General features: G+C 62.4%; 57 protein-coding genes, 1 pseudogene and 1 riboswitch (1 of these 59 cut by a window edge). Of the genes and pseudogenes, 38 read left to right on the top strand and 20 right to left on the bottom strand.

The genetic code is table 11. From position 1 onward, the window contains the following. Window positions 1–1,058: 1,058 nt before the first annotated feature. From NKH28_RS08705 to NKH28_RS08635, 15 genes are all read left to right on the top strand, one after another. The gene (locus NKH28_RS08705; RefSeq protein WP_352470527.1) at window positions 1,059–2,603 is read left to right on the top strand and encodes a Fic family protein; all 1,545 of its coding nucleotides are present in this window, start codon (window positions 1,059–1,061) and stop codon (window positions 2,601–2,603) included. 182 nt (window positions 2,604–2,785) lie between these two features. Next, a riboswitch (TPP riboswitch) is annotated at window positions 2,786–2,902 on the top strand. Between the two features lie 104 nt (window positions 2,903–3,006). Then, entirely contained in the window at window positions 3,007–4,842 is a 1,836-nt protein-coding gene (gene thiC, locus NKH28_RS08700) for a phosphomethylpyrimidine synthase ThiC (RefSeq protein WP_352978465.1), read from the top strand. Next, complete coding sequence (gene thiO, locus NKH28_RS08695; protein ID WP_352978463.1) at window positions 4,839–5,840, top strand: glycine oxidase ThiO; 1,002 nt, start codon at window positions 4,839–4,841, stop codon at window positions 5,838–5,840. Before thiC ends, thiO begins: the two co-directional genes overlap by 4 nt. After that, window positions 5,809–6,006, top strand: coding sequence for a sulfur carrier protein ThiS (gene thiS / locus NKH28_RS08690; protein ID WP_023679205.1), 198 nt, complete (start codon window positions 5,809–5,811; stop codon window positions 6,004–6,006). Before thiO ends, thiS begins: the two co-directional genes overlap by 32 nt. Window position 6,007: 1 nt before the next feature. Beyond that, window positions 6,008–6,781 (top strand): thiazole synthase, encoded by a 774-nt coding sequence (locus tag NKH28_RS08685; RefSeq protein ID WP_352540067.1) that lies wholly within the window; start codon window positions 6,008–6,010, stop codon window positions 6,779–6,781. Beyond that, the gene (locus NKH28_RS08680; protein ID WP_352771537.1) at window positions 6,778–7,383 is read left to right on the top strand and encodes a thiamine phosphate synthase; all 606 of its coding nucleotides are present in this window, start codon (window positions 6,778–6,780) and stop codon (window positions 7,381–7,383) included. Before NKH28_RS08685 ends, NKH28_RS08680 begins: the two co-directional genes overlap by 4 nt. Beyond that, window positions 7,374–8,147, top strand: coding sequence for a hydroxymethylpyrimidine/phosphomethylpyrimidine kinase (locus NKH28_RS08675; protein ID WP_352978497.1), 774 nt, complete (start codon window positions 7,374–7,376; stop codon window positions 8,145–8,147). The genes NKH28_RS08680 and NKH28_RS08675 overlap by 10 nt, the downstream gene beginning before the upstream one ends. Window positions 8,148–8,766: 619 nt before the next feature. Beyond that, the gene (locus NKH28_RS08670) at window positions 8,767–8,910 is read left to right on the top strand and encodes a hypothetical protein (RefSeq protein WP_352978461.1); all 144 of its coding nucleotides are present in this window, start codon (window positions 8,767–8,769) and stop codon (window positions 8,908–8,910) included. A gap of 90 nt (window positions 8,911–9,000) precedes the next feature. Further along, a complete protein-coding gene (locus tag NKH28_RS08665; RefSeq protein ID WP_023679209.1) occupies window positions 9,001–9,726 on the top strand; it encodes a GntR family transcriptional regulator in 726 nt (241 codons plus the stop codon). 27 nt (window positions 9,727–9,753) lie between these two features. Continuing rightward, entirely contained in the window at window positions 9,754–10,788 is a 1,035-nt protein-coding gene (locus NKH28_RS08660; protein WP_352502587.1) for an ADP-ribosylglycohydrolase family protein, read from the top strand. Further along, complete coding sequence (locus NKH28_RS08655; protein WP_352612560.1) at window positions 10,785–11,771, top strand: PfkB family carbohydrate kinase; 987 nt, start codon at window positions 10,785–10,787, stop codon at window positions 11,769–11,771. Before NKH28_RS08660 ends, NKH28_RS08655 begins: the two co-directional genes overlap by 4 nt. 39 nt (window positions 11,772–11,810) lie before the next feature. Further along, window positions 11,811–12,872, top strand: coding sequence for an ABC transporter substrate-binding protein (locus tag NKH28_RS08650; RefSeq protein WP_352470536.1), 1,062 nt, complete (start codon window positions 11,811–11,813; stop codon window positions 12,870–12,872). A gap of 68 nt (window positions 12,873–12,940) precedes the next feature. Beyond that, entirely contained in the window at window positions 12,941–13,810 is an 870-nt protein-coding gene (locus NKH28_RS08645) for an ABC transporter permease (RefSeq protein WP_352470537.1), read from the top strand. After that, complete coding sequence (locus NKH28_RS08640) at window positions 13,810–14,598, top strand: ABC transporter permease (protein WP_352470538.1); 789 nt, start codon at window positions 13,810–13,812, stop codon at window positions 14,596–14,598. The genes NKH28_RS08645 and NKH28_RS08640 overlap by 1 nt, the downstream gene beginning before the upstream one ends. Continuing rightward, window positions 14,598–15,665, top strand: a complete 1,068-nt coding sequence (locus NKH28_RS08635) for an ABC transporter ATP-binding protein (protein WP_352502585.1) — start codon at window positions 14,598–14,600, stop codon at window positions 15,663–15,665. The genes NKH28_RS08640 and NKH28_RS08635 overlap by 1 nt, the downstream gene beginning before the upstream one ends. Window positions 15,666–16,212: 547 nt before the next feature. Here NKH28_RS08635 and NKH28_RS08630 read toward each other — a convergent pair. Beyond that, on the bottom strand, window positions 16,213–17,253 hold the full coding sequence (locus NKH28_RS08630) for a site-specific integrase (RefSeq protein ID WP_352612556.1): 1,041 nt from the start codon (window positions 17,251–17,253) through the stop codon (window positions 16,213–16,215). 8 nt (window positions 17,254–17,261) lie between these two features. Continuing rightward, on the bottom strand, window positions 17,262–17,675 hold the full coding sequence (locus NKH28_RS08625; RefSeq protein ID WP_352470541.1) for an excisionase: 414 nt from the start codon (window positions 17,673–17,675) through the stop codon (window positions 17,262–17,264). 766 nt (window positions 17,676–18,441) lie between these two features. Between NKH28_RS08625 and NKH28_RS08620 the strand changes: the two genes are divergently transcribed. The 4 genes from NKH28_RS08620 (at window position 18,442) to NKH28_RS08605 (ending at window position 22,226) form a co-directional block, all read left to right on the top strand. Next, window positions 18,442–18,753 carry a hypothetical protein gene (locus NKH28_RS08620; RefSeq protein WP_352502583.1) on the top strand — a complete coding sequence of 104 codons (312 nt, stop codon included), beginning with the start codon at window positions 18,442–18,444 and terminating at the stop codon, window positions 18,751–18,753. After that, window positions 18,753–19,799, top strand: coding sequence for a DUF7146 domain-containing protein (locus NKH28_RS08615; RefSeq protein ID WP_352612732.1), 1,047 nt, complete (start codon window positions 18,753–18,755; stop codon window positions 19,797–19,799). The genes NKH28_RS08620 and NKH28_RS08615 overlap by 1 nt, the downstream gene beginning before the upstream one ends. A 313-nt stretch (window positions 19,800–20,112) precedes the next feature. Beyond that, entirely contained in the window at window positions 20,113–21,048 is a 936-nt protein-coding gene (locus NKH28_RS08610) for an SLOG family protein (RefSeq protein WP_352612554.1), read from the top strand. An 848-nt stretch (window positions 21,049–21,896) separates the two neighbouring features. Then, the gene (locus NKH28_RS08605; protein WP_352502581.1) at window positions 21,897–22,226 is read left to right on the top strand and encodes a DUF736 domain-containing protein; all 330 of its coding nucleotides are present in this window, start codon (window positions 21,897–21,899) and stop codon (window positions 22,224–22,226) included. Window positions 22,227–22,419: 193 nt separating this feature from the next. Here the strand turns inward: NKH28_RS08605 and NKH28_RS08600 are convergent, their stop codons facing one another. Next, a complete protein-coding gene (locus NKH28_RS08600; RefSeq protein ID WP_023674290.1) occupies window positions 22,420–22,635 on the bottom strand; it encodes a helix-turn-helix domain-containing protein in 216 nt (71 codons plus the stop codon). A 122-nt stretch (window positions 22,636–22,757) separates the two neighbouring features. On the opposite strand from NKH28_RS08600, the gene NKH28_RS08595 reads away from it, so the two are divergent. From NKH28_RS08595 to NKH28_RS08550, 10 genes and pseudogenes are all read left to right on the top strand, one after another. Then, window positions 22,758–23,036 carry a DNA -binding domain-containing protein gene (locus NKH28_RS08595; protein ID WP_352612552.1) on the top strand — a complete coding sequence of 93 codons (279 nt, stop codon included), beginning with the start codon at window positions 22,758–22,760 and terminating at the stop codon, window positions 23,034–23,036. Window positions 23,037–23,165: 129 nt separating this feature from the next. Next, window positions 23,166–23,390 (top strand): transcriptional regulator domain-containing protein, encoded by a 225-nt coding sequence (locus NKH28_RS08590; protein WP_352978459.1) that lies wholly within the window; start codon window positions 23,166–23,168, stop codon window positions 23,388–23,390. Between the two features lie 138 nt (window positions 23,391–23,528). Then, the gene (locus NKH28_RS08585; RefSeq protein ID WP_352470547.1) at window positions 23,529–23,960 is read left to right on the top strand and encodes a replication initiator protein A; all 432 of its coding nucleotides are present in this window, start codon (window positions 23,529–23,531) and stop codon (window positions 23,958–23,960) included. Continuing rightward, a complete protein-coding gene (locus NKH28_RS08580; RefSeq protein ID WP_352470548.1) occupies window positions 23,957–24,517 on the top strand; it encodes a S26 family signal peptidase in 561 nt (186 codons plus the stop codon). Before NKH28_RS08585 ends, NKH28_RS08580 begins: the two co-directional genes overlap by 4 nt. Before the next feature lie 44 nt (window positions 24,518–24,561). Next, entirely contained in the window at window positions 24,562–24,888 is a 327-nt protein-coding gene (locus NKH28_RS08575; protein ID WP_023674284.1) for a DUF736 domain-containing protein, read from the top strand. 262 nt (window positions 24,889–25,150) lie between these two features. Continuing rightward, complete coding sequence (locus NKH28_RS08570) at window positions 25,151–25,939, top strand: lytic transglycosylase domain-containing protein (protein WP_352470550.1); 789 nt, start codon at window positions 25,151–25,153, stop codon at window positions 25,937–25,939. Continuing rightward, complete coding sequence (locus NKH28_RS08565; protein ID WP_352470551.1) at window positions 25,936–26,187, top strand: hypothetical protein; 252 nt, start codon at window positions 25,936–25,938, stop codon at window positions 26,185–26,187. Before NKH28_RS08570 ends, NKH28_RS08565 begins: the two co-directional genes overlap by 4 nt. Continuing rightward, the gene (locus NKH28_RS08560; RefSeq protein ID WP_352612549.1) at window positions 26,184–27,926 is read left to right on the top strand and encodes a relaxase/mobilization nuclease domain-containing protein; all 1,743 of its coding nucleotides are present in this window, start codon (window positions 26,184–26,186) and stop codon (window positions 27,924–27,926) included. The genes NKH28_RS08565 and NKH28_RS08560 overlap by 4 nt, the downstream gene beginning before the upstream one ends. Window positions 27,927–28,377: 451 nt before the next feature. Continuing rightward, window positions 28,378–28,637 (top strand): annotated as a pseudogene (locus NKH28_RS08555) (CopG family ribbon-helix-helix protein). Continuing rightward, window positions 28,634–28,942: a type II toxin-antitoxin system RelE/ParE family toxin gene (locus tag NKH28_RS08550; RefSeq protein ID WP_352849832.1), complete on the top strand. Its 309-nt coding sequence runs from the start codon at window positions 28,634–28,636 to the stop codon at window positions 28,940–28,942. Before NKH28_RS08555 ends, NKH28_RS08550 begins: the two are co-directional and overlap by 4 nt. 187 nt (window positions 28,943–29,129) lie before the next feature. Here NKH28_RS08550 and NKH28_RS08545 read toward each other — a convergent pair whose 3' ends face one another. The 10 genes from NKH28_RS08545 to NKH28_RS08500 form a co-directional block, all read right to left on the bottom strand. Continuing rightward, complete coding sequence (locus NKH28_RS08545) at window positions 29,130–30,179, bottom strand: L-idonate 5-dehydrogenase (RefSeq protein WP_352612545.1); 1,050 nt, start codon at window positions 30,177–30,179, stop codon at window positions 29,130–29,132. Then, a complete protein-coding gene (locus NKH28_RS08540) occupies window positions 30,176–31,582 on the bottom strand; it encodes a TRAP transporter large permease (protein ID WP_352612543.1) in 1,407 nt (468 codons plus the stop codon). Before NKH28_RS08540 ends, NKH28_RS08545 begins: the two co-directional genes overlap by 4 nt. Window positions 31,583–31,585: 3 nt before the next feature. Beyond that, window positions 31,586–32,158, bottom strand: a complete 573-nt coding sequence (locus NKH28_RS08535) for a TRAP transporter small permease (protein ID WP_352612542.1) — start codon at window positions 32,156–32,158, stop codon at window positions 31,586–31,588. A gap of 144 nt (window positions 32,159–32,302) precedes the next feature. Next, the gene (locus NKH28_RS08530; RefSeq protein WP_023717039.1) at window positions 32,303–33,277 is read right to left on the bottom strand and encodes a sialic acid TRAP transporter substrate-binding protein SiaP; all 975 of its coding nucleotides are present in this window, start codon (window positions 33,275–33,277) and stop codon (window positions 32,303–32,305) included. A 51-nt stretch (window positions 33,278–33,328) separates the two neighbouring features. Continuing rightward, the gene (locus NKH28_RS08525) at window positions 33,329–34,048 is read right to left on the bottom strand and encodes a FadR/GntR family transcriptional regulator (protein WP_352612540.1); all 720 of its coding nucleotides are present in this window, start codon (window positions 34,046–34,048) and stop codon (window positions 33,329–33,331) included. Between the two features lie 147 nt (window positions 34,049–34,195). Then, window positions 34,196–35,101, bottom strand: a complete 906-nt coding sequence (locus NKH28_RS08520) for a DMT family transporter (protein WP_352612538.1) — start codon at window positions 35,099–35,101, stop codon at window positions 34,196–34,198. Between the two features lie 88 nt (window positions 35,102–35,189). Beyond that, window positions 35,190–37,790 carry a TRAP transporter permease gene (locus tag NKH28_RS08515; RefSeq protein ID WP_352612536.1) on the bottom strand — a complete coding sequence of 867 codons (2,601 nt, stop codon included), beginning with the start codon at window positions 37,788–37,790 and terminating at the stop codon, window positions 35,190–35,192. 55 nt (window positions 37,791–37,845) lie between these two features. Beyond that, window positions 37,846–38,799 (bottom strand): TAXI family TRAP transporter solute-binding subunit, encoded by a 954-nt coding sequence (locus NKH28_RS08510; RefSeq protein WP_352502597.1) that lies wholly within the window; start codon window positions 38,797–38,799, stop codon window positions 37,846–37,848. A gap of 93 nt (window positions 38,800–38,892) precedes the next feature. Then, on the bottom strand, window positions 38,893–40,224 hold the full coding sequence (locus NKH28_RS08505) for an aspartate aminotransferase family protein (RefSeq protein ID WP_352470559.1): 1,332 nt from the start codon (window positions 40,222–40,224) through the stop codon (window positions 38,893–38,895). Beyond that, window positions 40,221–41,126: a MurR/RpiR family transcriptional regulator gene (locus NKH28_RS08500; protein WP_352470560.1), complete on the bottom strand. Its 906-nt coding sequence runs from the start codon at window positions 41,124–41,126 to the stop codon at window positions 40,221–40,223. Before NKH28_RS08500 ends, NKH28_RS08505 begins: the two co-directional genes overlap by 4 nt. Window positions 41,127–41,222: 96 nt before the next feature. Between NKH28_RS08500 and NKH28_RS08495 the strand changes: the two genes are divergently transcribed. Further along, window positions 41,223–42,071 carry a beta-keto acid cleavage family enzyme gene (locus tag NKH28_RS08495; RefSeq protein WP_352470561.1) on the top strand — a complete coding sequence of 283 codons (849 nt, stop codon included), beginning with the start codon at window positions 41,223–41,225 and terminating at the stop codon, window positions 42,069–42,071. Window positions 42,072–42,238: 167 nt separating this feature from the next. Beyond that, entirely contained in the window at window positions 42,239–42,631 is a 393-nt protein-coding gene (locus NKH28_RS08490; RefSeq protein ID WP_352452141.1) for a GFA family protein, read from the top strand. 379 nt (window positions 42,632–43,010) lie between these two features. Here the strand turns inward: NKH28_RS08490 and NKH28_RS08485 are convergent, their stop codons facing one another. Both NKH28_RS08485 and NKH28_RS08480 read right to left on the bottom strand, forming a co-directional pair. Beyond that, a complete protein-coding gene (locus NKH28_RS08485; protein WP_352470562.1) occupies window positions 43,011–43,376 on the bottom strand; it encodes a DoxX family protein in 366 nt (121 codons plus the stop codon). After that, window positions 43,373–43,738: a VOC family protein gene (locus NKH28_RS08480; RefSeq protein WP_352470699.1), complete on the bottom strand. Its 366-nt coding sequence runs from the start codon at window positions 43,736–43,738 to the stop codon at window positions 43,373–43,375. The genes NKH28_RS08485 and NKH28_RS08480 overlap by 4 nt, the downstream gene beginning before the upstream one ends. A gap of 383 nt (window positions 43,739–44,121) precedes the next feature. Here NKH28_RS08480 and NKH28_RS08475 point away from each other — a divergent pair, with 383 nt between their 5' ends. After that, window positions 44,122–44,793 (top strand): helix-turn-helix domain-containing protein, encoded by a 672-nt coding sequence (locus tag NKH28_RS08475; RefSeq protein WP_352470563.1) that lies wholly within the window; start codon window positions 44,122–44,124, stop codon window positions 44,791–44,793. A gap of 92 nt (window positions 44,794–44,885) precedes the next feature. Further along, on the top strand, window positions 44,886–45,317 hold the full coding sequence (locus tag NKH28_RS08470) for a VOC family protein (protein WP_352470564.1): 432 nt from the start codon (window positions 44,886–44,888) through the stop codon (window positions 45,315–45,317). Between the two features lie 145 nt (window positions 45,318–45,462). Here NKH28_RS08470 and NKH28_RS08465 read toward each other — a convergent pair whose 3' ends face one another. Genes NKH28_RS08465 through ehuB form a run of 5 tightly spaced genes read right to left on the bottom strand, consistent with a single transcriptional unit; the run spans window position 45,463 to window position 49,274 of the window. Further along, window positions 45,463–46,194, bottom strand: a complete 732-nt coding sequence (locus NKH28_RS08465) for a GntR family transcriptional regulator (RefSeq protein ID WP_352470565.1) — start codon at window positions 46,192–46,194, stop codon at window positions 45,463–45,465. Further along, window positions 46,191–46,970, bottom strand: coding sequence for an ectoine/hydroxyectoine ABC transporter ATP-binding protein EhuA (ehuA, locus tag NKH28_RS08460; RefSeq protein WP_023717024.1), 780 nt, complete (start codon window positions 46,968–46,970; stop codon window positions 46,191–46,193). Before ehuA ends, NKH28_RS08465 begins: the two co-directional genes overlap by 4 nt. After that, window positions 46,967–47,626 (bottom strand): ectoine/hydroxyectoine ABC transporter permease subunit EhuD, encoded by a 660-nt coding sequence (gene ehuD / locus NKH28_RS08455; RefSeq protein ID WP_023674259.1) that lies wholly within the window; start codon window positions 47,624–47,626, stop codon window positions 46,967–46,969. Before ehuD ends, ehuA begins: the two co-directional genes overlap by 4 nt. Then, complete coding sequence (ehuC, locus tag NKH28_RS08450) at window positions 47,623–48,351, bottom strand: ectoine/hydroxyectoine ABC transporter permease subunit EhuC (protein WP_352612531.1); 729 nt, start codon at window positions 48,349–48,351, stop codon at window positions 47,623–47,625. The genes ehuD and ehuC overlap by 4 nt, the downstream gene beginning before the upstream one ends. A 53-nt stretch (window positions 48,352–48,404) precedes the next feature. Next, on the bottom strand, window positions 48,405–49,274 hold the full coding sequence (gene ehuB / locus NKH28_RS08445) for an ectoine/hydroxyectoine ABC transporter substrate-binding protein EhuB (RefSeq protein WP_352470567.1): 870 nt from the start codon (window positions 49,272–49,274) through the stop codon (window positions 48,405–48,407). 242 nt (window positions 49,275–49,516) lie between these two features. On the opposite strand from ehuB, the gene NKH28_RS08440 reads away from it, so the two are divergent. The 5 genes from NKH28_RS08440 to NKH28_RS08420 all read left to right on the top strand — a co-directional run. Next, a complete protein-coding gene (locus tag NKH28_RS08440) occupies window positions 49,517–50,707 on the top strand; it encodes a M24 family metallopeptidase (protein ID WP_352470568.1) in 1,191 nt (396 codons plus the stop codon). A 74-nt stretch (window positions 50,708–50,781) separates the two neighbouring features. Beyond that, window positions 50,782–51,930, top strand: a complete 1,149-nt coding sequence (locus tag NKH28_RS08435) for a M24 family metallopeptidase (protein WP_352978457.1) — start codon at window positions 50,782–50,784, stop codon at window positions 51,928–51,930. A gap of 10 nt (window positions 51,931–51,940) precedes the next feature. Next, window positions 51,941–53,197, top strand: coding sequence for a sarcosine oxidase subunit beta family protein (locus NKH28_RS08430; RefSeq protein WP_352470570.1), 1,257 nt, complete (start codon window positions 51,941–51,943; stop codon window positions 53,195–53,197). Between the two features lie 13 nt (window positions 53,198–53,210). Further along, a complete protein-coding gene (locus NKH28_RS08425; protein ID WP_352470571.1) occupies window positions 53,211–53,492 on the top strand; it encodes a sarcosine oxidase subunit delta in 282 nt (93 codons plus the stop codon). Beyond that, window positions 53,489–55,173 carry the 5' portion of a sarcosine oxidase subunit alpha family protein gene (locus NKH28_RS08420; protein WP_352612526.1) on the top strand. It continues 1,270 nt past the right edge of the window, so only the first 1,685 of its 2,955 coding nucleotides appear in the window; the start codon lies at window positions 53,489–53,491; the stop codon falls past the right edge of the window. Before NKH28_RS08425 ends, NKH28_RS08420 begins: the two co-directional genes overlap by 4 nt.

Genomic DNA, 55,173 nt, shown 5'->3' with positions numbered 1-55,173 from the left:
GATGGCCAGGCGCCTATTTTATTAGACTTATCTGATATGACGGCGCAAGCGCAACTGCGACCCTCGGAATGACCAGCGTAGCAGCTGCCGGAGAACTTCAAAGCGGCGGCTACCGCCTCACTGCCCTCCTCGTCTCGACGAAAGAGTTCGTTCGAATGATGCTTTTCCGTGGCTTTGCTCGCAAGTTTTCGTCAGCCAGCACAGGGCCTCCTCTTACGGTCGCTGGTCGTCAAGGCCCAGCGGCCACTAGCTGACAGTCCCCCCCGTAGCCAAGCCGCTGGGCCCCTCGACGTGGGGAACGAGCATTGGAGAGATGTCTCGCTTTCCGTTACAGCCCGAAGGCGGGTGACAGATGACCGCGTCAGCCTCTCCACTCCGAGCTACGTTTTCACGCATTCGATCAGGCACAGCTCTCTCGGGCTAGCGCGCCAAGCATGAGTCAGCTCCCGAATGAGCAGGTGCCGCCCAGTTCAGCTTCGGCCCTTGCGCGCGCAAAGTATTGGGCGAGATCGATCGGCAGTCCGATCGGCAAATTGGGGCAGCGATGGCGAGAATGAATGCCAGGAACTTCCCTTCGGTGCCGCTTCGTCGATCTGTCTGCCGAGAAGACGCGCGCTGCGTGCCGCCCCTCATACCGCAGAGAACTCACTTCAGGTCACACACACACGACGCCACCGAGATCCTGCATCACTTTTCTACTCCGACGCCGCCACGTCACCAAGATCAGTCGCAAGCGTGATCGCGGCTATCGATCGCGCACCAGAGCGCTCTATGAGTGAGCCCCGAACGGCGCGCTCGAGCAATCCGGCTCGACGTAAGGCGGGCCATCCGTGCCGGCCTCGTGACTAAGACGGGCGAATGGCGGTTCCTGGACTCACCTTTTTGGTCTGAAGTCGCTTCCTTGAGCCGGTGGCGGAGTTCTTGCTTGATCGACCTCAGCACTGTTTTAGAATCGGTTTTCGGAAAATTTGTCTTGTGGCATCAATTTTCATGGGATAGGATCATTTTTCATAGGTTTTGCCGACTAAACCAAAATTCAATGGAAGGATTCGCGTTTCATGCCTGCGGTGCAACAGCACCAATTTTCAGGTCCTGTTACCGTTTTTCAGGAAATCCGCCTTCCTGAAACGGCGACCCCGGCCGGGTACAGCGCCCTGATCGGAGCCTACAGGCTCGCCGCGCCCTTGCCCCGTAGGTTGTTCGCCACTGGCGAGCATCATCGCATTACCGAACGGGATGGCTGGCGGATCATGACCCCCCGCCATGCCCCAAATCCTACCCTCGAAGGCCACCTGACCTTTGCGCTCAAGTACGAGGGACTGGACCTTGCCGTCCTCAAGCGGCTGTTCCAAGTGACCGGTCCCGCGCCGATCGAGGCGCTGGTCCGTGAAAGCCCGACCGGCAGTTATGCCCGCCGCATCTGGTTTTTATATGAATGGCTGAGGGACGCGCGTATCGATCTGCCGGACGCGGAGGCCGGACGATACATTCCGGTTGTCGATCCCGAGCTGCAGTGGCCCGGACCCGACAAGACCGCTTCGCGCTATCGCGTAAGGGACAATCTCCCCGGCACGCGTGAGTTCTGCCCTCTGGTGTTCCGCACCAAGATTCTCGAAAAATTCATCGGCCTTGAACTACCGCGGCGCGCGGAGGCAATCGTAGCGGACGTGCCGCGCGACCTCCTTGCTCGGACCGCCGCCTTTCTTTTGCTCAAAGACTCGCGATCAAGCTATGCGATCGAGGGCGAGCACCCGCCGCAAGATCGCATCCAGCGCTGGGGCCGCGCCATCGGCGAAGCCGGCCGCTGGCCGATCGATCGCGATGAGCTGCTGCGTCTGCAAAGAATTGTACTTGGTGACGCTCGTTTCGTAAGACTTGGCTTCCGAAAAGAAGGAGGTTTCGTCGGTGAGCATGATCGAGACAACGGTACGCCCTTGCCCGATCACATCAGCGCTCGGCCCGAGGACCTGCCGCGGCTAATCGATGGAATGGCGGCGTTCGATCAGGGCCCCGCGCAAAAGCTTGATGCAGTCGTAGCCGCCGCAATCCTCGCCTTCGGCTTTGTCTATATTCACCCGTTCGAGGACGGAAACGGCCGCATTCACCGCTACCTAATCCACCACGTCCTTGCCATGCGCGGCTTCAATCCGCCGGGAGTGGTCTTTCCCGTCTCGGCCGCGATCCTGGACCAGATCAACGAGTACAGGGGCGTGCTCGAGAGCTATTCGCAGCGCCTTCTGCCGTTGGTGGAATGGGAACCGACGCCGCAATTCAACGTCCGGGTGCTGAATGACACCGGTGATTTCTACCGGTTCTTCGATGCAACCCCGCACGCCGAATTCCTCTATGCTTGCGTTCAGCGGACGATCGAACGGGACCTTCCCGAGGAAACCGCATTTCTGCAGCGCTACGATCAGTTCCGGCAGCAGGTGGACGCCTTTATCGACATGCCCGAGCGGTTGACCGATCTGCTCTTCCGTTTTCTTCACCAGAATGATGGCCATCTATCGAACCGCGCGCGCGAGAAGGAATTCGCCGCGCTGACCAGTGACGAGGCAGGAAGAATCGAGGCGATCTACGCGCAAACCTTTGGTGCCCATTGAAGGTGTGATCATCAGGATCGATTTTTAGTCCGACGGTTTGCGATTCCCTTGTCCCTGCCTTCATCTCCGACGCTTGACTTGTCGCCGAGACATGCACGATTTTTTCCGCACGGTCTGACCGGCCGCCGATCAGCCGCGGCCAGAACGCGCTTGACAAACCGGAGCGGTCCCGTCCAACCTCACGCATTCACCAGGGGAGTCCCGGCAAGGGGCTGAGATACTGCTGGCTTTCGCGGCGCAGTGACCCGTTGAACCTGATCCAGTTCATACTGGCGTAGGGACGGTGCAAGCGCTTTGCGGGAGTTTACGCCCGAGGTCCTGTTTCGGCAGGTCGCTAGAAGCGTCTTTTCATCCTTCCGGCACAGAACTGGGTCTCCAATGCAACGAGCAAAGGAGCCTCAAGATGAATGCCCTCACCCCCGCCGTCTCGACGGGACCGCTGCCTGCCTCACGCAAAATCCACAAATCCGGTACCATCCACCCGCAGCTCAGGGTGCCGATGCGCGAAATCTCCGTCCATCCGACGGCAGGCGAGCCGCCGGTGACCGCTTACGATCCGTCCGGCCCCTATACCGACCCGACTGTCGAAACCAGCATCGAAAACGGCCTTGCACGGCTTCGCCATGAATGGGTCACCGCGCGCGGCGATGTCGAAGCCTATGACGGCCGCCACGTCCGGCCAGAAGACAATGGGTTTGCGGCGGGCGAGCGCCTAACACCGGAATTTCCAGTCCGCAACCGGCCACTCCGGGCCCAGACCGGCAAGGCGGTGACACAGCTTGCCTATGCGCGCGCTGGCATCATCACGCCCGAAATGGAGTTCGTCGCCATCCGCGAGAACCTTGGTCGCGAGATCCTGCACGGCAAGCTTGAGCGCGACGGCGAGGCCTTCGGCGCGGCGATCCCCGACTTCGTCACGCCTGAATTCGTCCGCCACGAGGTGGCGCGCGGACGCGCGATCATTCCCGCCAACATCAATCATCCCGAGAGCGAACCGATGATCATCGGCCGCAATTTCCTGGTCAAGATCAACGCCAATATCGGTAACTCCGCCGTCACATCGTCGATGGCTGAAGAGGTCGAAAAGATGGTGTGGGCGATCCGCTGGGGCGCCGACACGGTGATGGATCTGTCGACCGGCCGCAACATCCACAACATCCGCGAATGGATCGTCCGCAACTCGCCGGTGCCGATCGGCACGGTGCCGCTCTACCAGGCGCTCGAGAAAGTCGGCGGCATTGCCGAGGATCTTACCTGGGAGGTTTACCGCGACACGCTGATCGAACAGGCCGAACAGGGCGTCGACTATTTCACCATCCATGCCGGCGTGCGGCTGCACTACATCCCGCTGACCGTTGACCGGGTCACGGGTATCGTCTCGCGCGGCGGCTCCATGATGGCCAAATGGTGCCTGCACCATCACCGGGAAAGCTTCCTCTATGAGCACTTCGCCGAGATCTGCGACATCTGCCGCGCCTATGACGTCTCCTTCTCGCTCGGCGACGGCCTTCGCCCCGGCTCGATTGCCGATGCCAACGACGCGGCGCAATTCGCCGAGCTGGAAACGCTCGGCGAGCTGACGCAGATCGCCTGGGCGAAAGATTGCCAGGTGATGATCGAGGGGCCCGGCCACGTGCCGATGCACAAGATCAAGGCGAACATGGACAAGCAGCTCGCCGTCTGTGGCGAGGCGCCGTTCTATACGCTTGGACCGCTGACGACCGACATCGCGCCGGGCTACGACCACATCACTTCCGGCATCGGCGCGGCGATGATCGGCTGGTTCGGAACGGCCATGCTCTGCTACGTCACGCCCAAGGAGCATCTCGGCCTTCCCGACCGCGATGACGTCAAGACCGGCGTGATCACCTACAAGATCGCAGCGCACGCGGCCGACCTGGCGAAGGGCCACCCGGCGGCGAAAGTCAGGGATGACGCCCTATCCCGCGCGCGCTTCGAGTTCCGCTGGGAGGACCAGTTCAACCTGTCGCTCGACCCCGAAACCGCACGGTCCTTCCACGACCAGACCTTGCCCAAGGAGGCGCACAAGCTGGCGCATTTCTGCTCGATGTGCGGACCGAAATTCTGCTCGATGCGTATCTCTCACGACATCCGCGCCGAGGCACAGAAAGAGGGCATGGCGGCGATGGCGGCGAAATACCGCGAGGGCGGCGATCTCTACGTGCCAGCGGACGAGACCGGCGCACCGCTCACGCCTCAGCCAGGTAAGCCATCATGAAGGTGCTGATAAAGGGGGCCGGCGTCGCCGGCCTCACCGCCGCCTTCGAACTCGCCGCCCGCGGCGCGACGGTCACGGTCGCCGAGATCCGGCATGGCCTTGGAGGCAATGCGTCGTGGTTCGCCGGCGGCATGCTGGCGCCATGGTGCGAGCGTGAAAGCGCCGAGCAGCCGGTGCTGGACCTTGGACGTGACGCTGCCGACTGGTGGGATGCGGTGCTGCCGGGTCAGATGACACGGGGCGGAACACTTGTCGTGGCCGCCCCGCGTGATGCCGGCGAGCTCGACCGCCTCGCCAGCCGCACGTCGGGCCATCGGCGTGTCGACGAAGACGAAATTGCGCTCCTGGAACCCGACTTAGCCGGCCGCTTTCGCCGCGGATTGCTCTTTCCCGATGAGGGCCATCTCGATCCGCGCCAGGCGATGGCAGCACTTCATGACAAGCTCGCAGCCATGGGTGTCAAATTCCACTTCGGCACCGACGCCCGGCATGTTTCCGGTTTCGATCGTCAGATCGATTGCACGGGAATGGCAGCCGCCGATGACAGGCTTCGCGGCGTTCGCGGCGAAATGCTGATCCTAAACACGCCAGACTTCTCGCTGTCGCGCCCGGTCCGGTTGCTGCATCCGCGCTTTCCGCTCTATGCGGTACCGCGTGCCGACGCTCAGTTCATGATCGGTGCGACGATGATTGAAAGCCGGTCCGACGGACCGGTCACGGCGCGCTCCATGATGGAGCTTCTGGGTACCGCCTATGCCCTCCATCCGGCCTTTGGCGAGGCCGGGATCGTTGAAACCGGTGTCGGCGTCCGTCCAGCCTTTCCCGACAATCTGCCGCGCGTCGAAATGAGCGGAGACACCGTCGCGATCAACGGGCTCTATCGCCATGGCTTTCTTCTCGCCCCCGCCATGGCGCGCCTGGCGGGCGAAATTGTCTTCAATCACGACAAACCCGTGGAGCTTGCTCATGAAACTGATGGTCAACGGCAAAGTGCATGAGGTTGCCGCCACCACGCTGGCCGAGCTGCTTGCCGCGCTTGACTATGAGGGCGATTGGCTCGCGACCGCCGTCAACAACGACCTCGTGCACAAAGCCAGCCGGGCGGAATTCCAATTGAACGACGGCGACCGGATCGAAATCCTCTCGCCCATGCAGGGAGGCTAGCATGTTCGATCTTCTCGGGACGACGCTTCCCTCCCGCCTGCTTCTCGGCACCGCTCAATATCCTTCGCCGGCCATCCTTGCCGATGCAGTCAGGGCATCGGGCACCTCGGTGGTGACCGTCTCGTTGCGCCGTGAAATGGCAGGCGGCAGGGCTGGCGAAAAATTCTGGTCGTTGATCCGGTCGCTTGGTGTCAGAATCCTGCCCAACACTGCTGGCTGCCACTCCGTCAAGGAAGCGGTCACGACCGCACAAATGGCGCGCGAAGTCTTCGGCACGCCCTGGATCAAGCTCGAAGTGATCGGCAATCACGACACGCTGCAGCCGGACGTGTTCGGTCTGCTCGAAGCCGCCCGCATCCTGTGCGAGGACGGTTTTGCGGTGTTCCCGTATACTACCGACGACCTTGTCGTCGCCGAGCGGCTGCTTGCGGCGGGCTGCAAGGTCTTGATGCCCTGGTGCGCACCGATCGGTTCCGCCCTCGGGCCGGTCAACATCATGGCGCTGCGCTCGATGCGCGGACATTTCCCTGATGTCCCGCTGATCGTGGATGCTGGTCTCGGACGGCCATCGCACGCGGCAACAGTCATGGAGTTCGGCTTTGATGCCGTGCTCCTGAACACAGCGGTCGCCAAGGCGGCCGATCCGGTCGGCATGGCGCGTGCGTTCGGCAAGGCGGTCGACGCCGGTCGAGAAGCTTTCAGCTCGGGGATGCTCGAACCCCGCGACGTCGCGGTGCCATCGACACCAACATTCGGCAGGGCGGTTTTCTCATGAAGCTCGATCCCTTCTACCTGATCGTCGACAGCGCCGCCTGGATCGAACGGCTGGTGCCACTTGGCGTCAAGCTGGTTCAGTTGCGCATCAAGGATAGGGACGAGGCCACGCTGCGGACGGAAATCCGCCGCGCGAACGGCGTCTGCGTGGTCCATGGTTGCCAACTGATCGTCAACGATTATTGGCGGCTCGCCATTGAGGAAGGCTGCGACTTCGTCCATCTCGGCCAAGAGGATTTGGCTGCGGCCGACCTGCTGGCGATTAAGTACGCCGGATTGAAGCTCGGGCTCAGCACGCACGATCATCTCGAACTGGAAACGGCCATCGCTGCCGAGCCCGACTATATCGCGCTCGGCCCCATCTATCCCACCATCCTGAAGCAGATGAAATGGGCGCCGCAAGGGCTCGAGCGGATCAGCGAGTGGAAGCATCGGGTGGCGCCGATCCCATTGGTCTCCATCGGCGGCCTCAACCCCGACCGGCTCGACGGCGTCTTCGAGGCTGGTGCGGACAGCGCGGCGGTGGTCACCGACATCACGTTGAATGCCGATCCCGAAGCGCGCACGCGAGAATGGATCGAAAAGACAAAGCCATGGCGCTGAGGCGAGAACCGCATGTGCTCGTGGTCGGCGGATCAGACCCCAGCGGTGGGGCTGGAATTGCACGTGATATCGAGACGATCTCTTCCATTGGCGTGCGCACCTGCCTGGCTGTCACAGCGCTGACGGTGCAGACGCACGAAGCCGTAATGGAAATCCATCCTTCGCAGCCCGATCTTGTGGCCGATCAGATGTGCGCCGCGCTACAGGCCAACAAGGTGGCGGCAATTAAGATCGGCATGCTCGCAACGGCTGAGATCGTCGTTGCCACTGCCGGCGTGCTGCGCGAAAATCCGCAGGTGCCGGCAGTGCTCGATCCGGTGCTGGCCTCGAGCTCCGGCCGAGGGCTTCTGGAAGCAGGTGCCATCGCTGCCATGAGGCGCGACCTGATGCCGCTTTGCTGCCTTGTGACCCCCAATCTCCTCGAACTGGCGCTCCTTGTTGGTGCGGAACCGCCAGCCGACGAGAGCGACGCGGTGAGACTGGGACGGAAATTGCTGGCAGCCGGCGTGCCGGGCCTGCTGATCAAAGGGGGCCACGCATCAGGACCTCGATCAACCGACATTCTGTTGCGTTCTGATCAAGAACCAATCCGCTTCGACGCACCTCGTCTTGTCGCATCAATGCGCGGGACGGGTTGCATGCTGGCTAGCGCGATTGCGGCGCATCTGGCGAAAGCGAAGCCGCTCGAAGACAGTGTGCGCGAAGGCAAGCGGCTTGTCTTGGCCATTTTTAAGAAGAATGCAGCAGACCGACGAAACTTGTAAAATTTTCCAACTCTCGAAAGAAACGCCTGCCTCTCGCGGGTCCGGGCTGGTAATTTCCCCTCGTAATTCACCTCACTCGACAGGAGTAGTTTGACGGCCTCGCCAGGCGGCGACCGCGAGATCAACGATGGCGAGGCGGCCGTCGTGCGCCGTATCTAGTGCGTTGTGTGGCATCCTTTCCCCCCATCCGACTGCGATCCTGGAATTCACCTTGGTCGCGAGCTCCTGCTAAACGATGCCCCTCGAGGGGAGCGGTCGATCCCGCGTCTCGGCTGCGGCGGCGCTAGGCTGACGCTCCTTATGCCGTCCTGTTGAATCGGACTCGGGATCACGAACTGCCTCCGACAATGAATGAACATTGTCCGTCTTACGGCCATTTCATCGTCACCGCCGATGTGCTCAAGCGATGCAGGCCATCCCTGTCATTCAAGGGATTATCGGCTTCGAAAAACAGTGAAGCTTCATCCGTCCTTGCATCCGCTTCGCTCAGGCTCAGCAGACGTCAGCAGGTTCTTCACCAGGTTAAGAGCGAGGGCGTGTGGCTCAAGCCGGCTTGGCACGAGGGCCGGGAGGTGATCGCGGTGTTCGAGACCGAGCCGACGCGAAACCCAACCACTTTATGTGGCTCGAGTGGTGTGAAGGTCGGATCAGCTTCATTCGCGACTACCGCAATGCCCGCTATGTTGCCGATGATGCGGAGCTGGCGCTGGACGCCACGTCCCACGGCGACGGAACCGTCAACTATGCTCGTCGCGACGCCTAATCAAGCCCGATGGCAGCTCCATCCGGCACTCGTTGACAAGCCTGCCGTGATATGAACAGGATTATACAGGCTCACTGAACAGGTACCCATATGAAGCGGCGCTCGGTTCAACTGTCTCCCGGCACGGGCAAGCCCGAACAGATCGCCACCGTTCTCGAACATGAAATCCGCTCCGGTGTTCTCGGCTTCGGCGACCGGCTGCAAAGCGAGAACAAGCTCGTCCAGCGTTTCTCCGTCAGCCGCAACACCGTCCGCAAAGGCCTCGAGGAACTGTCCAACCGCGGGCTGATCACGACCAAAGTCGGCATCGGCTCTTTCGTCACCTTCGATGGCAAGCCCGTTGATGACTCCATCGGTTGGTCGCGGGCGCTCGCCAACGCCGGCGCCAACGCCGAGACGCGGACGCTGCGGCTCGAGGTGATCGAGGACCCCGGTCTTGCCGCACTGCTTGGTATAGAAAACCCGTTTTTCATCGCTGTCGACCGGGTGCGCACCAATGCCAGCGACGGCCACGCCATCTCCATCGAGCGCAGCCGCCTGCCATTGTCGCCGGAACTGGAGGACGTGCCGTTGCGCGGCCTGCGCGAAGGCTCGCTGCACCAGACGCTGCGCGGCGCGGGCCTCATTCCCGACCATGGCGAGGAATGGGTCGGCATCGAAATGCTCAACGCCGAGGACTCTGCAATCCTCGGTTGCCCGCAAGGCACGCCGTTTCTTCGCGGTCGCCGGTTGACCCGCGCCGCCGATGACCGGCCGATCGAATATGTGACCAGCCTGCTCAACCCGGCGCATTTTGCGCTGCATATGAGGTTCTGAGTGATGCCGGACGACAACACCGGGAATATGACTGATCGGGCCATGGGGGCGCTTGTCGGCGGGGCACTGGGGGATGCGCTGGGCATGCCGACGCAGCTTTTGTCGCCGGCCCGGATTGCCGAACTCTACGCCCATGTAGAGGGCTTCATTGCTCCTTTCGCCGACCATCCGGTGTCGAAGGGGCTTCCCGCTGGAACGATCACCGACGACACCGAACAGGCGCTTCTGCTTGGCCGTATCCTGGTTGAATCCGGTAACCGCTTCGATCATGCGCGGTGGGTCAACGCGCTGCTCGACTGGGAGCGCGACGTCAAAGCGCGCGGCAGCTACGATCTGCTGGGACCATCGACCAAACGCGCCATCGACGCCATCAACAATGGCGTGCCGGCCGAGGAAGCGGGGCGCAGCGGCGACACAAATGGTGCGGCCATGCGCATTGCGCCGGTCGGCATCATGATGCCGCCAGAGCCGCTGGACGCGCTGGTCGCCAAAGTTGCCGAGACCTGCCGGGCCACGCACAACACCTCGGTTGCCATTGCGGCCGCAGCCGCCGTTGCGGCGGCCGTCAGCCGCGGCGTCGCAGGCGGCGACTGGCGCGCCGCTTCCGACAGCGCCATCGCCGCGGCGAGGTGCGGAGCAACGCTCGGCCATTGGGTGACCGGCGGTGACATTGCTGCGCGCATTGGGTGGGCGCAGGAGCTTGTGCGCGGCAAGGCGACGAAGGACGCGATCCGGCTGATCACCGATCTGGTCGGCACCGGCGTCGCCAGTCAGGAGTCCGTTCCGGCTGCATTCGCCGTGCTGGAAGTCGCCGGCGGTGATCCCTGGCAAGCGGCGGTCATCAGCGCCAATCTCGGTGGCGACACCGATACGATCGGCGCCATCGCGACCGGCATGGCCGGCGCCTGCACCGGCTTTTCCCGACTGCCTCAGAACCGCATTGCAGACCTCAAGGGCATCGACATTGCGGCGGTTGGCGCGCTCACCGCCGACCTTGTTGCGGCCCGTATATCCAAGCGCCGTGCCGACAGGACGGGTCCCGGCAAGGATGCGGCGGCATGAGTGGGCGTCTCGTCCATGTCGGCAGCGCGGTGGTCGACTATGTCTACCGCATCGACGCCTTGCCGGCGCCGGGTACGGAGAAGACGGCGTCGAGCTACACGCAAGTCGCCGGCGGCGGCTTCAACATGATGGTCGCGGCCAGCCGCACCGGCATGAAGGTGGTGTTCGGCGGCCAGCTCGGCAGCGGACCCAATGGCGACTTCCTGCGCACGGCCTTAGCCAATGAGGGGATCGAGACGCTGACGACGCCATCGCCCGTCATGGACAGCGGCAATTGCGTCGCCATGATCAGCAGCGATGCCGAGCGCACCTTCGTCTCGTGGCCTGGTGCGGAGAGCTTGCTCAGCCTTGACATGATGGCGCCCGTCTCGGTCGCCCCGGGGGATTGGGTGTTCACCTCCGGCTATACGCTTAGCTATCCGGGAAGCCGAGACGCGCTTGTCGACTGGATCGAGGCACTTCCGGCCGACACACCGCTTGTCCTCGACCCGACACCTGTCGTCGTCGACATTCCCCGCCCTATCCTGCCTCGGATACTCGCCCGCACCACCTGGTTGAGCTGCAACAGGATGGAAGCGGCCGCGATTGCCGGTCCGGGCGACGTCGAGGCACTCGCGTCACGGCTTCTTAGCGACCACTCCCCGAAGGCCGTCGGCGTCGTTATTCGCGCCGGACCGAAAGGCTGCCACATACGGCTGGCCGATGGCTCGGCGCAAACGAGTGCCGGCTTCGAGGTCGACGCCATCGACACCAATGGCGCCGGCGACACCCATATCGGCGCTTTCGTCAGTGCGCTGGCGCGCGGCGCGCCGCCTTTTGAAGCAGCGCGCTACGCCAATGCGGCGGCGGCCATTTCCGTCACCCGCCACGGTGGTTCATCAGCGCCGACCGACCACGAAATCCAGACATTCCTAAGCCATGCCGGCGGTCCGCCGATCGGCCTCCATGGCCGGAAGCAAGAGGCCAAACGCCCGACAGCCTGACAAAGCCCGGGAAGCGGGCAAACACAGAGAGGAACGAACATGCGCATGCCCGACTTGACTGCCCTGCTGACGGCGACCGCCGTCTTCACCTCCGCACTCGCATTTGCCGCCAAGGCCGACGAGGTGCACGTACTCAACTGGAAGGGCTACGGCGCCGACGAGCCGTGGGCCATCGAAGCCTTCGAGAAGGCGACCGGCCACAAGGTCGTCAACGATTTTTTCAATTCCGAACAGGAGATGCTGACCAAGCTCAGGACCAATCCCGGCCTTTACGACGTGGTCATGATCAACGCCGCTTTCAACGACCAGGCGATGGCGGAAAAGCTGATCCAGCCGATCGACACGTCCAAGCTGCCGAACTTTCCCGACATCAGCAAGGACAAGGCCGGATCGCCGATGCTCGTCCATGACGGCAAGGTCTATGGCGTGCCGTGGGTCTGGGGGCTGACGGCGCTCGCCATCAATGAAAAATCCTTCGATAAGCCGCCGACGAGCATCGCCGAAATGTGGGATCCCGCTCACAAGGGCCGCGTCACCATCCGTGATGATGCCGTCGAGGCGGTTCAGTTCGGCGCCATTGCCACCGGCCAGAACATCAACGACATCAAGGATATCGAGGCGGTCAAGGCGAAGCTCACCTCGCTGATGCCGCAGATCAAGACGTTCTGGAGCTCGGAGAACGACTGGAACCAGATGGCTGCCTCTAACCAGATCGACATCGGCACCTATTGGAGCGGCTCGGCCGATCGCGCCAAGACCCATTTCAAGCTGCCGGTCTCGCTCGTGATCCCGCAGGAGGGCGCTGTCGCCTGGCTCGACGCCTTCTCAATTCCGGTCGGTTCCAAGAATGTCGCCGGCGCCGAGGCCTTCATCAACTACATGATCGACCCGAAGTTCTATGTCGAATGGGTCACCAAGGTCGGAGCCCCGGTATCCGCCAACACCAAGGCTGTAGAAGCACTTCCCGGGGATGCGTTCAACCGCAAGGTGATGGGTGACCCGGCAGTCGCCAAGCGCATTCAGTTCCAGGCGCCGATCACAGACGCCCAGCGCGAAACCTATCTGTCGCTCTGGCAGCAGCTCAAGGTCGACGTGAAGTAACAGCAGAAGCCGGGATCAGCCGACCATCCATGTCGGCTGATGCTTCCCCATCCTGGGAGGTGGATGTCATGGCAGCACAGGTTGCGGCCGCGTCGCGCAGCGGATTGAGATCGGCCTTGCCACTGCTGGCGCCTGCCTATCTCTGGCTGACGGTTGCGATCTTCCTGCCGCTCTCAGCCATGGTCTTCTTCTCCTTCATGACCGACCTGCCGCTGTCGGGAAAGCCGTGGGCGTTCACGCTCGAAAACTATGCCGCCTTCTTTTCACAAAGCCTTTATCTGACATTGCTTTTGGCCTCGCTGCGCCTCGGCCTCGAGGTGACGCTGTGGTGCATCGTCATCGGTTATCCCGCCGCTTATGTGCTGGCCAAGGTGCTGAAAGGCCGCACCCGAGAGGCGATTTTCCTGCTCGTCATCCTGCCGTTCTGGTCGAACGGGCTGGTGCGTATCTTCTCCTGGGCGATGGTGTTGCGTGAAGGCGGCATTCTCGACACTGCGCTCAACGCCGTCCTGCCGTTCAAGATCAACATCGACCTAATGTATTCCTATCCGGCCGTAATCATCGGGCTGGTGCACTCCTACGTGCCTTACATGGTGCTGACCTGCTATCTGACCCTGCAGGCCATCGATGACTCGCTAATCGAAGCCGGGCGCTCGCTCGGCGCCTCGCGGCTGCAGGTGCTGAATCGAGTCATCATTCCGCTGTCGATGCCGGGGCTGGTGGCGGGCGCAGCGCTCGTCTTCGTCCCGGTTGTTGGTTCGTTCATGGAACCGCGCATCCTCGGCGGCCGTACCGGCACCTTTTACGGCACTGTCATCGAGGACCAGTTCGTCGCCGTGTTCAACTGGCCGCTGGGTGCTGCGCTCTCCTTTATCCTGTTGGCCGTCGTGCTGGTCATCCTGGCGGTTGCCTCGCCGGTGCTGCGGAGGGCTACGTGATGGCGACGACACGCGTTCTCGAATGGCTCGGCCGCCTTTACATCTGGCTATTGCTCGCCTTCCTCTATGTGCCAATCATCATCATGGCGCTAATGTCTTTCAACGTTTCGCCCTTCTACCAGCTGCCGTTCGAATGGACGGCGGAATGGTATGTCTCGCTGTGGCAGAACGACCAGCTTATCTCAGCCACCTGGAACAGTGTCGAAATCGCAGTCATCACTACCATCATCTGCGTCGTGCTTGGCTCGGCGGCGTCACTTGCGCTCTACCGCTATGAGTTTCGCGGCAAGAAATTCCTCCAGGCGCTGCTGTTTCCGCCAATCGCCATTCCGTGGCTGATAACCGGCACAGCGATGTTGATCTTCTTCTTCGGCGTCGGCATTGGGCGCGGCCTGTTCGCCATCCTGCTTGGCCATGTCGCGCTTGCGCTTCCCTACGTCATTGTCGTCGTGTCGGCCCGACTGCAGACCTTCGCGCACGAGCTGGAAGAGGCGGCGCGCTCGCTCGGCGCCAATCAATGGCAGTTGACGAACCGCGTCACGCTGCCCTGGATCATGCCGGGCGTCATTGCCGGGGGGCTGTTCGCCTTCGCCGTGTCCTTCGACCAGTTCGTCGTATCCTACTTCTTGTCGACGCCGGGCCAGACGACGCTGCCGGTCGAAATCTACGCCGCGATCCGCAAGGGTTTCACGCCCGAGATCAATGCGGTCTCGACGATCATCATTGTCGTGTCGATGGCGCTGATGCTGCTGACAGCGCGCTTCTTCAAATTCGGCGGAGAGAAATAATGGCTGGCGTCCAAGTAGCGAACGTGTCGCGCGCTTTCGGTGCCCACAAGGCGCTGGACGATGTGTCTATCGATTTCGCCGACGGCGGCTTCTACGCCCTGCTCGGTCCCTCCGGCAGCGGCAAGACCACGCTGCTGCGCCAGATCGCCGGCTTCGACTTTCCCGACTCTGGCCGCATCTCCATAGGCGGCGAAAGTGTCGAGCGGGTGCCGGTGGAGAAGCGGCGCATCGGCATGGTGTTCCAGAACTACGCCCTGTTTCCCAATATGAGCGTTGCTGGCAATGTCGCCTTTGGCCTGTCGGTGCGCGGCGAGCCCAAGGCGGTGATTGCCAGCGAGGTACAGCGCGCACTCGACCTTGTGCAACTCGGCAGGCTCGGCGGCCGCCGGCCGCATCAGCTGTCCGGCGGCCAGCGCCAACGGGTTGCGCTCGCTCGCGCGATCGTCATCCGGCCGCGCGTGTTGTTGCTCGACGAGCCGCTCGGAGCGTTGGACAAGGCGCTGCGGGTCGACATGCAGATCGAGCTCAAGCGCATCCAGCGCGAGATCGGCATCACCACCATCTTCGTCACCCACGACCAGGAAGAAGCGCTGACGATGAGCGACCGCATCGGCATTCTGCGCGATGGCAAGCTGGTGCAGGAAGGCTCGCCCGAGGAGATCTACGATCGGCCGAAGAGCGAGTTTGCCGCCACTTTCCTGGGCGACGCCAACATCCTTCGCGGCGACAGCACGGGCAACGGCATCCGACTGCCGGACGGCACAGCGATTGCCGCCGGCGCGGGTGCCAAGCTTGCCGCTGGGGCCAAGGCAAGCTGCGCCGTGCGGCCCGAACGCATCCGCATCTTCACCGATGCCGAGGCTCCGGATGCGGCCAACGCGAATCTGCTGCGAGGCCAGGTATCGAAGCGCATCTTCGCCGGAAATAGCAGCACCTACTTTGTCGAGCGTGCTGGCCAGACGCTCAAGGTGATTGTGCAGAACACCGGCGCTGGCAGGCTGGCGGAAGGTCAGGATGTCGTGCTGCATTGGTCGCCGGAAAGCACAGTCTTGATCGTCGCGGGGTAGCAGGCCAGAGATAGACCACTGACCGACTCAGATGGGGCTTTTGTGATGGTAAAAGATTGCGACCTCCTGGTTGAGGTCCGCGCCAGAAACGCCGATACGTCCCGCCTACGAGACCATGCCATTTTTTGGTGGTCTTGCGGCCCGGAGCAACCGATCCCGGCAATGATGATGGACAACGACATGGTTGGCATCGCCAAGGTCTTGCCGATTGACAGTTTCACTCAGAAGCGGTGCGCCGGGCTTGCGGCTAGTGCGCCGTTTGCTGCTGTTTTGAGATTTGGCCAGGCGCGTATTCATTGGCCTCGAAGACAAGCCTCCGTCAAGCCAGGCATCACGATCTTTGCCTCTAATCCTCCCAGATTCAATGTCGCTTTCGGGACCCGGCAAACCGATCCAAGGCACGGCTGCGAGCACGCGCCCTGGGGAGCCGGAGTAGACCTTTGAGCGGGGTGCGGATGGCAGTTTTGAACGTGCGATCCCATCGTCCCGAACGATGTGGATTTACCAGCAAGTCGTTATTGTTCCTGGGCTCCTTCGCCACGTTCGCTCACGACTGGTCGCGTTTCCTTTCGCCGTTTCTGTGGGAAACCTGTGGGATGAGCACACCGCGTTCGTGTCTTGTGATTTGAGTTATACTCGGAACGGTTTGCGGCGACTTGGAGAAAACCGGCTTCTTCGTGATCTTCTCGGCGGCGTCTGCCAAGAAATTAGGATGATGATGGCCGTAAGTTTCGATCAGGACATCCACTGTAATGCCAAGAAAGCCCGCAGCCTGCCACAGATCGGTGCCGGCCTGCATCATCCAAGTCGCCGCGGTGTGGCGGAACACGTGCGGAGTAACGTCGGGCCCTAGGCCGGCGATTTCGCGCGCCGTCTTGAAGCTCTTGTCTATCGACTGCACCGGCTTTCCATTCCATTCCACGACAAAATCCTGCGATATCTTGCGACCGATGTTCGCACTTTTGCCGCGCGATTTGGTCTCGAGGTGAAGATCAGTGCGCGCCCAGCGCCGGAGGTGCGCCAGCAGTCGCTCGGGCAACGGTACAGGGGGTTGGCGCTTCTTGGTCTTCCTTGCGCCGGTGGCACCGCGATAGAAGATACCGCGGTCTAGGTCCACATGACCGCGCCCTTTCGTTGGGCGCATGGCGGCACCGCAGATTGCGGCCGAGCGCGTTCCTGTATAAAGTGCGACGAGGATGAAGCGCGCGAGATGTCGCCCAGTGCGCCGGCCACTCGCTTGGCCCTTCCATGTCTGCTTCATTCGCCAAGCTGCCCAGATCAGTGCGGCCGCCTCACTGCGGGTCAACCAGCGTTCGCGGGCGGCGGCCTTGTCTGGCAGGGTGATGACCGGTGCGGCGGTTGTATAACCCTCCTTGCGGTAGTAGTTGATGGCGGCACGAAGATCCTCGAGTTGGCGGCGCGCCGCGGCTTCGGTGGGGCGCGACGCAATGTACTCGCGGCAGAGTTTGCCATTGATGGCGGCGAGAGTTTTTTCCCCGAAGTAATCAAGGACCTTATCCAGCCGAGCCGCCGTCTCTTCTGGTGTCGCGTGCTTCGGTGCAACCTCTTTAAGGTAGAGGTTGACCACATCGGCAATTAAGACGTCCTCGGCTCCCCGCGCTCGGTGGTATTTGCTTCCAATGTAGGCGGCGAGCGCCTTTTCAGCTTCAGTTCCTGGACGGCCTTTTTCGCCGCCGCCAGCGCTGATGAAGCTGGTTCCATCGCGGATAAACCATCCAGCTTTGTTTCGGCGCGTTCCATCTTTTTTCCAGCTTTCGTCACGCCATACCAGGCGTGGCCCTTTCGAAGTCCGCGGCATAGTTCCCTCATCCTCGCGATTGCCATCAAGCTGACGTATTCCTTTCCGGCGATTAGCTCCGTTTCAAGTCGACCGGCGTCACGTTCCTTGCGTAGGCCTGCTGCGCTCATCGAGCCGTCGGGAAAGGCAATTCGCGCAGCGATTTCGACGCGCAGTGGTGTGGTCTCGTCGAATTGGTCGGGGATTTTCATAAGAAGTCCTCAGCAGTTCTTAGGTCTGAGCTGTTCGCCGACCTCGTTGAGCACTCCGTCCTGTCTCGCCGTTCTGGACACGGTCCTGCAGGAGAACTCTTCTCCAAAAAACCGGCTGCGAAAACCGCCCGCCGGAGGTGCTGCGGCGAAGAGGCGCCTTCGACCTGTCAATCGGAGTGGTTGCGCAACAAGTCTATGGCTGGCCTCTGCTTCCAGTCCGGCCAGACACACTCCTAAAGGGATCCGACCATCGTTTCAGTATCGATACGGCCGGCAGGGCCTATTGCGTCGCAACGCCCGCGCGCGCCGCGCCGCGTTCAGGCGAGCAGGGCAGCGGAGTACCTCCTTCGCTTCTTGGCTGGCAGCGTCATTGCTGGCGACGATTAGCGGCAAGCCGCCCGTGATGACCAACCACGTCCAAATCGATTTCCCGTCGCAAAAAGCGCTCTGTTCGCTCTCGAACTCAGCCGCATGCCCTCGGTGTCGCACGCCACAGCGCCGAAGGCGTGATGAAGAACGCAGATACTTCCAATGGGGCGACCGGCCCGCTCGTCGTTCATCGCCGCGCTGTGGTCCTTAATCGCTACTGCTGCACGTTTGTATGTTGCAGCCGCGTTTGTAAACAGGAACGCCGTCACTGAGTTGCTACCCCGCAACAACCTCGGTTGGCTGCCAAGCACAAGAGGACGAGGAGTGCCGGGATCTCCATGACGAGTTTGAAGGTCGAGAGAGAGGCTCTCGACTGCCCGTCTCGGAGTACATCCCGATGGCGACTACCCCTCAGAAAATTACCCTTCTGTCCTCGCGAGACATTGCCTTCAAGAACGTGGAGTTCTCCATGTCCCAGGTCCGCGTCAAGGCTGACATCTGGATCGAGGACCTACCTGACCTCGTAGCCGAAGTGACGACCCACTCGCACCTCCTCGTGCGCAAGACGACCAGTGGTTGCATCGAGCGCCTTGCCGTCGAGATTCGCGCAGGGTCGGCCAGTCCCACTGAGCCACAGGCGCCCGAACCCGCAATTCTGGGCAAGGTGCTGGAGCGCTATCAGCGCATCGACTCGCGGGAGGATGCATGATGCCCCGACGCGACGCGTCCGAACTGGCCCACCGCCTGGGCCGACAGGCCGAAGCGGTTTGTCGCCACTATCTTTCGAACGGACATCGCGAGGGACGCTACTGGCTTGTTGGCGATGTCCGAAACACGCCGGGTCGCTCTATGTTCGTGCGGCTCGTCGGCTCGCAGAGCGGAAAGGGCGCAGCCGGCAAATGGACTGACGCGGCGACCGGGGAGCATGGCGATCTTCTCGATATCATCCGCGAAAGCCGCGGTTTGAGCGACTTCAGGGACGTTGCCCATGAGGCAATAACGTTTCTCGGCCTACCGCATCCCGGACCAGAGCAGACATCAATGCGGTCGAAGTTGCTGGCCGCGCCGTCGGAAATGTCGGAGAAAGCGCGTCGGCTGTTTGCGATGTCGCAGCCGATTGCGGGTACGGTCGTAGAGGCGTATCTGCACAACCGCAGTATTGCCGCTTTGCACGGGACCGGAAGCCTGCGTTTTCACCCGCGCTGCTACTACCGGCCCGACGAACAAGCGCCGACTGAGACCTGGCCGGCGATGATCGCTTCCGTTACCGATCTCGACGGCCATTTGACTGGCGTACATCGCACATGGCTTGATCCTTCCGGCAGGGGCAAGGCACCGGTCAGTACGCCGAGGCGCGCGATGGGCGATCTTCTCGGTCACGCGGTTCGCTTTGGCCTACCGGGCGACGTCATGGCGGGCGGCGAAGGCATCGAGACCGTCTTGTCGCTTCGGTGCATCCTGCCCGATATGGCCATGGCAGCGGCACTCTCGGCCGCCCATCTTGCTGCCATGCTGTTCCCCCTCACACTGAGACGGCTCTACATCGTGCGCGACGCCGATCCAGCCGGTAACGGCGCGCGTGACACCTTGATCGAAAGAGCGAATGCTGCCGGGATCGAGCCGGTCGTGCTCTCGCCGGCACTTGGGGACCTCAACGAAGATCTCTGTACGCTAGGCTTGGATGCCGTTCGAGCAGCAGTCCGTGTTCAGCTCGCCCCGCAGGACATCGCCCGTTTCATGGCAGTGGCGGGATAACTCGGAACGAACAGCCTGTCCGCTGTCGCCATCATCACTTGGATGCTCCTGAAGTCGGAGAGAACCGCGCCTGCGGGCCTTCGAGAGGGCGATCGGCCAGCAAACGACTCGGCCCCGCAATGTCTCCGGCCGACTATTTTCCGGCGCGCTCCCCAAGGGAGCGCTTTCCATCGCGAAGCAAAATAGCCGGCCTCCACCCTCCTCCGCTGACACTCCGGCCCTTCGCTTCGCTGCGGGTGCAGGTCCGTCCCGTCCGCCGGCTTCCGTCGCCATGAAGGCCGCGAGGGTCGCGGTCCAACCGGCGGAGCATCCAATGAGCGAGCATGACGACTACGAACCACAGCACTCGTCTTCACCCATCGACCACGTCCTCACCGAACTCCAGCTCTATGGCTACCGTCCCTTCGTGGATGAGCCTGATCCTCGACCGCTTCCAGAGGGCCACTGCGTCGCCGGCGCGATGGCCGACATCTTCGACGCCCTCATCGTGGCACTGCAAGACACTCGCCTCGAGCCCGATCTCGACGATCTTCTGTGGTCGACCGTCAACATCTTTCACCGCGCCGCAGATCGGATCGAGCGCGAACTCGATCACAACGAGCAGGCGCAACGCCGCAGCCAGCGTGAGCAGGACGGCAGCGAAGTGAAATCCGTCGAGCTGGAACGCCTGACGGCCGAAGGGCAGACGCTGATCGAACGCCAAAGCGCCTTCGAACTGATGCGTGATCAGGCCGCGGAGCACTACGAGCGCCACACCGGATCGAGTTGGCGACCGCGCAGCGGATCGATGGTCAACCATCGCAACATGACCTCTGCGCTGATCGACAGCCGCGATTTTCTCAGCGCCAAGAAACGCGCCTCGCAGGAAGTCCTTCTGCCACCTGGCCCGAAAATCGCCTTCACCGCTGGGCTCGACTTCAATGACCACCAGCTGATCTGGGCCAAGCTCGACCAGGTCCACGCCAGGCATCCCGACATGGTATTGATGCACGGGAAATCGCCGAAGGGTGGCGAAAAGATCGCCGCCTGTTGGGCAGACCATCGCAAGGTACCCCAAATCGGCTTTGCCCCTGAATGGACAAAGCATGCCAAAGCCGCCCCGTTCAAGCGCAATGATGCAATGCTGGAGGCGCTGCCGATAGGCGTCATCGTCTTTCCCGGGACCGGAATTCAGGACAATCTTGCAGACAAGGCAAAGAAGCTCGGCATCCCAGTCCTCGACTTCCGCCCCAAGGGAGGCGGCGCGTAAGCGCTGCCCGCCGCTACCCTTTTTTCGATTGTACGATACGGCCGCGATCGGGCAGCGGGTACTGTATTTGCAGCTCGCTGGAGTGCTTGGCCCGGGATGCCGGATCTCCGGCTTCCTGCGCCGCCCGTCTTTTTGCGATACTCAAGTCCGCGCCCTAGCAAAGGCGCGCGACGCCGTCACGCTTGCCGTCAACGTTCAGCTGCGTCGCAGCTGGCATCACAGCTGCGAATAACGACGCCCGTTCAACCGAACAGGGCCTGGATCTAGGCGAACTCACCGAACAACCGGCGTGGGCAGGATGCTTTTTTCGGCCATCGCATTGTTAGGATCGTCGCTGACACGGCATCGCGCGACGCACAGTTCGAATCCACAACGGCGTGCCGTCTCGCTCCAAAGATAGCGCATATCCGGTGGTGCACGTCAGCCGTGACTTGAACCGTCACGTGCGTGTCTTATGCGCGTTTCCGACAACAGCTTGCGGCTTCGCGATGCCTGTACAGAGGAGCATCGACGCCGGTGATCGTCGTAGCCGGGATTTCGCCAGCGACGGTATCGCCAGGTTCTCCGTTGATGTCTCTATCTGGTGGGCCGCTCCAAACGGCCTCTTTAATGGGCTGATCTGGCCGAAGGTCGGCTGCGCCTCGATCGCCTAAGCCGCAATGGCGCCGATCGACTTTCTTCCCCTGCCGGCTGCGCCGTCATTCCTCGCGAAACAACAAAGTCACTTGGCTGCCATCCTCCGCTGGCGCTGCGGTCGCAAGCGATGCGGCGTCGATCGCCTCCGGCCCGCCGATCGCTATCGAGGCCGCAATGGTGCGGGCTCGAAACAGAGTTCAAGGAGAAAACTCATGGCGATAATCGGAAGCTTTAAGAGGACCGGCAACAACGAGTTCACCGGCGAAATCGTCACCCTCTCGCTCCAGGCCAAGAACGTCCGCATCGTCCCCGAGGCCAACCGCTCTGGCGACAACGCCCCCAGTCACCGTGTCTTCGTCGGGCGGGTCGAGATCGGCGCCGCTTGGTCCAAGCGCTCCAATGAGGGCCGCGACTTTCTCGGCCTGAAGGTGGACGATCCGAGCTTCACTGCTCCGATCTACGCCAACCTCTTCAACGATGAGCAAGGCGAAGACTACAGCCTTATCTGGTCCCGCCCCAACGGCCGCCGCAACGCGGAGTAAGGCCCCGACCAAGGCTCCGCCCGGACGAACAGGGCGGGGCCGTCCTCCTTTTCACGGCAAGATGAGCGCAGTCGCTGCCCAACGAGCTCCGTCGGACTTTGGGGCGACTACCTGTCGTGTTCGCGACTGGAGACTTCATTCCTGCATGTCGCCTCGCCGATCATCGAAAATTCGAGGTGTTTCCCGCGTCAACTCACGGTGCCGATTTTCTGATCAACTCGCATGGGTCCACATTCAGCGCAGTTGCGATCCTCCCAAGAACACTGATGCTGGCCGAGACCCGAGCGCGCTCGATCGATCCGACGTAACGCATGCTCAGTCCAGAGCGGGCGGCCAGTTCCTCCTGCGTCACGTTCTGGTCATGGCGCAGGCGACGCATGTTGGCCGCCATGATCTCCTTGAGATTCATGGCGGATTAGGGACCAGAAAGGGAACTATCGTTCTAGGAATGATCGTTCCTATTCGCTATGATTGGTGCTCGATCTAAAGGACGGCTCCTTCGAGATCGCGATCGAAATATGGTCAAATACCATGCTTAAACCGCTGCTCGATCCTGACGTCGCCGACATTGCGCCGGATGCCTCGGTCCTGACCGGCTATGACGAGGAGCGTCTGCTCACCTACATTCGCCTGCTTGACGCGGCGGCGGAAGATGCCGATTGGCGAGAGGTGGCCAGGATCGTCTTGCATATAGACCCGGAGCAGGAGCCGGAACGAGCGTACCGGTCCTGGGAAACCCATCTTGCCCGCGCGCGATGGATGACGACCAGCGGCTACCGATATCTTCTCGCTGGCGGCGCTCCGCACTGACGCGGCCGTCGCTCCACTTTGCTGAGTCGGCATAATGGTTTGCCGACTCTCCAACTATTCAACTTCCTTATCCGCCGGGAATGTTGACGCCGACGCCTCACATCCGGGTACGCGGAGAGGACAGGAACAGTGCAAGGCGATTGGACCGATCCGGCGGCGTATGCACACATGTGCAGCTACCAGGCTACGGAATTCGCTGCCGAGTATCTGATCCGGAATGACGAATTCGTGGCAGAGTGCAGCCAGCTTGCATCGCAACTCGCTGGTTCTGGAGAACCTGCCGGTCAGCCCGATCTCGCCGCCCGTTGGGGCGCGCGATTTCAAAACTGCCGGTGCCGGACTTCCGAAAGCTGACAATATCATCTGGACGGAACAGGCCTCGCCGCGCGTGCTCCGGGTCATGCGGGTATCTACATCCCATCAAACAGTTCGACCTTCCAGCCTTGCCGGAGCCAGCGTTTGGCCGCAGGACGAAGGCGTGGCGCACCGAAAATGCAGTATCGCGAGACCGTTCAGCAGCAATTTGCGCTGTCTTATGTCCCCTCAACCGGCTTCCCTCCACGCGGCACGCGGGACGTCGTGGCGCGGCAGCTCGTCTTATTGGTGAAATCCCGCCGCCTGACACCGATCCACCCTCATGCGGGCGAAGAATCGACCTGCGTTGAGGCGGCAAGTGTGCACGGCATGGGAACGATTTGGAACGCTGCCATCCTGGTCTGGGCTGCGTCGCAAACCATCCACGCGCAAGCCAGGAGATTGCAACCGCGCCGCTTGGTAGCGGCGAAACAGCAGCAAATCCTGACCTTCATGTCGCCGCGTCAACGGCGGCACGTCCACAGCCGGATAGCCGCACGCGAGCAGCCGAGTCCATACACCGGCAAGCGTCGTAAAGCTTTCCTGCTGCGCCCCGGGATCGAGTCATGAGCAAACGCACAAAGATCATCGCCACCATGGTTGGCGGCGCAGTGCTCGCCGCGGCGCCGGCATGGATTAGCCATCCGCCGCTGTCCATCTGGAACGCATCGGCGAGCATCCCCGTCGGGCTCTATCGCGTCCAGCCGGCCGACAAAATCGGTATTGCCAATATCGCCGTCATCATGCCGCCCGAGCCATTGGCGGCCTTCATGGCAAGACGCGGCTATCTGCCGAAAAATGTGCCGCTCCTCAAGCATGTTTTGGCACTCGGGGGCGCAACCGTCTGTCGCCAAGGCACAATGATCATTGTCAACGGCAAGACGTATGGACATGCGCGCGAGCGTGACAGTCGTGGTCGATCCCTGCCCATCTGGCAGGGCTGCCGCGACGTTGCCGAGGCCGACGTCTTCCTTATGAACCCGGGTGCAGCCGACAGTTTTGACAGCCGCTATTTCGGCCCGCTCCCGCTCTCATCGATAGTTGGCCGCGCGGTTCCAGTCTGGACCACGGAGCGCACCACTCCGGTACTGGATATCACCAACGATCCCCTCGCTAGCGAGCCGTGAGGGCTCGGCTCGACGCGCACTAACACTCAGAAAGGAGCACTGCAATGACCCAGATCGGAACCTTCACGCGCAATGATGACGGCTTCTTCGGCAATCTCTCCACGCTAACAATCGAGGCGAAGATTGCCATCCTGCCTGCCGAGAAATCCAAAACCGAAAACGCGCCCGACCATCTGATCTATTGCGAAGGGATGGCGGTCGGTGCGGCTTGGGACCGCGCCGGAGACAAGGCTGGGGATTACCTCTCCGTCTCAATTGACGACCCGTCCTTTACGCAGCCGATCCGCGCCAAGCTGTTTCGGTCCGATGCAGAGAACAGCGTCTGGAGCCTGCACTGGAACCGATCATCGAAGCGCGACGGGCGAGGCTGAACAGATGCTTCTGGAGCCCTTCGACGAATCTTTCTCGCCAACCCTTTTGATCCATTGCGCGCCGGTCAAACCCTTCGACCCGACCGCCCGCGAGGCAGCCCAGAGGGGGCCGGACACTTGCTTGTGGCTGCGGACGCCGATTTCATCACAATTTTGGCAAAGCCGGTTCGATTGGCGAGCCCCTGCCCTTAACGGAAGCGAACACCGTCGCAGGCTGGCGGCGCATCGGTTCTGCGGTCTGCGGGACGCAGCCCACAGAGGCATGACGACGTTTGCCGCATGTGTGATGCTCGGCTTCGTGGCGCCCGAAACTGGTGCAGCGGCTTCCTCTGCTGGTGAACGGCCGGCGCACTCCGAGTCGACGATCTTGTCGGCTGGCCCGTGGTCGCGGCATATCCGGGAAGCGTCAAAACGCTTCGCCATTCCAGAGCAGTTGCTGCGCGGCGTCATGCATGTTGAGAGCGTCGGCGATGTTCGTGCGCTTTCAAGCAAGGGCGCAATGGGCTTGATGCAGATCATGCCGGCGACGTGGCAAGAACTGCGCATCAAATACCGTCTCGGTGACGATCCGTATCAACCGCGTGACAACATTCTTGCAGGTGCAGCATATCTTCGCGAAATGCTCGACAGCTTCGGGCGCAGCGGCTTTCTTGCCGCTTACAATGCCGGTCCTGGTCGGTACACGGAACATCTCTTAACCGGCCGTCCGCTGCCACGCGAGACGGTCGACTACGTCAGGAAACTTGCGCCGCTGCTCGATGGTGCAGTTCTCACTCCGCGGCGCGCGCGGCACGGAAGGGGCAGAGCCAGCTCACTCCGTGCAACGATCTTTCCGCATCCCCATGACATTCGGAACGCCGCTGCATCGGATGGCAATGGTTATGCCGAGACGATCTTTGCGGCGATTCATTCGTCTGCAATGCGGTCGCCAATGGGCAATCCTGTTGCGGACCTGACCGCGATCGAGCCACAGCCGGGTGAAACCGATTTCCAATCGAACCACGCTGGTTCCGGCCTATTCGCTCAGCCCTCTTTAGCCATATCGCAATGATCGCCACGTTCCTCCTCAATTGCATTCCGGCCTGTTCCGTCGCGGAAATTCCGGCGGAAGGGTTGGCTGTGGATGAGAACAGAGAGATTGGCAGGATAAAGGGCCGCGAGGTGCGGCTCGGTTCGGCCGATTGTTTTCCTTACAATTTTCGTCTCATTTCGCAATGTGCTGGCACAATCAGCGATGTGCGCTATTCCCAATTTTTCAGTGTTTCAATGGAAACCGCACCTCGTGGCCGTCTAGCATGAAGCGTGACCATAGCTTTCGCGTCCGCCCTGGTCGCATCCGCTCCCGCGCCGGCCAGCGCGCACGACCCTTCATCTTCCAGGCTCTTGCGGCCACACAGCGCGCCGGCGGTCACCTTACACGCGAGGGTCGGATCACCTCCCCGCGAGCTTCAACGTTTGGCCGCGGCAGGTCAGCGAGCATCCGCGCCAGTCGCCTCATCTCTGACCGGTCACGCGGCGCCGTCGTCAAGACCCGTGTGGTACGGCAGTTCAGAGGGTCTGGGCCACTCGCTACCCATCTCAAATATCTTCGCCGCGAAGGTGTTACACGTGATGGTGAGAAGGCGAGGATGTTCGGTCCCGACACTAAAGATGCAGACCATGACGCCTTCTGCGACCGCTGCAAGGATGATCGGCATCACTTCCGTTTCATCGTTTCGCCGGACGATGCAATGGAGCTCGGCGACCTCAAGAACTTCGCTTGTGACCTGATGGCCGACATGGCGCGCGACCTCGGCACGAGGCTCGACTGGATAGCCGTCGATCACTGGAACACCGAACATCCGCACGTTCACATCCTCGTTCGCGGCGTTGCCGACGATGGCGAGAGCCTTGTCATCTCGCGGGACTACATCCGCCAGGGCATGCGCGATCGCGCGAGCGACATTCTCACCCAGACGCTTGGGCTCCGCACGGACCTCGACATCCGCCGGGCCATCGAGCACCAGGTCGACACTGAGCGCTGGACGCAGCTCGATCGCCAGCTTGTTCGTGACGCCGACCGTCATGGTATCATTGATCTCGCGCCACACCCTGATCGCCGGCCCGACGAGTTCCTGGGGCTCAAAGTCGGCCGGCTGCGGCAACTGGAAAGCCTGGGCCTCGCGAACGAGATCCGTCCCGGCCAGTGGATAGTGGTCGAAGAGGCCGAGCCCACTTTGCGCGCCCTCGGTGAACGCGGCGACATCATCAAGCGCATGCACCGCAGCCTCACTGTGCATGGGCTAGAAAAAGGGACGGCCGACTATGTGCTAGCCGCCGAAAAGATTGATGCGCCCGTGATCGGCCGACTGCTCGAACGCGGCCTTTATGACGAACGGCGCGGCGCGGCCTATGCCATCGTCGATGGCATTGATGGACGCACGCACCACATTCGCTTCCATGACCCTGATGCGGCCGGAGACTCCGACCCGGGCTCGGTCGTGGAGTTGTGCCGCGATGCGAGTGCAAATGGCGGTGGCCGGGTCACCCTCGCGGTCCGCTCCGACCTGTCAATCGAACAGCAGGTCCATGCTTCCGGCGCGACTTGGCTCGATCGCCAACTCGTTGCACGCGAGCCTGCCGAATTCGGTGACGGCGGCTTTGGTAGGGACGTAAGACAGGCACTGCAAGATCGGGTCGACCACCTTGTCAGCCGCGATCTGGCCAGGCGCGAGGGACAGCGCGTCATTCTTGTGCGCAATCTGATCGATACTTTACACGATCATGAGGTGGAATCGCTCGGTGCCCGCCTCGCCGCCCAGACGGGCCTCTCGTTCACGAAGGCTGCCAACGGCGATCATGTGGCTGGGATTTACCGGCGGCGTTTCTCGCTGGCTTCAGGCCGGCTCGCGATGATCGACAATGGACTTGAATTCAAGCTCGTGCCCTGGTCGCCGTCGCTCGAAAAGCGATTGGGTAATCAAGTCATCGGGGTCGTGTGCTCGGATATGGGGGGCGTGGATTGGAACCTGGGAAAGAAGCGCGGCATCGGGCTATGAAGGTTACAGGCGTATGCTCTATCCTGATGCTGGGAAGCCAGCACGATCGCACATTCTATTTGTACCTGCACAGTGAAGCGCCGATTGCCTCGCAAGAAACAGGGACTTTGCGCATCCTCGATTCAGTCTGGCGCCGGCAATCGCGGCACTGGCGCTGTTTGCCTTCGTCTATCACTGGAATAGCTATCTCTGGCCGCTGACCGTTCTACAGGGCAAGGCACACGAATATCCGATCGTCATCAGCCTTAGTCGCCTGCTCAGCTACAACAGAGGCGCTCTAAACACGGGACTGGTGATGGCTGGCGCGACGCTTGCCGTGCTCCCGCCACTGGTGCTCTTCGTCTTGCTGCAGCGCTTCTTTGTGGATTCGATCGTCGGCTCGGCGGTCAGGGGATAATGGATCAGCGGCGCTCTGTGCTAAGGTGTACACAGATCAACACAGGACACCGCTATGGCCGCTAGCACCACTATGACAATTCGCGTCAGTCCCGATGTAAAGGAAAGCTCGACCGGATCGCAACCGACACCCGGCGTAGCAAGTCGTTCCTCGCAGGTGAAGCCGTCGCAGCGTATGTCGATCGCGAGCTTGAAATCATTGAAGGTATCAAGCCCGGCCTTGCTGATGTCGAAGCTGGGCGCATCGTGTCTCATGATAAGGCTATGGCAGAAATTTATGCCGCGATTGATGCCGGCACGGGCCGCAAGGTGTGACGCGAGCCGTTCAGTGGTCTCGCGGTGAGCTGGACGACATCAAGGAACAGATCGCCTATATCTCGCAGGATAATCCGCGCGCTGCGCGCCTGGTAGCAGACCGGATTCTGGACGCAGGGGCCGCGCTTGGGGAAATGGCAACCGGGCGACCCGGCCGTGTATCCGGCACCTATGAAAAGCCTTTGAGCCGCCTGCCCTACATCATCGCTTATGCCGTGACCGCCAAGGGCGCCCGAGAAAGCATTTCAATTTTGCGGGTGATCCACGCAGCGCGCGATTGGCAGGACGAGGAATGGCCGAACTGAACGAAATCTCGTGACGAAGGGCTTTAAGCGCGAGCGGATTTGCTGCCAACAATTTTGACAGCAAGCTGCCGGGTATTGCTCCCGAGTTTAACCGGAGACCTGGGTGGGAGCATATACGTCGAGCCCGTTCTGAGTTTCGTCCGTTCGCAATGAGTTATGGCTGCTAACGATCTGGCAAAACCACGATTCAGTCCGCGGTCAGCACGACCTTGACACTCTGTGAACGGTCGGCGGCAAGTCGGAACGCGTCTGGGGCGCAAGAAAGCGTGCGCTCCGCTGTCATCAGCTTCAGGACGTCCACCTCCCCCGACACGATGAGATCGACCGCCCGGCCGAACTCCGTGCCGAAGCGGAATGTGCCTTTGAGGTCGATCTCCTTGGCCATCACTGCATTGGCAGGCAGCGGGATCTGGCCACCGGGAAGATTGCCGACCTGGACCACCGTGCCGCCGCGCCGGACACTGGCGATCGCCGCGGCAAGGCCGGCGGCAGTGCCTGAAATCTCGAACGCGACATCAAGCGAATCCCCGGCAGCAAGCGCCTGGAGTTCGGCGTCGCCGCCGGAAAGGTCGATCGTCCTGTCGGCGCCAAGCCGGCGGGCGAAGGCGAGCGGCGCGGCGGCGATATCGACGACGGTCAGTTCAGCGCAGCCGGCAAGCCTGGCCGCGAGCATGGTCAAGAGACCGATGGGGCCGGCACCGAACAGGACGACGTTGCGGCCCCTGACGTCGCCCACCCGCGCGACGGCGTGCAGGCTCACCGCCAACGGCTCGGCAAGTGCGGCCGCCTGGTAGGCCACGTCAGATGGAACCTTGAAACATTGCGCGGGCGTGGCGTCGAACAGGCTGGCGAATCCGCCCTGCATATGCGGCGTCTTCGATGCCGAGCCCATGAAATAGATGTTCTCGCAGAGATTGGCGCGGCCTTCCAGGCATCGCGCGCAACGCCCGCACCAGCGCGACGGATTGACCGCGACATGGTCGCCGATGCCGAGGCCGGGCGCGGCGCCGTTGATCTCGACGATTTCGCCTGAGATTTCGTGGCCGAGGACAAGCGGCGAAGTGACGACGAAGTCGCCGGTACGGGCATGGCGGAAATAATGCAGGTCGGAGCCGCAGATGCCCCCTGCCCCAAAGCGCACCCGCACCATGCCTGGTGCCAGCGGTTCAAGCGGACGCTCCACGACGCGCAGGTCCTGCGGGCCGAACAGCGTCGCGGCAATCACCTGACCACTCACCGGATCAAGCCCATCTCGGTCGGCAGCCAAAGCGTGATGGCGGGTATGAAGGTGATCAGAAGCAGCGCCACGACAAGCGGCACCAGCCACGGCAGGATCGCCATGGTGGTGCGCTCAACCGAGAGCTTGGCGACGCGCGACAACACAAAGAGCACCATGCCGAGCGGCGGGTGCAAAAGCCCGATCATCAGGTTGAGCGTCATGATCAGCCCGAAATGCACAGGGTTGATGCCGTAGACGGCGGCGACCGGCAGCAGGATCGGCACCAGAATCGTGATCGCGGCGATCGTATCGAGGAAGCAGCCGACCACCAGCATCAGGATGTTGACCAGGATCAGGAAGACCCACTTGTTTTCGGTGAGCGCGAAAATGAAGTTCGAGAACAGCTGTGCTGCCTGGCTGACGGTGAGCAGCCAGGCGAAGATCGATGCGGCGGTGACGATGAAGAGCACCGAAGCGGTCGTCTCGATCGTGTCAAAGCTGGCCTTGGCAAGCAAACGCAGCGTCATCGTGCGGTAGCGCACCAACCCGAGGAAAAGCGACCAGATCACAGCCGCCATCGCCGCCTCGGTCGGCGTGAACCAGCCCATCGTCATGCCGCCGATCAGGATAACCGGCGTCATCAGCGCCATGACCGCGGAGAAATCGAAATACCAGTCCGCCACGATCAGCACCAGCAGCGCTATGCCGACCGCGATATTGATCGACAGGCCAAGCTGCACCAGCACATAGCAGCCAATCGGAAAGGCAGCCACCACCAGCACCTCGCCCGCCGCTTCGGCCAGCCGCCGAAGCTCGAAGGATGTGTCGGAGCCCCAGCCGCGCCTATAGGCGAAGATAGCGACCGTGATCATCATCAGCACGGTCATGACCACGCCGGGCAGGATGCCGGCCATGAACAGCGCGCCAATCGAGACATTGGCCATCATGCCGTAGATGACGAAGGGCAGCGAGGGCGGAAAGATCGGCCCGAGCGTGGCGGAAGCGGCGGTAACCCCGACCGCGGCGTCGATAGGATAGCCGTGGTCCTTCATCGCCTTGATCTCGATAGTGCCGATGCCGGCGGCGTCGGCGAGCGCGGTGCCCGACATGCCGGAAAAGATCACCGATCCGATGATGTTGACCTGCGCCAGGCCGCCTTTCATCCAGCCGACCAGGGCAAGGGCGAAGGAATAGATGCGCCCGGTGACGCCGGCGATGTTCATGAGGTTGCCCGCCAGGATGAAGAACGGAACGGCGAGCAGCGGAAAGCTCTCCACCCCGGCGATCATGCGCTGGGCCGCGATGATATCGGGCGCGACGCCGTAGATGACGAGGTAAAGGATCGAGGCGGCCGCCATCGAAACGGCGACCGGCACGCCGATGAGCATCAGGACAAGAAAGCCCCCGACCAGAAGCAGCATCGCTCAGACCCCCGCCGTCTCGAACGCGCCAGGACGCTCGAGCACCGAATAGCCGCGCCTGTAATTGCCGATGAAGACCTGGATCGAGCGCAGAAGCATCAGCACGAACCCGGCCAGTACGGCGTAGAAGAACCAGCGCCGCGGCAGGTTGACGGTGACCATGCGCTCATGCGCCACGATCGTGACGTAGCGCCACATCAACCAGGATCCGTAGCCGAAGAATGCAATGCGGATAACATCGACGGCGAGCGCCAGCCAGCGGCCGACGCGCTCCGGCAGATAGTGGTAAAGCACGTCGACATGGATATGGCGCGAAAGGCGCACGCACATGGCGGCGCCCAGAAAAACGACGACGACGAGCGCGTTGATGGCGATCTCCTCGGTCCAGGCAAGGCTGTTGTTCAGCGCATAGCGGGTGAAGAACTGCAGGAAGACACACACGACCATGCCCCAGAAAACGGCAAGCGTGATCCAGTCCTCGACGCCGTGGTCCGACAGGTCGACGTGTACCGGCACCTCCTCGAAGGCGTGCGCGATCTCTTCGACGGTGATCTCGATGTGGTGTTCCTCGGCCATCGGCGCGGGCTCCCGAAGCTGGTGGGTCGTCAAGGATTGAAAAGGCCGTCCGGCGCAATTTGGAGCCGGACCGAAGAGCAGGTTAAAGCAGCAAATCCGATTGCCGCTCTATCCTCTTGATCAAGCATCTGATTTCCCGGTGCCCTACTTAATGGCGCGGATCGCTTCCCAATCGGCCTTGTTGTAGCCGAACTCCTCGAAGGTGACCTTCTCCAGCACATTCTTCTCGAAGTCGGCACGGTCGACATCGGTTACGCTGATGCCGCGGTCCTTGAATACCTGCACCAGTTCCTTTTCGCGGGCGACGATCTTTGCCGTGGCGCGGGCGGCAGCCTCCTGCATCACCTCGGTGAAGATCTTCTTGTCCTCATCGGAAAGCGAGGCCCAGCGCGACGCCGATATGATGGTGTTTAGATGATCGACGATATGGCCAGTGAGCACGATGTTCTTCTGCACCTCGTAGAATTTCTTCGCCTCGATGGTGGTCAGCGGATTCTCCTGGGCCTCGACCGTGCCGTTCTGCAGGGCCAGATACACCTCGGCGAAGGCAATCGGCGCCGTGTTGGCGCCGCAGGCACGCGGCATGGCCAGATAGGCCGGCACGTCGGGAACCCGCATCTTCAGGCCCTGCATGTCGGAGCACTTGGCGATCGGCCGATTCGAGGTGGTCTGCCGCGTCCCGTAATAGGTGGTGGCGGCGATGTGATTGCCGGTCTTGTCCTCATAGCCCTTGGTCAGGGCCTTGTAGACGTCGCTCTTGGTGTATTTCAGCAAATGGTCGGCATCGCGGAAAGTGTATGGGAAATAGGTGACGCCGATCGGTGGATATTCGCGCGCCGCGAAGCTCGATCCGGAAATGATGATGTCGACGGTGCCGAGCATCAGGCCCTGGTTGATGTCCGCTTCCTTGCCAAGCTGCGAGGCCGGATAGACGTCGATGGCGTAGCGGCCCTGGGTGCGCTTCTTGATTTCGTCGGCCGCCCACACGGATTCGGTGTGGAAGGGCTCCGTCGTCTCGTAGACATGTGCCCATTTCAGGACCGTTTCCGCCGAGGCCGACGCCATGGGTATGGCAATTGCGGCGATCGCACCGAGCAGAACTGCGTATTTTCTCAGCATCTAATTCCTCCCTGGTTGAACTTGACGGCCGGATCTCCCCCCGGCCAACTGCTATTCCGCAACCTCCTTGGCTGCGGCTCTCTCATCGAAATTGCGTGAGAATCTGATTTGCGACTGGCGCAGATGCTGCTGCATGGCGGCCTTGGCCCGCTCGGGGTCGCGCGCGGCAATTGCATCACGCACGGCACGATGTTCCTTTGCCGCGACCTGCCAGGAATCGCTGGTCTCGAAATAGATCGACAGGCGTTCGAAGTACGGGTTCATGCGCTGGTCGAAAAGCTCGCCGATGAAGCGCACCAGCACCGCGTTCTCGAGAATGCCGGCGACAGCGGTGTGGAATTCCCGGTCGAGCGCAATGGTCATCTTGTTGGGGTGACGCATGGCCTCCATCCGGCGCAGCACGTCGTCGAGCCGTTCGATATCTGCAGGCCGGACATGGAGGGCCGCTTCGGCGGCGATCGCGCCTTCGACGAATTCGCGCGCGCGCAACAGCTCGAACGGGCCTTCCTCGACTTCGGGTTCGGAGGCGGGGGCGCTCGGCGGATCGGTGACGTAGATACCCGAGCCGACGCGGATGCGTATGCGGCCTTCGACCTCCAGCGCTATCAGCGCTTCACGGACTGTCGGGCGGGAAATTCCGAGCTGGTCGGCCAGATCCCGCTCGGTCGGCAGGCGGTCGCCCACGGAAAACTCGCCGGCATCGATCAGCTGCCTGAGCTGATCGGCGACCTGTCGGTAAAGCCGGCGTGGTTCAACGGCCTGGATCGGCATGTGCGTTTAGTTCCCTCCCGGGCCAACCCTGGTACATTGGTCTGACCCATTGACCGCAGCTTAGACAGAGGACGCGGAGAGTCAAGCTCGATGGAACCGTGGCCCGCACAACCGGAACGCGGCGGCATTGCGCAAGCATTCCATGCGTCAGCGCCGTCCCCCGCGAATGACCAGGACGTTCCCGGCGGCGACGAGGGCGAGCCCGGCGACCGCGTAAGCGGTCCAGGCATAGCCTTCCAGCGCCGTGGAGATCAAAAGCGCAAAGACGGGAAATATGACGGTCGCATAGCCGGCGCGGGCGCCGCCAATGCGTCCGAGCAGCGTCAGGTAGGCGGCGAAAGCCATGACCGTCGATATGACGGCGAGGAAGACCAGCGAGCCGATATAAGAGGCGGTCGTCGCGAACACGAACGGCTCACCAAGCAGGAAGGCCAGCAACGCCGACCACAAAGTGCCATAAAGCATGCCCCAGGCGCTCGTTGAAACGAGCGGCAGGCCGCGGCGCTGGTTGGCGACGGAGACGAGATTGCCGGCGCAGAAGCTCAGCGTGCCGCAGAGGCACAGAAGAAGACCCACCAGCGTGCCGCCGGAAAGCCCGTTGGCGGCGATTTCGGGAAAGAACATCAGCGCTATTCCGGCGAAGCCGATGGTGCCGCCGGCGAGAATGCGCGGCGCCGGGCGCTCGCCGACGACCAAGGCAGCGAGCAGCATGTTGATGACCGAGGCGAGCGAGAAGACGACCGAGAGCAAGCCGCTGACGAGATAGCCGGCGCCGTAATAGAAAAACAGGAAGTTCGACGAGAAGATGAGGATGCCGAGCACAGCAAAGCGCAAATGATCGGTGATCGGAAAGCGGAGCCGCCGACCGGAAAAGCCCGCCCAGGCAAACATCAGCAGCGTGGCGATGGCGAAGCGCCAGACCAGATTGACCTCGTTCGACACGCCGCTGCCGACCTGAAGTTCGATCGCGAACCACGATGCGCTCCAGGCAATGACCGTCAGCGCGTAAAGCCCGTAGTCGACCGGTTCGAAGGGGCGGTCGCGCGTCGTCATGCGCATTTCCACGTTAGCCGGTTCCGCCGCGCCGTTTGGTTCTCTTGTTACTGACATGCTGGCCAACACTCTTCCGCTCACAAGACGCTTACAGACCGATTGTCCTCCTTCGCCGCTTCTGAACCCAGAAGACGAGACCGAGCAACAACAGGGCCGGGATGGTAAACCAATAGCGCGATGGCCGTTCCGCAGGGACTAGCACCTGGTTGATTTCGTCGCCGGGCTGCAGGCCGAATTTGGCTGCCTGGCTGCCCAGTCGCACGACGCCGACCGTCACGCTATCGCCAAGCGCACTGACGTCCAGGCCCGCCGCCTTCAGGCGTTCGGCCGATGAATTTGCAGGCCCGAGCTGCAGCCGAACCAGCTTCGATATCTCATCGCCGTTGAGGTTCAGTGTCGTCAGGCGCAAGCGAACCGCGCCTGCCTCGGCCGTCTCGTCGACGATACGGCTGAGTTCGGTGGCGGGTACTGCCCGATACGGTTCACTCACCTGATCGAGCAACAATCCCGGCCTGAATAAGATGAAACAGGCCACAAGCAACGCAATCGTCTCGTACCAGCGGTTGCGCACGAGCATCCAATTCTGCGTCGCTGCTACAAACGAGACCATGGCCAGCGTCGATGTCGCCACCATCGCGACGAAATCGAACGGACCTTCGAGATCGACCATCAGCAGTCCGGTGTTGAAGATGAAGATGAACGGCAGCAGGCCGGTACGGATCTCGTACTTGAAGCCCTGAATGCCGGTCTTCACCGGATCGGCGCCGGAAATTGCAGCAGCAGCATAAGCTGCCAGACCCACTGGCGGCGTCACGTCCGCCATCAGCCCGAAATAGAAAACGAACATGTGGACGGCGACCAGCGGCACGGCAAGATCGTTCTGCGCCGCCAAATCGACGATGACCGGCGCCATCAAGGTGGCGACGACGACATAGCTCGCAGTGGTCGGCATGCCCATGCCGAGAATGATGCAGATCACCGCGGTGAACAAAAGCATGACGATGAAGCTGCCGCCCGAGATGAATTCGACCAGCTCGGTCATTACCAGCCCGATGCCCGTGAGCAGAACCGTGCCGACGATGATGCCGGCCGTCGCAGTGGCAATGCCGACCGTCGTCATGTTGCGTGCGGCGGCGGACAGCCCACCGACCAGATCGTCGAAACCGTGAAGCCAATGCTGCGCCAGCGCGCGGTCCTTGCGGAAAAAGGCGGTGAGCGGCCGCTGCGTGACGATCAGCGCCATAAGGGCGACAGCGCCCCAGAATGCCGACAGGCCGGGCGACAACTCCTCCACCATCAGGCACCAGATCAGCAGGATCACAGGCAGCAGAAAATGCAGGCCGGTGCGTGCCGTCTCGCCGAAGTGGGGAATCCTGACGATCTCGCCCTCCAGATCCTCCAGCGGCAGGTCGGGATAACGCGCCCGGTAGGCGACAAGGCCGATGTAGACGGCGATCAGCGCGGCAGTGATCATCCAGGTCGCGGCCGCGCCGAAAACGATCTTCGTCCAGCCAATGCCGTAATAGACAAGCCCTGCGAGGACGATGAAACCGCATACGCCCATCAGCCCGCGCAGCGCGCCCTGAAATGCGGAGTGCGTGCTGCGTGACGGCAGGCCCTTCATCCCCGTCTTCATCGCCTCGATATCGACGATGTAGAACAAGGAGCCGTAGGTCAGCAGCGCCGGATAGAAGGCGTGCTTGACCACCTCGGCATAGGAGATGCCGACATATTCCGCGATCAAGAACGCGGCGGCGCCCATCACCGGAGGCATCAGCTGACCATTGACGCCGGCCGCGCATTCGATGGCGCCCGCCTTCACCGCAGAATATCCGACCCGGCGCATCAGCGGGATGGTGAAGGTTCCGGTGGTCACGACATTGGCGATCGACGACCCGGAAATCATGCCGGTCAGGCCGGAAGCCACGACACCGGCCTTGGCCGGACCGCCGCGGTATCTGCCGAGCAGCGAGAAGGCAAGCTGAATGAAAAAGCCGCCGGCGCCGGCGCGCTCCAGCAATGTTCCGAACAGAACGAACATGAAGACGACGTTGGTGGACACACCGAGGGCAACACCGAAGACCCCCTCCGACGTCAGCCACATCTGCGAGGCTGCGCGCGATAACGTCGCGCCCTTATGGCCGAGCAGGCCAGGTAGGTGAGGCCCGGCAAAGATATAGATCAGCATGCTCGCCGCGATGACGGTGATGGCAGGCCCGACGGCGCGACGGGCGGCCTCGAGCAGGATGAGGACGCCGGCGATCGAGACGACCAGGTCAGCCGTAGTAGGAAGACCCGGCCGATGGGCGATATCGCTGTAAAAGACCAACAGATAGAGGGCGGACGCCGCCCCGGCGATGCCTAGCACCCAGTCGGGCAGCGGCACCCGGCTGCGCGACGAGGTCTTGAAGGCCGGAAACGTCAGCATCGCCAGAAACAGGGCGAAGGCCAGATGGATAGAGCGGGCGATGCCGTCGCTGACGACACCAAAATTGAGCATGAACGGAAGGGACGAGGCATACCAGAGCTGGAACAGCGACCATGCCAGCGATACGCCGAGGATCAGCTTCGCGGTGCGGCCGGTCGGCTTGCGCCCACCGGTGTCGGCCTCGGCGACGATCTCGCTAAGCTTGTCAACGTCGATAACGGGTTGGTCAGGCCCTGCCGCCCGCTGGCTTTGATCTGTCATCGTTCCCCACAATTATTTGCAATGCGAGGCGCCTGTGGCGCCTCGCATTGAAGGCCTAGAGCCACCCCTTCTCCTTGTAATAGCGCTCCGCGCCCGGATGCATTGGCGCCGACAGACCGGTCTTGATCATCTCCTTGGGATCGAGATTGGCGAAAGCCGGATGCAGTTTCTTGAAGTCGTCGAAATTTTCGAAGACCGACTTCACCAGTTCGTAGACCACCTCATCGGGCGTGCTGGCATTCGTCACCACGGTCGCGCGGACGCCGAATGTCGTCACGTCGTCCGGATTGTTGGCGTACATGCCGCCCTTGATGGTGGCGACTGAATAGTACGGATGAGCTGCCAGCAGCGCGTCCACTGCCGGACCGGTCAGCGCGATGAGTTTGGCACCACAGGCCGTGGTCGGATCCTGGATCGCCGCGGAAGGATGACCAACGCCATAGAAGAAACCGTCGATCTTGTTGTCGCACAGCGCGCTGCCCTGCTCGTCCGCCTTCAGCTCCGCGGCAAGCGAGAAATCGCCGAGCGTCCAGCCCATCTGCTTGAGCAACTCCTCCATGGACGAGCGGGTGCCTGACCCGGGATTGCCGACGTTGAAGCGTTTGCCTTTGAAGTCCTCGAATTTGGTGACGCCGGCGTCTGGCCGCGCCAGCACGGTAAACGGCTCGGGATGGACAGAGAACACGGCCCGCAGATCCTTGAACGGCTTGCCGTCGAAATTTCCGGTCCCCTCATAGGCCTGGTACTGGACGTCCGATTGGGTCAAGCCGAAATCGAGGTCGCCCGTCTGGATGGAGTTGACGTTGAAGACCGAACCGCCGGTCGACTCCGTCGAGCATCGGATGCCGGTTTTCTGCCGGTCCTTGTTCATCAGTCGGCAAATGGCGCCGCCGACGGCGTAGTAGACGCCGGTGACCCCGCCGGTGCCGACCGTGACGAAGCGCTGCTCGGCTCCGACGGATGGCAGCGCCAGCAGCATGCAGGCCGCCGCGCCGATCAGGGTTTTCATTGAACTGTACATGGTTGCTACCTCTCTGGTGGGTGTCCCGGCCCGTCGCCGATGACGCGTTGGAACTGGTTGAGGCGGTCCGCGTCGTGCGGCTCAGGCCGCTGAAGCGATCGCAGCGTCGATCGCCTCACCGAGCCGTTCGACGATCCGATCGATATCCTGTTTGGAAATGATGAATGGCGGCGCCACAAGCACATGAACGCCCCGCACACCATCAATCGTCCCGGCCATCGGATAAATCATCAGGCCGCGGGCCATTGCTTCGCGCTTGATGCGGGCGTTGAGTTCAAGCCTCTGGTCGAATGGTTCCTTGCTGGCGCGATCAACCACCAGCTCGATTCCCCTGAATAGACCCCGCCCGCGAATGTCGCCGACGTGATGGTGGTTATCGAAGCGTTGGTGCAGGCGTTCGTCCAGCTGCGCGCCCATTGCGCTGACGTTGTCGAGCAAACCGTCACGCCGGATGACCTCCTGCACGGCAAGGCCGGCCGCCGCTGCCATTGGATGGCCCATATAGGTATGTCCATGCTGGAAGAAGCCCGAGCCTTGGGCAAAGGCATCGAATATATGCCGGCCGAGCAGCACCGCGCCAATCGGCTGGTAGCCACCGCCGAGTCCCTTGGCGATGGTCAGCAGGTCGGGAGCGATGCCGTCCTGCTCGCACGCATGCAGCGTGCCGGTACGGCCCATGCCGCACATCACCTCGTCGAGAATGAGCAGCACGCCGTAGCGGTCGCAAATCGCGCGAATGTGCTTGAAGTAGTCCGCGACCGGCGGCACCGCGCCGAGCGTGGCACCCACCACCGGCTCGGCGACAAAGGCGATGACCTCGTCCGGGCCGAGTTCGAGGATCTTGTCTTCGAGCTGCTGGGCGGCGCGCGCCGCATAGGCTTCGTCGCTTTCGCCATGCTTTTGATAGCGATAGGCGTAACAGGGGTCGATATGGTGGGTCTCGATCAGCAACGGCCTGAACTGGGCGCGCCGCCATTCGTTGCCGCCGGTGGCGAGAGCGCCGAGCGTATTGCCGTGATAGCTCTGCCGGCGTGCGATGAGATGGCGCCGTTGCGGCTCGCCTTTCTCGACAAAATATTGCCTGGCCATCTTGAGCGCGGCCTCGACCGCCTCCGAGCCGCCGCTGACCAGATAGACGTGGTCCAACCCTTTCGGCGCGTCCTCGACCAGCCGGTCCGCCAAGCGCTCCGCCACCTCGGTGGTGAAGAAGCTGGTATGGGCGTAGGCGATGCGGTCAAGCTGGGCGTGCAGCGCGGCAATCACGTCGGGATGGCCGTGGCCGAGACAGGACACGGCCGCGCCGCCCGATGCGTCGATGTAGGACTTGCCCTCTGCGTCGAACAGTTCGATGCCTTGGCCGCGAACGGCGACCGGCAGCGTCGAGTGGATGGTTCGATGAAGAATGTGTGTCATCGACGGTCCCTCAGGGGCATTTTCTTCGGCGCACGCTGGTTCAGGTGGGTCTTGAGGGCGGCGCCCTGCTCATCGAAGCGTCGCAGCGATTCAACGGCGCCCTCGCCTGCCTGTCCTGCGACAAGAGCACCGAGGATCTCAGCAACGATGAAAGCTGGCGTCATGGTGTGGAAAAAGGACGGGCTGCCGGTCGGCACGACGACCAGGTGATCGGCAAGCAGCGCCAAGGGGGCTACCCCGCTGTCGGTGATCGCAATGACCGGTACGCCGCGGCCGGCAGCATACTCGACAAGCTCGATGGTGAAGCGCGTGTAGGGCAGGACGCTGGCGGCGATCAGCACGTCGTCCTTGGTCGCATGGGCCAGAGCGTCGCCATCGGTTCCGCCGATGCCGTGCAACAGCACCGACTTCTCGCCGATCAGCGACAGGATGTAATGCAGATGCCAGGCCACCGCATGGCTCGAGCGCAGGCCGAGGCAATAGACGCGCCTTGCCGCACTCAGCGCCCTGGCCGTCTCGACCAGACGGTGGATCGACCTGCTTTCGGCGAGATGGGCAAGCTGGCTGGAAATCGAATCCAGAATATCGGCCGCCAGCGCGTGGTCGCCCTTGAGCTTTTGGCTGGCCACCTGAAGGCCCGCCTTGCCGGCGAAACCGATTTCGCCGTCCCGGATCGCGGCGGCGTAGATATCGCGTACCGCCTCGTAGCCATCAAGGCCGAGATGCTGGGCCAGCCGCGTCATCGTCGCCGGCTGCACTCCTGCGTGCCGGGCCTGCTCGCGCATGGACAACAGCGCGACATCATACGGCTTGTCAAGGACATAGCGCGCAGCGGACCGAAGCTGCGCCGACATGCCGTCGAAGGCAGTGACGATCTGTCCAGCAAGCTCTCCCTGGTCCATGGATATTGCTAGCTCGCCAGCCCAGCGATTGCAACGTCTGTTTCAGTGTGATCAAAGATTGATTCATATGAATCTTGTCGCTCACAGAACGTCCCCATGAAGCCGGCCACTGGTCTCGACCGCATCGCCATAGCCGTCGCCCCGAATGGGGGACGTCGCAGCAAGGCCGACCATCCGGCGATTCCACTGACACCAGCCGAACTTGCGAGGACGGCCGCGGAATGCGCCGATGCCGGTGCGGCTATGATCCACGTCCATGTCCGCGACAGAAGCGGCAATCATCTGCTCGACCCCGACGCCTACCGCCAGACGATCGCCGCCATCCGCGGTGCTGCCGGCGACCGCTTGATAATTCAGATCACCTCCGAAGCGCTCGGTATCTATTCGCCGGCCCAACAGATGGCCGTCGTACAAGATGTGAAGCCGCAAGCTGTCTCGCTGGCGCTTCGCGAAATCGTTCCTGATGCCGGATCGGAACTCGCCTGTGTGCGCTTCATGGCCTGGCTGCACACCGAGGGGGTTGCGCCGCAGATCATCCTCTATTCGCCCGAGGAGGCCGTCAGGCTTTCGGACATGCAGCAGCGCGGACTGATCCCCTGGGCAAGCATACCGGTTCTCTACGTGCTGGGCCGATACACGCCGGGACAGGCGTCCGTTCCTGCCGATCTCCTGCCATTCCTCGCGGCGAACATGCCGCGCTTCGACCATTGGAGCGTCTGCGCCTTCGGCCGCAACGAAGCGGCGTGCGTGACCGCCGCCGCGTTGCTTGGCGGCCATGTCCGGGTCGGCTTCGAAAACAATCTTTTCCTTCCGGACGGCAGCATAGCCTCGTCCAACGCCGAACTGGTAGCGACCGTCGCACGCATACTCGCCGACTGCGGCGTCAAGATCGCCTCGGCCGCCGAGTTGGCGGCTCAATGGAACGCGCCGTTTCGTTCCATATGACAAACCAAAGCCTATTTTCGGCGGCAAGCTCGCGCAAGACATAGAGAGGCGGCTGCAATGTCATCGCCACGGAAGAACGACGTGTCCCCGCCCGCGGCGCGGCGATTGCAACAACAGTGCCGGTCGTTGTAACCATTCCGGCCGCTTGATATTGGAGGAGACGCAGCATGGACCGATTCACCGGCGGTTGCCTGTGCGGCAACGTCCGAATTGTCGCGTCAGGGCGCCCATACCGGGTCGGCCTTTGTCACTGTCTCGACTGCCGCAAGCATCATGGCGCCCTTTTTCACGCTTCCGCGATTTTTCCTGAGGATGCGGTGACGATCGACGGCGAAACACGCGACTACGCCGGGCGGTTTTTCTGTCCCCGCTGCGGCTCCTCCGTTTTCGGACGCACCGCAGACGAAATCGAAGTAAACCTGGGGTCCCTGGATGCGCCTGACCAGCTGATGCCAACCTACGAAAGCTGGATCATCCGACGCGAGTCCTGGTTGCCGCCGTTTCCGCTCACCAGACGGTACGAGCGCGATCGTGACGCCACGGGTCGCTTTGAGGAATAGGTCGCAGGAACGGTGCCGAGGAGGCAACGACATCAGAACATGGATTTTCACAGGCCGCCTGCTCACGCCGCTAAAATGTGAACTTGCATGCTTACAAGGTGCGCTGCCTTCATCCACATTGCCCCATGGGCATTCGTGAGCGCCTAAGGCGACCCGTGACAGCCAAGGCGCCGGACCTTAGAGGAGGATCGCAGGGGATGGGATTCATCGTCGCGATCCTGACGCAGGCTTTGTACAGAGCGCCGCGTTCAAAGCTGGCCGTTTAGGAGGTCACGCCGGAAGATCGGCCTTGCGGAAGCCATCAACGAAATGCCCAAGCAGCGCAGCGTCGTGGAATGGCTCTGTCGTGGTCCAGTGGCCCGCCGCCTCGAAACGATGATCACAGGCTAGTGGTCGCGGCGACAATCAACCCGCCCAAGACGGCGACATTGATGGTGAAGCCGGTACGAAGCGCTTCGCGTTCATCGCCGCTGTAGCGCCAGAAGTTGAGCGCCATGAACGACGCCGCAATGGTGAATACGGCCAAGGTCGCGGCGGGAAAGGGTCCACCAAGGCCCGCTGCTAGGCAAAAGCCGCCTGCGATCTCCAGCACCGATCCGGCCGCGAGAAGAGGCCTGGGAGCAGGAAAGCCCCGCTCGGCCAGGGACGCTGTAACTGCCCGGAACCTGAGGAAATGCTCGGCGCCCGCCCAGATAAAGACGCCGCCGAGCAAAACCAATCCAAGGTGGTGGAGGAACGCGATCATTCCTTGCTGCCGTCCTCGGTGTAAACCGCTAGCTCGTAACCATCCGGATCCGCGAAATGAAAGCGCCGGCCGCCGGGGAACCCATAAATCGGCCTGACGATCGTGCCTCCCGCTTCCTCGACCCGCTTGACCGTTGCCGGCAAATCATCGGCATAGAGAATGACGAGCGGGCCTCCTCCGGACCTCGCTGGGCCAGCGGCGAAGCCACCTGACAAGCGCCCGTCGTTGAACTCGCAATATTGCGTGCCGTAGTCAGTGAAGGTCCAGCCGAAGGCCTTTCCGTAGAAGTCGCGTGACCGCTGAATGTCTTTCACGTTGAATTCGACGTAGTCGATCCGTTGATCGTTGTTGTTGCTCATGATGCATACCTCTCGTGTGATGTACGACGGCGAAAGATAAGCACGCATCTCGCCTGCCGGATTGAACAAAACGGCCATCGACGTATGGCTTCACACGGCGCCGCCGAGGCGATGCATCTGACATGATTATTCACCTACCCTCTTCCTTCCGGCCGGAAGAAACAACCGATTCTTGCAACCGTTTTCGATTGGCAGACGTTGTCGGTCGTGCAGATTGTTGTCTCGAGCGACGGCGGGCGCAGCCACTGCGTCGTAGGTTCACCGCCGGTAATCCGAAGAGGAGCGAGATGAGCGATCCCGTCCCAGCGCAGGCAACGGGTTCATTTCAGCAACGTCCAGCGTCGGCGCGGCTTCACGGGAGCTTTGCTTCGGTGTGGGCGCATCGAATGGACCCGGCGGGCGCACCGCCAATCGTCGTCATGCCCGATGCAACGATCGACCTGCAATGGATCGGAGGCAGCTTCCGAATTGCCGGCCCCGACAAGGAGCCGCAGACCGAGGTCCTGGCGGCAGGCGAGATCGTGATCGGCTTGCGCTTTCATCCTGCCACGGCGGCGGCATGGCTCGGCGTGCCACAAATCGAGCTTGTCGGCCAGAGGCTGTTGCTCGACGATTTATGGGGCGCGCGAGCCCGGCGCCTCGCCAGCCGCGTGCGCGCAGGCGACAATCTCGAGGATCTGGCCTGTTCGCTCGAACAGGTCGTCGCCGAGGAGGCGGCCTCCCGCGCGCCAGACGTTCCCATGCAGGCGGCATATCGCCTGATCGAGCGCGGGCCGCCACCCGACGCGCCGCTCGTCCCTTGGTTGATGCGCGCACTCGAGATGAGCGAAAGGACGTTGCGCCGGCGCTTCGACGAGAGCTTCGGCTATGGCCCCAAGACGCTTGACCGTATCCTCCGCTACCAGCGCTTTCTGCGGCTTTCGAGCCAATCAAACAGCGCCACGGCCATCCTGGCAGCCGAGGCGGGCTATTCCGATCAGGCGCATCTTGTCCGCGAGAGCCGACGCCTGACGGGAAGCACCCCGCGACAGATTCATCACCTGCTGCAGAACGGGTGAAACCACGTCGCGCTCTTCATTGGCCGTTTTGTTCAATTCGTCACTGTCGCCCGACTTTATCCTGGTGTCTCCGACAACCAGAGGAGATCGCCATGAAACCGCGCATTTCGGTTTTGACTATCGCTGTCGCCAACCTCGAGAGTTCTCTGGCGTTCTACCGCGACGGTCTCGGCTTGCCGACGGAAGGGATCATCGGCCGCGAGTTCGAGCATGGCGCCGTCGCGTTCTTCACGCTGTCCGGCGGGTTGAAGCTCGCGATCTGGGCGCAGGACGACCTCGCCTACGACACTGGCCTGCCCAAGGCGCCGATCAGCTCGACCTCGTTCACAGTCGGACACAACGTTGTGCGCCGCGAAGAAGTCGATCAAGTGATGGATGAGGCCGCTCGCGCCGGAGCCGAGATCATCAAGCCTGCCCGGGACACGTTCTTTGGCGGATATGCCGGATACTTCCGCGATCCGAACGGACACCTGTGGGAGGTCGTCTGGAACCCCGCCAACATACCGAATGAGGACGCTCTCTGAGGGCAGGTATGGCCCTGTAGGATCGGGCCGTTCCGGTCATTCCCGGTGCTGGCAAATTCTATCGGCATCGGGGCGGGCGGCCTGCTTTCCCTGGCAAACGAAGCCAGTTCGACGGCAGTCCACCAGCATAATCTTACGGGGCTGATTATGTAGCTCTATCCAGATTCGCCTCGCCTGCATGGCGCATCATGCGGCGGAAGCTCATTGAGATATGCGCCCGCCTTATGTGCCCGATGGACTCCCAGTCGCCGATTTCGGCCGCGGCAAGGACCTCTTCCATTTCGCGGCGGAATGCGGTGAATTCCTCGACGAGGCCCAATTGCGGCATCAGCTTCAGGACGACGCGCGCGACCTGAAAATACAGGCGCTCGCTGATCTCGCGCAGTGGCTGGTTGCCGGTCATCGCCGTGAGCTCGTAGAAAAAATCCATGTTGAGGCGCAGGAAAGCGCGCTGGTCGGGATTGAGTATATCGGCATCGCAGCGCGCGATGAGCGCCCGTATCCGGTCAAGATCGTCCGCCGTGCGCGGAATCGGCGAAAGCTTGCCGACGAGGAGCGCCAGCTCCAGGCGCAAATGATAGACCTGCTGCAATTCCTCGATGTCGACGTCGGTGACGATCGTGCCGACGCCGTGGACGGATTGAACCAGACCCTCGGATTCAAGGCGCGCCAGCACGCGCCGGACCGGCGTGCGGCTGATCTGGAATTCCTGGGCAAGTTCTTCCTCGGACAGGTGGCTTCCCGGCGCATAATCGAGCAGGCAGATGCGGTCGCGCAATATCCGGTAGATGCGCTCGAACCGCTCCCGCGCGGAGAGCGGGCGCGGCGGCGCGGCGGTCACCGTCGTGGGCGGCTTGGCCTCTGTCTCGATCGTCACCCAGCCTCCAGGACAGCATGCAGGAATTGCCGTGTCCGCTCGTTCTTGGGAGCACCAAACAGTTCGCTTGGCGGCCCCTGCTCGCAGATCTTGCCTTGATAGAAGAAACAAACGCGGTCGGAAAACTCCTTGGCGAAGCCCATCTGATGGGTGACCATCAGCATGGTGAGATCATGCTCGCGCCCGATTTGCCTTATCACCTGCAGCACTTCGCCGACAAGCTCCGGGTCGAGCGCCGACGTCACCTCGTCGAACAGCATGATCTTGGGCCGCATTGCCAGCGCCCTGGCGATGGCGACGCGCTGCTGCTGGCCGCCAGAAAGCTGTGACGGATAGTGGTCCTTCTTCTGGGCCAGACCGACCAGCTCCAGCAGTTCGGCCGCTCTTGCCTCGGCGTCCGCCCGCTTCATTCCGAGCACCGTTATCGGCGCCTCGATGCAGTTCTGCATCGCTGTCATATGCGGAAACAGGTTGAACGACTGGAACACCATGCCGATCTTGGCGCGGATCTTGCGGATGTGGGCGAGATCGGCGGGAACAAGCTTGCCGTTCCTCTCCATATGGGTCAGCGGCTCGCCTTCGACCCAGATGACGCCGTCATTGATCGTCTCCAGCGTCATCAGCATGCGCAGCACCGTCGTCTTGCCCGAACCCGACGGACCGATGACGGAGACTTTTTCGCCGCGCGCTATTTCGAGATTGAGCCCGTCGAGAACGGTTAACGTGCCGTAGCGTTTCGATACATTGTCGAAGCGGACCATCGGTTGTTCAGTCATCGGGTGGTCCTCCGGTTGAGCAGCCCTTCGAGAGAGCGGATGAGCGCCGCCGAAACCAGGCTCATGGCAAGGAAAAACAGGCCGACCAGCGTGATCGGCTCGGTGTAGCGGAACGTTTCGGAGCCGATGATCTTGGCGGTCTGCATCAGTTCCATCACGGCGATTGCGGAAAGCAACGGCGTTTCCTTGAACAAGGCCACCAGATAATTGCCGAGCGCCGGAACGATCGGCGGGATCGCCTGCGGAATGATGATGTCGCGGAACGTCGTCCAGGACGAGAGATTGAGCGCGATCGAAGCTTCCCACTGGCCGCGATGGATGTTGTCGAAACCGGCGCGATAGACCTCGGAGCAATAGGCGGCGTAGTGGATGCCGATGGCCAGCACCCCGGCGGTGAAAGCGTCGAGCACGACACCGAATTTCGGAAAGACGAAATAGAGAAAGAATATCTGGATGAGCAGCGGGGTCGAGCGGATCAGCTCGACCAGCACCGAAATCGTCCAGCTGGTCCATGGCACGGCGATGCGGACAACGGCCAGCACCAGGCCGAGCGAGGCGGCAAGCGCAAAGCCGATCAGCGTCGCTTCGATGGAAATGACGGCGGCGCGGGCAAGCACCGGCAGGATTTCCAGGGCAAATCCCCAATCCCAGATCATGCCGCCTTCCCCCGCGCCAGTCCGAGCGACGCTCGCCTTTCAAGAAGCCGCATGCCGATGGTCACAACCAGCGACATTGCCAGGTACATCAAAAGAACGAGGGTGAAGATCGGAATGGTCTTGAACGTGTTCTGGTTCATTTGCTGCGCCTTGAAGGCGAGATCCGAAAGCGTGATCAGCGAGACCAGCGCCGTCGATTTCAGAAGCTCGATGAACAGATTGCCCCAGGGCGGGATCATCGCGACAAAGGCCTGCGGCAGGATGATCCGGCGCAGCATCTGCGGGCGGCTCATGTTCAATGCAGTACACGCTTCCCACTGGCCGCGGGCGACGGACTGGATCGCGCCGCGCACGCACTCCGATCCGTAAGCGCCGACATTGAGGCCGAGCGCCAGCACCGCCACAACGAATGCGTTGATCGTGACGCCGAATTGCGGGAGCACGAAAAACAGCCAGAACAATTGCACCAGCGCCGACGTTCCGCGGAAGATCTCGACGTAAACCGTGGCCAGCCATCTGAGCGGCGTCGGGCCGTACATCCTTGCAAGTGCTGCAAGCACGCCCATGATAATTGCCAGCAGGCTGCCGAGGACGGCGATCTCGACCGTCAGGACCGCGCCTTGCAGCAGGCCCGGCATGAACACTCTATAGCTGTCCTGCGTTGCCAACGCGCCGATCACGACCAGCGCGATGACCAGCATGGCAATGAGCGTACGGATTCCCATGCGATTCCCCCGGGAAAAAGGGCGGCGCTTTCGCGCCGCCAGCAGTTGGGAACCTATTTGCCAGCGCAGAGCTCTGCGGTGGTCTTGTTGGGCAGATAATCCTTGCCGAAGCCGAGTGGCTCGACCAGCGCGATATGCTCCGGCGAACCGATGAACTTCTTCAGCTCGGCGTTGAAAGCCTGCTGCAGGTCGGTGTCTTCCTTGCGGAAGCCGAAGCCGCCATGGCCTTTCACCGACTTGCCGGCGACCTCGCCGAAGGGCTTGGTCGATTCGACACCGTCGGCCTTCTTGGCCATGTCGGCGATCGAAAGGGCGGTAAGCGCGGCAGCATCGGCGCGGCCCGACTGGACGGCGGCGACCAGGCTGGACTGGTCGGGCAAGGAGACGATCTGCCCATCGGCAACGCCCGCTTCCTTGGCGAAGCCGCCTTCGACGGCGCCGGCCATCACGGCAAGCTTGAGATCCGGATTGTCCTTGATGCTGGAAAAATCCTTGATGCCTTTCGGATTGCCTTTTGCCACCAGCATAGCCTCGCCGATGCCGTAGGACGGCTCGGAGTAGTTGATCTCGGCGCAGCGCTTCGGGGTGATGAACATGCCGGCGGCGATGATATCGAAGCGGCCGGCCTTGAGACCTGGAATGAGCGAGCCGAATTCGGTCAAAACACCGTCGACCTGCGGTATGCCCATCTTGGCGAGCACCGCCTTGGCGACTTCCGGCGCCTCGCCGGTCAGCTTGCCGTCTGGCGTGGCGTAACCGAACGGCGCCTCGTTGGCGAAACCGACGCGGATGTAGCCGTCCTTCTTGGCCCGTTCGAGGGTGGTTTCCGCGTGAGCGGACAGCGAGGTCAATGACGTCGCGGCGAGCGCGATGCAGGCAGCCGCTTTCACGACCATGCGGCGCGATATCGATGAATTGAACATGCTTTTCTCCCATTGGACAACTGTGGATGGTTCCCAGGGCGCGGCCTTCTTCGAGGTCGGCGCCTGCTTGATCAGACGTATACAACTGCCCTAGACATTTCGCAAGCAGAGATATAGAAACCATGGAAATTCGGCGATAATTCGTAGTTAGCCAACAAATTGACGTCGAGTTGTGCACAATTTGGGCCTGCTTGCCCATATTTTATCAAAGGGCAAGCGGCGTACTGGAAGGCAGGATTTCGGTGGCGACCGCGAAGGGCTTCGGGACATTCACGCAAGCGGAGTATGGGCAGCGCCTCGCCGGCGTGAAGACACGCATGCAACAAGCCGGCTTCGATCTCATCGTCTGTCAGGATCCAGCCAACATGTGCTGGCTGACCGGCTATGACGGATGGTCGTTCTACGTTCCGCAGTGCGTGCTCGTCCATCTGGAGGAGGACCGGCCGATCTGGTTCGGCAGGGCGCAGGATGCCAAGAGCGCACGCCTGACCACCGGCCTGCCCGAGACAAACATCGTGCCGTTCTCGGAACGGCTGGTGCAGCAGCCCGTCGAACACCCTTATGACGAACTCGCCCAACTGATCCGGTCGCGCGGCTGGGGAAAGGCCCGTATCGGCGTCGAGATGGACGCGCATTATTACACTGCGCGCTGCCACGCCCACCTTGTCGAGGGGCTGCCCGACGCGCATTTCGCCAACAACCACGATCTCGTTAACTGGGCGCGGCTGGTCAAATCCGAAGCCGAGCTGGTGCTGATCCGCGAGGCGGGTGCGATCTGCACGCATGCCATGAACCGCGCCATCGGGAAAATGCGGCCCGGTGTGCCTCAGAACCATGTCATTGCGGAAATCTATCACGCGCAGATCATGGGGGTGCCCGGAGCGGGCGGCGACTATGCCGCGATCTGTCCGCTGATGCCCGTCGGCGAGGGCACCAGCACGCCGCATCTGACGTGGTCCGACGCGCCGCTGCCGGACAGCGGCCCCGCCATTCTGGAGATTGCCGGCGTGAGGCGCCGCTATCACGCGGCGCTGACGCGGACCATACATTTCGGCAAGCCGCCGCTAGCCATCCTCGACATGGCCAAGGCAATCGTCGAGGGTGTCGACGCCGGCCTCGAGAAGGCGCGCCCCGGCTACACCGCCGAACAGGTGGAAGCCGCCTGGCAGGCAGTCCTGCGACGGAACGGGCTGAAGAAGGAAAGCCGGGTCGGCTATCCGGTCGGGCTCGCATACCCGCCCGATTGGGGTGAACGCACCGCAAGCCTTCGTCCCGGCGATACTACCGAGATGCAGTCCGGGATGTGCTTCCATTTCATGGCCGGCGTCTGGCTCGACGATTTCGGCATCGCCATCTCGGAGTCGTTCGTCGTCACGGAACGCGGCGGCGAACGCCTCTGCGACGTGGCGCGCGACCTCATCGTCATCGACTGACATGGCGGCCGGGAAACCGGCTGCCGAAAAGACCATGCCCGCCAGCAAGCCGGCAACAAGCACGAGGACGCCCGATGGACCGCAATCCGTTTTCCGAAGCCGAAATCGCCGGCCGCCTGGCAAAGGTCCGTACTGCACTGATCGAGCGGGAGCTCGACGCGGCGGTGTTTGCCTCGCCGGAGAACGTCTTCTATCTCACCGGGCTTGATCACTGGGGGTATTTTGCCCCTCACCTGCTGATCGTTCCACTCCAGGGAAACCCCGTCCTGGTCACCCGCTCGATGGAGAAGGTGACGATCGAGAAGCAGGTGAAGGCAGCGGAATTCCGCGGCCACTCCGACAGCGAAACGGCGGCCGACCTTGCCGCGCGGGTGCTTGCGGAGCTCGGCCTCTCGGGCAAGCGGATCGGCCTCGAATACTGGACGGCCGGCCTTAGCCATGGACTTGCCGTGGCGCTCCAGACGCAAGCCGATGCAACGTGGAGCGATGTCTCCGGTCTGATCGACGAGATGCGGCGGGTGAAGAGCGCCGAAGAACAGGCGCTGATGCGGCGTGCCGCAAAGGTGACGGACGCCGCCGCCGGTGCCGCGATCGCCGCGATCTCCGATGGCGCTTCCGAACAGGAGGTCGCCGCCCAATGTGTTTCGGCAATGATCCGCGCCGGCGGTCATGCGCCGGGCTTCGGACCGTTCATCCGCCCGGCCGCGCGCCTGGGTGAAGAGCACACGACCTGGGGCAACGGAATCTACCGCAAGGGCGAGCCGGTCTTTGTCGAACTGTCCGGGTGCATCTCGCGCTACCATGCCCCGCTCGGCCGGCTCGTTCGCATCGGCCACATCAGCGATGAAGACGCCGCAATGGCGGAGGTGACCGCCAAGGCCTTCAACGCGGTCGTCGAGGCGCTGCGGCCGGGCGCCAAGGCGCGTGATGTTTACGCCGCCTGGCAGGCCGTCGCCGACGAGGCCGGCCTTTCCCACTATCGCCGCCATCACTGCGGCTACCTTGTCGGCGCCGGCCAGCCGCCGTCATGGACCGGCGGCAATTCGGTGACCGGCTTGCGACACGGCTCCGACCTCGAGATCGAAACGGGGATGAGCTTCCACATCCTGTCATGGCTGATGGGAACGGGTCGCGGCAATGACTTCGTCTCCAACACGGTACTTTTGACCGACGCGGGCGCCGAAGTGCTCACCCGCACGCCGGCCGGCCCGATTGTTCGATAGGCCCGCACGCATGGCGCGCTACTCGGCACTCTCGATTTTCCGCAACGCGCTCGCCGGCCAGAAGAATTGGCAGCGCGCCTGGCGTGCGGCGGAGCCAAAACCGTCCTATGATGTGATCGTCATCGGCGGCGGCGGACACGGCCTCGCCACCGCCTTTTACCTCGCCGAGAACCACGGCATCCGTAACGTCGCCGTACTCGAAAAGGGCTATGTCGGCGGCGGCAATGTCGGCCGCAACACCACCGTCATCCGCTCCAACTACCTGCTCGACGGCAACACCCAGTTCTACGAATTCTCGATGAAGCTCTGGGAGGGCATGTCGCGCGCGCTGAACTTCAACGTCATGTTCTCGCAGCGCGGCCAGCTCGTCACGGCGCATTCGGCCGATCAGCTCGACGGCTTCAGCCACCGCGCCAATGTCATGCGGCTGAATGGCATTGATGCCGATATCCTCGACCGCGACGAGGTGCGCCGTCTCGTGCCCTATCTCGATTTTTCCGACACCGCCCGCTTTCCGATCCATGGTGCCATCTTCCAGGGCCGGGCGGGCACGGCGCGCCACGACGCCGTCGCCTGGGGCTATGCGCGCGCCGCCGACAGCCATGGCGTCGACATAATCCAGAACTGCGAAGTGACAGGCTTCCTCCGCGACCGCGACAGTATCGTCGGCGTCGAAACGACGAAAGGCCGGATCGGCGCCGGCAAGGTCGGCCTCGCTGTTGCCGGTCATACATCCGTGCTCGGTGCCAAGGCCGGCCTTGACCTGCCGATCGAAAGCCACGTCCTGCAAGCCTTTGTCACCGAGCCGCTGAAGCCGCTGGTAGATCACGTCGTCGCTTACGGCGCCGACCATTTCTACGTCAGCCAGTCCGACAAGGGCGGACTGGTCTTCGGCGGCAATCTCGACGGCTACAATTCATACGCCCAGCGCGGCAATCTCGGCGTCGTGCGCGAGGTGGCGGAGGCGGCGATTGCTTTGATGCCGTGCATTTCGCGCGTCCGTCTGCTGCGCCACTGGGGCGGCGTCATGGACATGACTCCCGATGCCAGCCCGATCATCTGCCCGACGCCGATCGACGGCCTCTATCTCAATGGCGGCTGGTGCTATGGCGGCTTCAAGGCGACGCCGGCTTCCGGCTGGTGCTTCGCCCACACGATCGCCACCGGCAAGCCGCATCCCCTGATCGCGGCCTACGGACTCGATCGTTTCCGCACCGGCCACACGCTCGATGAGGCCGGTGTCGGCCCTTCCGCCTGGCTGCAATAGGAGGCGGGACAAAATGCTGCGCATCGAATGCCCCTGCTGCGGCCCGCGCGACCATGACGAGTTCCGCTATGGCGGCGATGCCTCGGTCACGCGTCCAACCCATGACGATGCCGATCCGGAGGCCTGGTACCGCTACGTCTATATCAGGACAAACCCGGCCGGCCCGCACCGTGAATTCTGGCAGCACGTGACCGGCTGCCGGCAATGGCTGGTGGTCGAACGCGACACCCGCAACCACGCGATCGCATCCGTCGACTTCGCCAGGAAATCGACTGTCAGGAAACAACCGGCATGAGTTCGAACCGCAAACGCCTGCCAGCGGGTGGCCGCATCAGTCGCGAGGTGCCGGTAGATTTCACCTTCGATGGCCGCAAGCTGATTGGGTATCGCGGCGACACGCTCGCCTCCGCGCTGCTCGCCAATGGCGTCACCCTGGTCGGTCGCAGCTTCAAATATCATCGCCCGCGCGGCATTTTTTCCGCCGGGCCCGAAGAGCCGAATGCGCTGGTTACGCTCGGGAGCGCCGGCAGGCGCGAGCCGAACCTGCCGGCGGCGACGCTGGAACTCGCCGACGGCATGGTCGTGGAGAGCCAGAACCGCTGGCCGTCGCTTGCCTTCGACGTGCAAAGCGTCAACGGCCTTTTCGCGCCGTTTCTGTCCGCCGGCTTCTACTACAAGACCTTCATGGGCCCGACGCGCCGCGCCTGGATGTTTTACGAACATTTCATCCGCAAGGCGGCCGGCCTGGGCAGAGCCGCCACCGGCCCCGATCCCGACCGCTACGAGGTTCATCATGCCTTCGCCGATGTCGCCATCGTCGGCGGCGGCCCGGCGGGATTGTCGGCGGCGCGGGCGGCCGCCGCGGCCGGCGCGCGGGTCGCGCTGATCGAGCAGGATTTCCTGCTTGGCGGCCAGCTTCTGGCGGAACCGTCCGACAGCGCAGCGGCCGCATGGCTGAGGCAGGCCGCGGCCGAGTTGGAGGGCTTCGAAACCGTCGCGCTGATGAAGCGGACGACCGCTTTCGGCAGCTATGACGGCAATGTGCTTGGACTGGTCGAACAGCGCGATCCAACCGATCCGCAGCCGAATGGCGAGACACGCCAAACGGTCACCATGCTGCGCGCCCGCGCCATCGTTTTCGCCACCGGCGCCATCGAGCGGCCGATCGTGTTCTCGAACAACGACCGGCCCGGCGTCATGCTTGCCTCGGCCGCGCGGACCTACCTCAACCGTTTCGCCGTCCTGCCGGGCAAGAAAATCATCGTCGCCACCAGCAATGACGGTGCCTGGCGCACCGCCTTCGATTACGCCGCAGCCGGCGCGGAGGTGACGATTGCCGATCTGCGCGCCGTCCCGCCCGCAGCACTTGCCGCGGAAGCCGCACGGCTCGGCGTGGTGGTGAGGGCCGCAACGCGCATCGTCGACCTGCACGGCGGCCATACCGTCAGGCGCGTAACGCTCAATGGACCGGAGGGACAATCCTCGGCCGCCTGTGACCTCGTCTGCATCTCCGGCGGCTGGTCGCCAACCGTGCATCTCACCTCACACCTCGGTGTCAAACCTGTGTATCGCGACGACATTGACGGCTTCGTGCCGGGCGCGTTTCCGGCGGGCCGGTTCGGCGCCGGCGCAATGATAGGAGCTTATGCGACCGCCGCTGCCGTCGAGCACGGCCATCGCGCCGGCATCGAAGCGGCAGCCTCCTGCGGCAAGTCGGCGCCGGTGCCCGCTCCATCGAAACTCGATCTCGGTGAGACCGCCTCGACCGTGCTTCGCGAAGCCCTGCCCGCTGGACGCGGAAAGGCCTTCGTCGATTTCCAGATGGACGTGACGACCGGGGATATCGAGCTCGCCCATCGTGAGGGCTATGAATCGGTCGAGCATCTGAAGCGCTACACCACGCTCGGCATGGGCACCGATCAGGGCAAGACCAGCAATTTTCCCGCACTTGCCGCCATGGCAGCGCTGCGCGGCGC

Origin of the sequence: Mesorhizobium sp. M1227 (assembly GCF_040318315.1) — a bacterium.
In the GTDB taxonomy this organism is placed as follows: domain Bacteria; phylum Pseudomonadota; class Alphaproteobacteria; order Rhizobiales; family Rhizobiaceae; genus Mesorhizobium.
The sequence above is the reverse complement of the archived record's forward strand: the minus strand, read 5'-3'. Positions and strand labels throughout refer to the sequence as shown.

What these genes read in the sequence shown, in the direction of transcription:
- NKH28_RS08705 (WP_352470527.1), top strand. Translation starts at nt 1,059, where the DNA reads ATGCCTGCGGTGCAACAGCACCAATTTTCAGGTCCTGTTACCGTTTTT.
- thiC (WP_352978465.1), top strand. Translation starts at nt 3,007, where the DNA reads ATGAATGCCCTCACCCCCGCCGTCTCGACGGGACCGCTGCCTGCCTCA.
- thiO (WP_352978463.1), top strand. Translation starts at nt 4,839, where the DNA reads ATGAAGGTGCTGATAAAGGGGGCCGGCGTCGCCGGCCTCACCGCCGCC.
- thiS (WP_023679205.1), top strand. Translation starts at nt 5,809, where the DNA reads ATGAAACTGATGGTCAACGGCAAAGTGCATGAGGTTGCCGCCACCACG.
- NKH28_RS08685 (WP_352540067.1), top strand. Translation starts at nt 6,008, where the DNA reads ATGTTCGATCTTCTCGGGACGACGCTTCCCTCCCGCCTGCTTCTCGGC.
- NKH28_RS08680 (WP_352771537.1), top strand. Translation starts at nt 6,778, where the DNA reads ATGAAGCTCGATCCCTTCTACCTGATCGTCGACAGCGCCGCCTGGATC.
- NKH28_RS08675 (WP_352978497.1), top strand. Translation starts at nt 7,374, where the DNA reads ATGGCGCTGAGGCGAGAACCGCATGTGCTCGTGGTCGGCGGATCAGAC.
- NKH28_RS08670 (WP_352978461.1), top strand. Translation starts at nt 8,767, where the DNA reads ATGTGGCTCGAGTGGTGTGAAGGTCGGATCAGCTTCATTCGCGACTAC.
- NKH28_RS08665 (WP_023679209.1), top strand. Translation starts at nt 9,001, where the DNA reads ATGAAGCGGCGCTCGGTTCAACTGTCTCCCGGCACGGGCAAGCCCGAA.
- NKH28_RS08660 (WP_352502587.1), top strand. Translation starts at nt 9,754, where the DNA reads ATGACTGATCGGGCCATGGGGGCGCTTGTCGGCGGGGCACTGGGGGAT.
- NKH28_RS08655 (WP_352612560.1), top strand. Translation starts at nt 10,785, where the DNA reads ATGAGTGGGCGTCTCGTCCATGTCGGCAGCGCGGTGGTCGACTATGTC.
- NKH28_RS08650 (WP_352470536.1), top strand. Translation starts at nt 11,811, where the DNA reads ATGCGCATGCCCGACTTGACTGCCCTGCTGACGGCGACCGCCGTCTTC.
- NKH28_RS08645 (WP_352470537.1), top strand. Translation starts at nt 12,941, where the DNA reads ATGGCAGCACAGGTTGCGGCCGCGTCGCGCAGCGGATTGAGATCGGCC.
- NKH28_RS08640 (WP_352470538.1), top strand. Translation starts at nt 13,810, where the DNA reads ATGGCGACGACACGCGTTCTCGAATGGCTCGGCCGCCTTTACATCTGG.
- NKH28_RS08635 (WP_352502585.1), top strand. Translation starts at nt 14,598, where the DNA reads ATGGCTGGCGTCCAAGTAGCGAACGTGTCGCGCGCTTTCGGTGCCCAC.
- NKH28_RS08625 (WP_352470541.1), bottom strand. Translation starts at nt 17,675, where the DNA reads ATGAAAATCCCCGACCAATTCGACGAGACCACACCACTGCGCGTCGAA.
- NKH28_RS08620 (WP_352502583.1), top strand. Translation starts at nt 18,442, where the DNA reads ATGGCGACTACCCCTCAGAAAATTACCCTTCTGTCCTCGCGAGACATT.
- NKH28_RS08615 (WP_352612732.1), top strand. Translation starts at nt 18,753, where the DNA reads ATGCCCCGACGCGACGCGTCCGAACTGGCCCACCGCCTGGGCCGACAG.
- NKH28_RS08610 (WP_352612554.1), top strand. Translation starts at nt 20,113, where the DNA reads ATGAGCGAGCATGACGACTACGAACCACAGCACTCGTCTTCACCCATC.
- NKH28_RS08605 (WP_352502581.1), top strand. Translation starts at nt 21,897, where the DNA reads ATGGCGATAATCGGAAGCTTTAAGAGGACCGGCAACAACGAGTTCACC.
- NKH28_RS08600 (WP_023674290.1), bottom strand. Translation starts at nt 22,635, where the DNA reads ATGAATCTCAAGGAGATCATGGCGGCCAACATGCGTCGCCTGCGCCAT.
- NKH28_RS08595 (WP_352612552.1), top strand. Translation starts at nt 22,758, where the DNA reads ATGCTTAAACCGCTGCTCGATCCTGACGTCGCCGACATTGCGCCGGAT.
- NKH28_RS08585 (WP_352470547.1), top strand. Translation starts at nt 23,529, where the DNA reads ATGCAGTATCGCGAGACCGTTCAGCAGCAATTTGCGCTGTCTTATGTC.
- NKH28_RS08580 (WP_352470548.1), top strand. Translation starts at nt 23,957, where the DNA reads ATGAGCAAACGCACAAAGATCATCGCCACCATGGTTGGCGGCGCAGTG.
- NKH28_RS08575 (WP_023674284.1), top strand. Translation starts at nt 24,562, where the DNA reads ATGACCCAGATCGGAACCTTCACGCGCAATGATGACGGCTTCTTCGGC.
- NKH28_RS08570 (WP_352470550.1), top strand. Translation starts at nt 25,151, where the DNA reads ATGACGACGTTTGCCGCATGTGTGATGCTCGGCTTCGTGGCGCCCGAA.
- NKH28_RS08565 (WP_352470551.1), top strand. Translation starts at nt 25,936, where the DNA reads ATGATCGCCACGTTCCTCCTCAATTGCATTCCGGCCTGTTCCGTCGCG.
- NKH28_RS08560 (WP_352612549.1), top strand. Translation starts at nt 26,184, where the DNA reads ATGAAGCGTGACCATAGCTTTCGCGTCCGCCCTGGTCGCATCCGCTCC.
- NKH28_RS08540 (WP_352612543.1), bottom strand. Translation starts at nt 31,582, where the DNA reads ATGCTGCTTCTGGTCGGGGGCTTTCTTGTCCTGATGCTCATCGGCGTG.
- NKH28_RS08535 (WP_352612542.1), bottom strand. Translation starts at nt 32,158, where the DNA reads ATGGCCGAGGAACACCACATCGAGATCACCGTCGAAGAGATCGCGCAC.
- NKH28_RS08530 (WP_023717039.1), bottom strand. Translation starts at nt 33,277, where the DNA reads ATGCTGAGAAAATACGCAGTTCTGCTCGGTGCGATCGCCGCAATTGCC.
- NKH28_RS08525 (WP_352612540.1), bottom strand. Translation starts at nt 34,048, where the DNA reads ATGCCGATCCAGGCCGTTGAACCACGCCGGCTTTACCGACAGGTCGCC.
- NKH28_RS08520 (WP_352612538.1), bottom strand. Translation starts at nt 35,101, where the DNA reads ATGACGACGCGCGACCGCCCCTTCGAACCGGTCGACTACGGGCTTTAC.
- NKH28_RS08515 (WP_352612536.1), bottom strand. Translation starts at nt 37,790, where the DNA reads ATGACAGATCAAAGCCAGCGGGCGGCAGGGCCTGACCAACCCGTTATC.
- NKH28_RS08510 (WP_352502597.1), bottom strand. Translation starts at nt 38,799, where the DNA reads ATGAAAACCCTGATCGGCGCGGCGGCCTGCATGCTGCTGGCGCTGCCA.
- NKH28_RS08505 (WP_352470559.1), bottom strand. Translation starts at nt 40,224, where the DNA reads ATGACACACATTCTTCATCGAACCATCCACTCGACGCTGCCGGTCGCC.
- NKH28_RS08500 (WP_352470560.1), bottom strand. Translation starts at nt 41,126, where the DNA reads ATGGACCAGGGAGAGCTTGCTGGACAGATCGTCACTGCCTTCGACGGC.
- NKH28_RS08495 (WP_352470561.1), top strand. Translation starts at nt 41,223, where the DNA reads ATGAAGCCGGCCACTGGTCTCGACCGCATCGCCATAGCCGTCGCCCCG.
- NKH28_RS08490 (WP_352452141.1), top strand. Translation starts at nt 42,239, where the DNA reads ATGGACCGATTCACCGGCGGTTGCCTGTGCGGCAACGTCCGAATTGTC.
- NKH28_RS08485 (WP_352470562.1), bottom strand. Translation starts at nt 43,376, where the DNA reads ATGATCGCGTTCCTCCACCACCTTGGATTGGTTTTGCTCGGCGGCGTC.
- NKH28_RS08475 (WP_352470563.1), top strand. Translation starts at nt 44,122, where the DNA reads ATGGACCCGGCGGGCGCACCGCCAATCGTCGTCATGCCCGATGCAACG.
- NKH28_RS08470 (WP_352470564.1), top strand. Translation starts at nt 44,886, where the DNA reads ATGAAACCGCGCATTTCGGTTTTGACTATCGCTGTCGCCAACCTCGAG.
- ehuA (WP_023717024.1), bottom strand. Translation starts at nt 46,970, where the DNA reads ATGACTGAACAACCGATGGTCCGCTTCGACAATGTATCGAAACGCTAC.
- ehuD (WP_023674259.1), bottom strand. Translation starts at nt 47,626, where the DNA reads ATGATCTGGGATTGGGGATTTGCCCTGGAAATCCTGCCGGTGCTTGCC.
- ehuC (WP_352612531.1), bottom strand. Translation starts at nt 48,351, where the DNA reads ATGGGAATCCGTACGCTCATTGCCATGCTGGTCATCGCGCTGGTCGTG.
- ehuB (WP_352470567.1), bottom strand. Translation starts at nt 49,274, where the DNA reads ATGTTCAATTCATCGATATCGCGCCGCATGGTCGTGAAAGCGGCTGCC.
- NKH28_RS08435 (WP_352978457.1), top strand. Translation starts at nt 50,782, where the DNA reads ATGGACCGCAATCCGTTTTCCGAAGCCGAAATCGCCGGCCGCCTGGCA.
- NKH28_RS08430 (WP_352470570.1), top strand. Translation starts at nt 51,941, where the DNA reads ATGGCGCGCTACTCGGCACTCTCGATTTTCCGCAACGCGCTCGCCGGC.
- NKH28_RS08425 (WP_352470571.1), top strand. Translation starts at nt 53,211, where the DNA reads ATGCTGCGCATCGAATGCCCCTGCTGCGGCCCGCGCGACCATGACGAG.